34 protein-coding genes, 4 pseudogenes and 5 CRISPR repeat arrays are annotated in these 51297 nt (G+C 68.6%); of the genes and pseudogenes, 19 read left to right on the top strand and 19 right to left on the bottom strand.

Annotated elements, in window-relative coordinates; genetic code table 11:
- Nucleotides 1–372: 372 nt before the first annotated feature.
- The 3 genes from IE212_RS33095 to IE212_RS33085 all read right to left on the bottom strand — a co-directional run bounded on the left by IE212_RS33095 (nt 373) and on the right by IE212_RS33085 (nt 1175).
- Nucleotides 373–540, bottom strand: a complete 168-nt coding sequence (locus tag IE212_RS33095; RefSeq protein WP_190201688.1) for a hypothetical protein — start codon at nt 538–540, stop codon at nt 373–375.
- A gap of 88 nt (nt 541–628) precedes the next feature.
- The gene (locus IE212_RS33090; protein ID WP_190201687.1) at nt 629–922 is read right to left on the bottom strand and encodes a hypothetical protein; all 294 of its coding nucleotides are present in this window, start codon (nt 920–922) and stop codon (nt 629–631) included.
- A gap of 58 nt (nt 923–980) precedes the next feature.
- A complete protein-coding gene (locus IE212_RS33085; RefSeq protein WP_190201686.1) occupies nt 981–1175 on the bottom strand; it encodes a double zinc ribbon domain-containing protein in 195 nt (64 codons plus the stop codon).
- A gap of 287 nt (nt 1176–1462) precedes the next feature.
- Between IE212_RS33085 and IE212_RS33080 the strand changes: the two genes are divergently transcribed.
- The 4 genes from IE212_RS33080 (at nt 1463) to IE212_RS33065 (ending at nt 5957) form a co-directional block, all read left to right on the top strand.
- Entirely contained in the window at nt 1463–3991 is a 2529-nt protein-coding gene (locus tag IE212_RS33080) for a DEAD/DEAH box helicase (protein WP_190201685.1), read from the top strand.
- A 613-nt stretch (nt 3992–4604) separates the two neighbouring features.
- The gene (locus tag IE212_RS33075) at nt 4605–4817 is read left to right on the top strand and encodes a hypothetical protein (protein ID WP_190201684.1); all 213 of its coding nucleotides are present in this window, start codon (nt 4605–4607) and stop codon (nt 4815–4817) included.
- Between the two features lie 46 nt (nt 4818–4863).
- The gene (locus IE212_RS33070) at nt 4864–5349 is read left to right on the top strand and encodes a hypothetical protein (protein ID WP_190201683.1); all 486 of its coding nucleotides are present in this window, start codon (nt 4864–4866) and stop codon (nt 5347–5349) included.
- Between the two features lie 77 nt (nt 5350–5426).
- Nucleotides 5427–5957, top strand: coding sequence for an RNA polymerase sigma factor (locus tag IE212_RS33065; protein ID WP_190201682.1), 531 nt, complete (start codon nt 5427–5429; stop codon nt 5955–5957).
- A gap of 566 nt (nt 5958–6523) precedes the next feature.
- Nucleotides 6524–7833: a CRISPR direct-repeat array (repeat unit 29 nt; unit sequence CGGAGCACCCCCGCGTCGGCGGGGAGGAC).
- A gap of 17 nt (nt 7834–7850) precedes the next feature.
- Here IE212_RS33065 and cas2e read toward each other — a convergent pair.
- The 10 genes and pseudogenes from cas2e to IE212_RS33020 all read right to left on the bottom strand — a co-directional run bounded on the left by cas2e (nt 7851) and on the right by IE212_RS33020 (nt 18025).
- A complete protein-coding gene (gene cas2e / locus IE212_RS33060; protein ID WP_190201681.1) occupies nt 7851–8168 on the bottom strand; it encodes a type I-E CRISPR-associated endoribonuclease Cas2e in 318 nt (105 codons plus the stop codon).
- Nucleotides 8168–9064: pseudogene (gene cas1e / locus IE212_RS33055) on the bottom strand (type I-E CRISPR-associated endonuclease Cas1e). The gene cas2e and the pseudogene cas1e overlap by 1 nt, the downstream one beginning before the upstream one ends.
- Nucleotides 9065–9715: 651 nt before the next feature.
- Nucleotides 9716–10363, bottom strand: a complete 648-nt coding sequence (cas6e, locus tag IE212_RS33050; protein ID WP_190201680.1) for a type I-E CRISPR-associated protein Cas6/Cse3/CasE — start codon at nt 10361–10363, stop codon at nt 9716–9718.
- Nucleotides 10360–10719 carry a hypothetical protein gene (locus IE212_RS33045; protein WP_190201679.1) on the bottom strand — a complete coding sequence of 120 codons (360 nt, stop codon included), beginning with the start codon at nt 10717–10719 and terminating at the stop codon, nt 10360–10362. The genes cas6e and IE212_RS33045 overlap by 4 nt, the downstream gene beginning before the upstream one ends.
- Nucleotides 10719–10841: a hypothetical protein gene (locus tag IE212_RS35495; RefSeq protein WP_268250811.1), complete on the bottom strand. Its 123-nt coding sequence runs from the start codon at nt 10839–10841 to the stop codon at nt 10719–10721. Before IE212_RS35495 ends, IE212_RS33045 begins: the two co-directional genes overlap by 1 nt.
- 87 nt (nt 10842–10928) lie before the next feature.
- Nucleotides 10929–11753 (bottom strand): type I-E CRISPR-associated protein Cas5/CasD, encoded by an 825-nt coding sequence (cas5e, locus tag IE212_RS33040; RefSeq protein ID WP_190201678.1) that lies wholly within the window; start codon nt 11751–11753, stop codon nt 10929–10931.
- The gene (gene cas7e, locus IE212_RS33035; protein ID WP_190201677.1) at nt 11750–12925 is read right to left on the bottom strand and encodes a type I-E CRISPR-associated protein Cas7/Cse4/CasC; all 1176 of its coding nucleotides are present in this window, start codon (nt 12923–12925) and stop codon (nt 11750–11752) included. The genes cas5e and cas7e overlap by 4 nt, the downstream gene beginning before the upstream one ends.
- A gap of 23 nt (nt 12926–12948) precedes the next feature.
- The gene (gene casB, locus IE212_RS33030) at nt 12949–13623 is read right to left on the bottom strand and encodes a type I-E CRISPR-associated protein Cse2/CasB (protein ID WP_190201676.1); all 675 of its coding nucleotides are present in this window, start codon (nt 13621–13623) and stop codon (nt 12949–12951) included.
- A gap of 28 nt (nt 13624–13651) precedes the next feature.
- Nucleotides 13652–15262 carry a type I-E CRISPR-associated protein Cse1/CasA gene (gene casA, locus IE212_RS33025; RefSeq protein WP_190201675.1) on the bottom strand — a complete coding sequence of 537 codons (1611 nt, stop codon included), beginning with the start codon at nt 15260–15262 and terminating at the stop codon, nt 13652–13654.
- Between the two features lie 63 nt (nt 15263–15325).
- Nucleotides 15326–18025 (bottom strand): CRISPR-associated endonuclease Cas3'', encoded by a 2700-nt coding sequence (locus tag IE212_RS33020; RefSeq protein WP_190201674.1) that lies wholly within the window; start codon nt 18023–18025, stop codon nt 15326–15328.
- A gap of 1874 nt (nt 18026–19899) precedes the next feature.
- Nucleotides 19900–20295: direct repeats of the CRISPR family, unit length 29 nt; unit sequence GTCCTCCCCGCCGACGCGGGGGTGTTCCG.
- A gap of 272 nt (nt 20296–20567) precedes the next feature.
- Nucleotides 20568–21084: direct repeats of the CRISPR family, unit length 29 nt; unit sequence GTCCTCCCCGCCGACGCGGGGGTGTTCCG.
- A 2254-nt stretch (nt 21085–23338) separates the two neighbouring features.
- Here IE212_RS33020 and IE212_RS33015 point away from each other — a divergent pair.
- Together IE212_RS33015 and IE212_RS33010 are read left to right on the top strand one after the other, a co-directional pair.
- Entirely contained in the window at nt 23339–24094 is a 756-nt protein-coding gene (locus IE212_RS33015; protein ID WP_190201673.1) for a hypothetical protein, read from the top strand.
- A 938-nt stretch (nt 24095–25032) separates the two neighbouring features.
- A CRISPR array of direct repeats spans nt 25033–25306; the repeat unit is 29 nt; unit sequence GTCCTCCCCGCCGACGCGGGGGTGTTCCG.
- A gap of 90 nt (nt 25307–25396) precedes the next feature.
- Nucleotides 25397–25731: direct repeats of the CRISPR family, unit length 29 nt; unit sequence GTCCTCCCCGCCGACGCGGGGGTGTTCCG.
- Between the two features lie 3635 nt (nt 25732–29366).
- Entirely contained in the window at nt 29367–29981 is a 615-nt protein-coding gene (locus tag IE212_RS33010) for a hypothetical protein (protein WP_190201672.1), read from the top strand.
- A 920-nt stretch (nt 29982–30901) separates the two neighbouring features.
- Here IE212_RS33010 and IE212_RS33005 read toward each other — a convergent pair.
- The 4 genes from IE212_RS33005 to IE212_RS32990 form a co-directional block, all read right to left on the bottom strand.
- Nucleotides 30902–31531: a hypothetical protein gene (locus IE212_RS33005; protein ID WP_190201671.1), complete on the bottom strand. Its 630-nt coding sequence runs from the start codon at nt 31529–31531 to the stop codon at nt 30902–30904.
- A 4-nt stretch (nt 31532–31535) separates the two neighbouring features.
- Entirely contained in the window at nt 31536–32084 is a 549-nt protein-coding gene (locus IE212_RS33000; RefSeq protein ID WP_190201670.1) for an RNA polymerase sigma factor, read from the bottom strand.
- Between the two features lie 1005 nt (nt 32085–33089).
- Complete coding sequence (locus IE212_RS32995; RefSeq protein WP_190201669.1) at nt 33090–33734, bottom strand: NAD(P)-dependent oxidoreductase; 645 nt, start codon at nt 33732–33734, stop codon at nt 33090–33092.
- 33 nt (nt 33735–33767) lie between these two features.
- A complete protein-coding gene (locus IE212_RS32990; protein ID WP_190201668.1) occupies nt 33768–34550 on the bottom strand; it encodes an MBL fold metallo-hydrolase in 783 nt (260 codons plus the stop codon).
- Between the two features lie 92 nt (nt 34551–34642).
- On the opposite strand from IE212_RS32990, the gene IE212_RS32985 reads away from it, so the two are divergent.
- From IE212_RS32985 to IE212_RS32970, 5 genes are all read left to right on the top strand, one after another.
- Nucleotides 34643–35587, top strand: a complete 945-nt coding sequence (locus IE212_RS32985; protein WP_190201667.1) for a helix-turn-helix domain-containing protein — start codon at nt 34643–34645, stop codon at nt 35585–35587.
- Nucleotides 35588–35949: 362 nt separating this feature from the next.
- Entirely contained in the window at nt 35950–37191 is a 1242-nt protein-coding gene (locus tag IE212_RS32980; protein WP_190201666.1) for a helix-turn-helix domain-containing protein, read from the top strand.
- A gap of 197 nt (nt 37192–37388) precedes the next feature.
- On the top strand, nt 37389–38066 hold the full coding sequence (locus IE212_RS35255; protein WP_229864684.1) for an NB-ARC domain-containing protein: 678 nt from the start codon (nt 37389–37391) through the stop codon (nt 38064–38066).
- A gap of 40 nt (nt 38067–38106) precedes the next feature.
- Nucleotides 38107–40110 (top strand): WD40 repeat domain-containing protein, encoded by a 2004-nt coding sequence (locus IE212_RS32975; RefSeq protein WP_229864683.1) that lies wholly within the window; start codon nt 38107–38109, stop codon nt 40108–40110.
- A gap of 24 nt (nt 40111–40134) precedes the next feature.
- Complete coding sequence (locus IE212_RS32970) at nt 40135–40899, top strand: Ku protein (protein WP_190201689.1); 765 nt, start codon at nt 40135–40137, stop codon at nt 40897–40899.
- Here the strand turns inward: IE212_RS32970 and IE212_RS32965 are convergent.
- A complete protein-coding gene (locus IE212_RS32965) occupies nt 40896–41234 on the bottom strand; it encodes a DUF6233 domain-containing protein (protein ID WP_190201665.1) in 339 nt (112 codons plus the stop codon). The two genes, IE212_RS32970 and IE212_RS32965, sit on opposite strands and share 4 nt — an antisense overlap.
- Nucleotides 41235–41292: 58 nt before the next feature.
- On the opposite strand from IE212_RS32965, the gene IE212_RS32960 reads away from it, so the two are divergent.
- The 8 genes and pseudogenes from IE212_RS32960 (at nt 41293) to IE212_RS32925 (ending at nt 50738) form a co-directional block, all read left to right on the top strand.
- Nucleotides 41293–41625, top strand: a complete 333-nt coding sequence (locus IE212_RS32960) for a hypothetical protein (protein ID WP_190201664.1) — start codon at nt 41293–41295, stop codon at nt 41623–41625.
- Nucleotides 41618–41833: a hypothetical protein gene (locus tag IE212_RS32955; protein ID WP_190201663.1), complete on the top strand. Its 216-nt coding sequence runs from the start codon at nt 41618–41620 to the stop codon at nt 41831–41833. Before IE212_RS32960 ends, IE212_RS32955 begins: the two co-directional genes overlap by 8 nt.
- Before the next feature lie 841 nt (nt 41834–42674).
- A complete protein-coding gene (locus tag IE212_RS32950) occupies nt 42675–43850 on the top strand; it encodes a helix-turn-helix domain-containing protein (protein WP_190201662.1) in 1176 nt (391 codons plus the stop codon).
- A 215-nt stretch (nt 43851–44065) separates the two neighbouring features.
- Nucleotides 44066–44562, top strand: a pseudogene (locus tag IE212_RS32945) (lamin tail domain-containing protein).
- Nucleotides 44563–44965: 403 nt separating this feature from the next.
- Nucleotides 44966–45501: pseudogene (locus tag IE212_RS32940) on the top strand (TniB family NTP-binding protein); the annotation flags it as partial.
- Between the two features lie 1094 nt (nt 45502–46595).
- The gene (locus tag IE212_RS32935) at nt 46596–48542 is read left to right on the top strand and encodes a hypothetical protein (RefSeq protein WP_190201661.1); all 1947 of its coding nucleotides are present in this window, start codon (nt 46596–46598) and stop codon (nt 48540–48542) included.
- Nucleotides 48543–49412: 870 nt separating this feature from the next.
- The gene (locus IE212_RS32930) at nt 49413–49682 is read left to right on the top strand and encodes a hypothetical protein (RefSeq protein WP_190201660.1); all 270 of its coding nucleotides are present in this window, start codon (nt 49413–49415) and stop codon (nt 49680–49682) included.
- A 12-nt stretch (nt 49683–49694) separates the two neighbouring features.
- The gene (locus tag IE212_RS32925) at nt 49695–50738 is read left to right on the top strand and encodes a helix-turn-helix domain-containing protein (protein ID WP_190201659.1); all 1044 of its coding nucleotides are present in this window, start codon (nt 49695–49697) and stop codon (nt 50736–50738) included.
- Nucleotides 50739–51080: 342 nt separating this feature from the next.
- Here IE212_RS32925 and IE212_RS32920 read toward each other — a convergent pair.
- Nucleotides 51081–51297 (bottom strand): annotated as a pseudogene (locus tag IE212_RS32920) (DUF2252 family protein); the annotation flags it as partial.

The raw sequence follows: 51297 nt of genomic DNA, 5'->3' as shown, positions 1-51297 counted from the left end.
CCCGCGGAGCGGGTCCCATCGCGCTGCGCGCGATGCAAGCGAACCACCGTGCGCAGCACGGTGGTTGCGCTCCCGCTCCGCGGGAGCGCTGGCGGGATGCTGCGCATCCCGCTCATCCTGCTTGCTGCGCAAGCAGGATGACGCTTCGTCCGCTCCGCTCCCGAAGCTGCGGGACTTTCGTCCCCTGGCTTTTGCTGCGCTTCAGCCAGGTCGGCGGTCCGCTGCGCTCCCCGCCTTGTGGTCCTTCCGGCTGCGCCTGCAGGACCATTACGGCCCGCTGGCGCGGGCCGGGCTGGCTATAGGGGGTGGTGGGTTTCGCGGCTCGGCAGCCCTGTGGTGACAGACTGTCACCACAGGGCTGCCGGCATGAGGTCAGCGCCTGCGGGCCCAGCCGGCGCCGACTCCAGCCACGTGCAAAGCCAAAGCCGTCAGCCCCAGAAGCATGACGTTCGTCGAAGAGAACGCATCGTTGGTACTGATATCAGCCGCGTTGATCAAAAACGCAAAGAAGAACAATACTGCCGCGACTATGCCAAGCATGACCAGCTCCTCTCACAAGGGAGTGACGTCCGTATGCCCGGCTATCGCTCTTGCAGACGCGGGGAGTCCCGGCCGTGCGAGCGGTAAGTCAGGCATGGGCATGGCGTTGCCTGGTCGCTCGCCGTGGGGCGGCGTGACGGGCGGGCTCGGCCGAGCCCGTGATCTGAAGACGCTGGAGCCATATGGAGGATGCGAGCAGGAGGCCGGTGAAGATGGCCAGGAGAAGGGCGGATACCCACATCTGCCGGCTTCCGGGGGTCTGCCAGCTGGTCCAGGCGGTCGATGCCGCCCACACCAGGGTGCCTACCGCGTAGAAGGTGCGGACCCGGCGCAGCTGCCGCACGGCCCGCAGGGACGTGATGCGATCAGTCTTGGATGCCATGCCGGCCCGTGTACCCCCGTGCCTGATGTTCAGCAGACTGGGATCGCTACTGTTTCGTTCACCTGTGCTCTTGCTGCTGGGTGCGTCCTTCGAAGTCGCGCCGTACGGCTGCGCCTTGGTCTTCGATCAGCCCTGCGCCATCCGGGAGGTCCAGGGCGGCGCCGCAGTGGTTGCACAGTTTCCCGTCTTCGGCGGGCGTGCCGCAGGCCTTGCAGAACCGGTTGCCTTGATGGTTCTCGGTGTTCTGTTCCATGATCTCTCCCGGATGGTGGGCAGTGATGACTTCGGAGTACCCGTAGCTTCCGAATCGATTCTCTGATGTAGCTGCTTCATTTTTTTTCTGCGATAGACTCTGGACTTAGCTGGCTGCGGTGCTGTGAGGCGGGTGATCCGCTGGAGACGGTTGTCTGTGTCCCAGATCGGAGGTGTGTAGCCGGTGCTGCGTTAGGGGCTTGCAAACCAACTCCCTTGGTCTGCAGGGTCGTTGGTCGTGTATAGGTCGTGATAGCTGTTGTCCAGCTCGCGGGGAGGGTGGATCGGATGGCTGTGAAAGAACTTCGTCCTCATCAGCGTGAAGCCGTGGACGCGGTTCTCCGAGCACTCGAATTGCCTGCAAGATCTACTGTGCCCGAGCAGGGGCTGCGGACTCAGGTAGTCATGGCGACCGGGTCGGGCAAGACCCTCGTCGCCGTGCGCAGCGCGGAAGAGCTCCGTGCAGGACGCGTACTGGTGCTCGTTCCCTCCCTTGATCTGCTTGCCCAGACTGAGGCCGCCTGGCGCGAGGGAGGCCGTACGGGTCCGATGATCGGGGTTTCTTCCCTGCGGGGTGGGGAGGTGTCCTTCCCTAACACCACGGACGTGGCAGAGCTGGTCGACTGGGTGCGGCCGTTTGACAAGGTCACCGTGTTCGCCACCTACGCCTCGCTCGGGCTCGGCACGCTGGAGCGGGCACACAACGCTGGCCTACCGGGGTGGGACCTGATCGTGGTCGATGAGGCCCACCGGACCTCGGGCCGGATCGGCAAACCATGGGCGGGCGTCCACGACAACACCCGCATCCCCGCCCTGCGCCGCCTCTACATGAGTGCCACGCCTCGGCTGTGGCAGCTGGACGAGGGCTTTGACCAGGGCGCGCCGGGCGAGTTGGTGGCTTCGATGGAAGACGACCCGAGCGGCCCCTTCGGTAGCAGGTGTTTCACCCTGACGTTGTCGGAGGCGATCGACAGGGGAATCTGTGCCCCCTACCAGGTGGTGTGTGTGGACATCACCGACACTCAGCTCCAAGCCGCCCAGCTCCTGGGCGAGGACGCGCGCTCCGAGCAGGTGCGCGGGGCCCGTCTCGCGGCCCTGCAGACCGCCCTGGTGAAGGCGTCGGCCGAGGAAGGCTTTCGGCGCACGCTCGTCTTCCACCACCAGGTCCGCGAGGCCGAGGCGTTCGCGGCCGGCCTTGCCGACGTCGCCGCGCAGCTGCACGCCGCCGCCCCGGAGCTGTACCCCAAGACGATCTGGGCCAACTGGCTGTGCGGCGATCACAAGCCGGGGCACCGGCGCCGGGTTCTGACGGAGTTCGCCGACGGGATCGCCACGGACGGCACGGTCGTCGAGAAGGGCTACCTGGGGTCCGTGAAGGTCCTGGGTGAAGGCGTCGACACAAAGAACTGTGACTCCGTGTACTTCGCCGACGTACGCGGCTCCATGCCCGACCTCGTCCAGGCCGTCGGCCGGGCACTGCGGATGCAGCCCGGCGAGGGCAAGGTCGCTTCGCTCGTGGTGCCGGTGCTGCTCGGGCCGGGTGAGACGGCGGACAACATGCTCACCTCGCGGGCGTTCGGTGGCCTGGCGAAGCTGCTGGAGGCGCTCAGGGCGCACGACGCCCGTGTGGTGGAGGCTCTGGCGCAGCAGCAGGCGCCAAGCCGCGTCCGGGGCGTGCAGACCCGCTCGAGCAGCGAGGAGGGCGAGGGAGCCGCGAGCGACCGAAGCGACCGACTCTCGGAACCGGCGCGTGAGCTGCTGAAATTCAGCACCCCCCGCGACCCCGCGCAGCTGGCCGCGTTCATCAACCTGCGCGTCCTCAACCCCGAACACCAGCACTGGCGGCGCGGCATCGAAGCCGCCGCCCTGTACCACCGGATCCACGGAGACCTGAAGGTGCCGTTCACGTACCGCGTCCCCGGGCCCAACGGCCAGGAGGCGGAGGCTGAGGGGTGGCCGGCTTCCCTCGCCTCCTTCCCGCTGGGGCAATGGATCGCCGACAACCGGCGCTTCTACGCCCGCGGCAACATGGACGAGGACCGCGTCGAACAGTTGGAGAAGCTGGGCATGGTCTGGAGCCACTTCGACGTCGCATGGGAAGAGGGCTTGGCCGCCGCGCGCGGGTGGGCGGCCGAGGCGGGCCACCTCCTGGCCCCGCTGGACGCCACCTACAAGGGCTACCGGGTAGGGATCTTTTTGAAGAATGCGCGGGCCGCCGCCCGCCGGGCCGCCGAGAACGAGCAGCGGCGTGCCGAAGGTCTGCCCGTGGAATCGGCAGCCGGCGCACTGTCGGAAGGCCGCCGCGAACAGCTGGAGGACATCGACCCCTCCTGGTGCCCCACCTGGCCCGTGGAATGGCAACGCGCCTTCCACCTCACCCGACAGCACCTCGAAGCCGGCGGCGCACTGCCCACCGAGCCCGGTGTTGTCGTGCACCAGGGCGAGGATCTGGGGCGGTGGGTGCGCTCGGTCCGGCTCGGGTGGGACAAGCTCACCAGCGTGCAGCAGTGGATGTGCGAACACATCCTCGGCATCCAACCCGCCGGCGAAGACGAGAAACCCAAACCGCGGACCAGCCAGGCCGACAAATGGGCCCTCAACTACACCGCCGCCAAGCAGTTCTACGAGCGTGAGGGGCACCTTCGGGTGCCGAGGAAGCACGTCGAGACGATCGTCGTCGCCGAGAGGGACGGCCAGAACCAGGAGGAGCGGCAGCTCCGGCTCGGGGCATGGATCAGCAACCAACGCAGCAGGGCCGCAACACTGTCCCCGGAACGGATCGAGAAGCTTTCCACCATCGGCATGCGCTGGGCATAGCGGTAGGGGACCTGGGTACGGCAGCGGCCACTGCGGCCGTAGCCGGGAAGCAGGAGCTTCGCCACCTATAGCGCAGCATTCAACTTCAAGCGACTGTATGCCTCTTATGGGACAAAACTCGCTACTGGCATGAATGAAGCAAAGAATGCTCATTACATGTGATCGACGTCACGCCCCAAAGGGGCGTATCTGCGCGTCAAGGGGCTCCAGTGGCGACTCACATTGGCACCTGTCACCGTCCGTGACCTGGGGTGAAAGCCCGCCACCTCTGCCCATCCCGGAGCCTCGATGGCGGGCCTCACTCCGACGCACCTGAACGCGTCTCGCTAATACCTTGTCGGAATCGTCGATTCCGAAGGGCATATGTGACCCACATCACAGTAAAAAATAACTCTGCGTAGCGCAATCTAAACGCTGAGTCATGAATATTACTATCCGTCTAGCGGTCTCACACTGTCTGTACTGGACGGATGTGCAACTGACCGGAGAAGATGCGATCACCGTCGTGATGTGCAGCCCATCCCACACGCACCACCTGCCGCACTGAGCGACGACGGAGTCGTCGAGACCCGCCGCGGGCCTCACTCCACGCACCTGACCCGTAGGAAGTGCCATGACACGTCGTCCCCCGAAGGACCAGTCCGCCGTTCCCAAGGCCGGTAAGTCCTCTCCGTCCTGCTCCAAGAAGGACCGGCACCAGAAGGTCACCCGCACGCGGCAGGAAGAGCGCCGCGCGGGTGACCGGGCAAAGCCGGTCCAGCCCTCCGTCCCGCAGCACGCGGTCCCGGACCGACGGGGCGGGCCAGAAGCCCTCGGGCATCACTGAGCCGGTACCGGCGCTCCCCCATCCCGCGTCGCAGGACGCACCGTGGATGCGCTCCCGGCTGTTCGCCCGTCTCGTCGGCGCGGCCATGACCGGCATCTCGTTGCTGCCCGGCACGGAGTCGCTCCACCCCGGCCTGCGGTGCGCCGCCATCGTGATCCTGGTCTTCGATGTCCTGTGCGAGACCATCGGTCAGTTCCTGGCCGTGGCGAAGGCCATCCGCAAGGCGGTCACCTTCGAGCCCCTGCGGGCCCGCGCGGACCACAACGGCGACCTGGCGTTCGACTCCCGGGTGGTGCTGCGCTCGATGCCGCCCCTGCCCAAACTCCGCATCACCGGGCGGATCCTCAGCGGCGGGCTGCTCGCTGCCCAGTGGCTGACCGATCTGCAGTCCCTCCAGACCGAACTGCTCGCCGTGGTCCTCTCGGTGCTGCTGTTCGACGGGGTCACCCAGATCGGCAGCGAGGTCCGCTCGCGCTGGGAACGCTGGATCGATGACGTCAGGTCGCGGACCGACACGCACGACGAGGTCTGATGGGCTCCACCACGCACCACGGCCTCCCCTCGCACACCAGCGGGGGGAGGCCGCCCCATGCCGACAGACGGGCTGCCATGGACGAACGGACCGCGATGTTCGAGGAGTTCGTCGCCGATGCGCGCGCGAGGCTGACCCGGATAGCGAAAGTGCGGGTGCCGGCCTGGACGGCGGAGGACCTCGTCGCCGAGACCTTCGAGGTCATGTACACCAAGTGGCGCGAGGTCCTCGCCGACCCCACCCCGCCCTTCCGGTACGCCTGCGGCATCCTGCGCAACAAGGTCGTCAACTCCCGACGGCACACCAACCGTGAAGTCCTCCCGGGTTCCGCCGACCTACTCGACCTCATAGAGCCCCAACTCGAGGAATCCGCCGAACAGACAGCCGTCCGCAACATCCAGATAGACACCCTCACCGCATCCATCCGATCAGCCCTCACACAGCGCGAACAGCAGACATTCGTCCTGCACTACGTCCACAGCCTCACCACCGCCGAGATCGCCGACATGCTCGACATCAACCCCGCCACCGTCCGCGCCCAGCTCAAACACAGCCGCCAAAAGCTAAAACGCAGCATGAAACACAGCTTCACCCTCCACGACGACTGACCCAGCCCGCTCGCCGCCTCGCGGCCCGGGTGAGTGCGGGGCCCGTCGTACCGGTGGAACCCGCACTCACCCCACCGCACCCTCGGGCTCTACTGCTCCCACCACGCCGAGACCGTAGCCTTCCACGCGTAGCTGTCCCAGCCCGCGTCCAGAATCACGTTGCGATCGAGGTTCTTACCGACAAGAGCAGTGCTGAGGGAGTACGTGGCCTGCGGAGCGCCTGCGTGCCGCTCAAGGAGAAGCTGACTCACCGGCACCTCCTGCAGGGTGACGAGGCCGGTGTTCCCGGCCGGTCTGCACCTCGCGTGATCCTCATGGCGAGGACGATCGTCCCGCTCGAAGGCGGACCGGCCCGTCGGCATCGACAGCCCCCGAGTCGTCACGCCGCTCCACTAGGGCGCCGAAGAAGCCGACGTCCGTGGTGCTGGTCGGACCGTCAGGTGAGACGAACCTACAGGCGCTTCTGCGGAGCCCGGACGGATCAAGCAGCGCCCTGACCTGCGACGCAGTCACGCCCGCGTCGGCGGGGAGGACACGCTCGTCGCCGGTGAGATCAACACGCCGGGCGGAGCACCCCCGCGTCGGCGGGGAGGACGCCTGGGCGGCCCACACGTCGATCGTGGGCGTCGGAGCACCCCCGCGTCGGCGGGGAGGACGCCGGGACGAGCGGCTGGAAGTCCTGGCCCTCCGGAGCACCCCCGCGTCGGCAGGGAGGACTTCCATTGCGAACCGTCCGAACAGGGCGCATACGGAGCACCCCCGCGTCGGCGGGGAGGACGACAGGCCGATCGAGTCGACACGCACCGCGATCGGAGCACCCCCGCGTCGGCGGGGAGGACTCACCGTCGCGCGGTCCGGGCGGGCGCCCTGGCGGAGCACCCCCGCGTCGGCGGGGAGGACCCAGACGTAGCCGCCGCGGCGGGCCTGGGTGTCGGAGCACCCCCGCGTCGGCGGGGAGGACCAGTCGGACTCCTTCGCCTACCCGGGCGGGTTCGGAGCACCCCCGCGTCGGCGGGGAGGACGCACGGTACGGCTATTCAGCGGCCGACACTCCCGGAGCACCCCCGCGTCGGCGGGGAGGACCATGGTGGCGACGAGGTCGATGTGCCAGCGGGCGGAGCACCCCCGCGTCGGCGGGGAGGACGGTCAGCTCCCGAAGATCCGGTCCAGGGCGTCCGGAGCACCCCCGCGTCGGCGGGGAGGACGAGTTCGCATCTGGCCATGAAGTGGCCGCGTTCGGAGCACCCCCGCGTCGGCGGGGAGGACGGCTCCTTGCAGCGCTGTCCGGTACTGGTGCGCGGAGCACCCCCGCGTCGGCGGGGAGGACGCATCGGCGGACGGCTGCTCAACGAACGACGGCGGAGCACCCCCGCGTCGGCGGGGAGGACGGTCCACCGCGCGCCTTACCTTCTGCCGAATGCGGAGCACCCCCGCGTCGGCGGGGAGGACGGATGGGCGAACCCGGACGGGACCCCGGGGCGCGGAGCACCCCCGCGTCGGCGGGGAGGACCATCACGCGGACCTGCGCCATCAGCCGCTCACCGGAGCACCCCCGCGTCGGCGGGGAGGACCACGCGTTGAGCGCTTCCCAGCACTGCACCAGCGGAGCACCCCCGCGTCGGCGGGGAGGACATGTCGGCGCTCGGCGCCATCGCCTGCGCGGTCGGAGCACCCCCGCGTCGGCGGGGAGGACGCCGTGCGGTGTCAGTAGATGTAGGCCATGGCCGGAGCACCCCCGCGTCGGCGGGGAGGACAGCACCTTGGCGCCCTCGGGAACCTCCTGGCTCGGAGCACCCCCGCGTCGGCGGGGAGGACATGTCGGCGCTCGGCGCCATCGCCTGCGCGGTCGGAGCACCCCCGCGTCGGCGGGGAGGACACTTCCTGACCTGCACTTCAAGAGGGGCTTTGCATTTCCTTTACTCTCGGTGCAGCAGTCATACGAATCAGAGTAAGTCCGTCAAAGTCGACGGGGATCCGGCGACGGGTTCCTGCGGTGCGGATGGCGTAGCCCTGTTCTGTGTCAGTGGGGTGGATGAGGATGGCGGCGCCGTTACCTACAACTTCAGTGACGGCCTGCCAGAGTTGGTCGCGGACGCGGGCGGAGACGCTGCCGACGAAGATGCCGGGTACTACTTCGCTGGTCCATCGGCTGAGGGCGCCGCGCAGGTGGTCGGGGACTGCGGTGGTGGCGATGACGACCATGGAGGGCATCAGTCTTTTCCTTGGGCGTAGTTGACGCCGGCAGGGAGGACTCCGGCTTTGGGGTCCCAGAGGTGGACCATTTGTCGTCGCGCCGTTCGGTGCGTTCGTCATCGGTGTCGTCGTTGGCTGTGATCGTGGGGGTGTGGGGCGGGGTAAGCAGGGATTGGACGTCGTGGACGATGCGGGGCAGGAGGCGTAGGAGTCGGAGGTCTTCGCGGAAACGGCGGCGTGCTTCTTGTTCGGGTTTGTCGGAGTTGTGGAGGGCGAAGGCGAGAGGGAGTGTGATCTCGGTTTTGTAGAGGTCGGCGATGTCGTAGACGAAGGCGTGCTGGGTGCCGGTGTGGACGTAGCCGAGGGCCGGGGAGAGTCCGAGGGCGAGCAGGGCGGCGTGGACGACGCCGTACAGGCAGGTGTTGGCGGCGGATAGGGCGAGGTTGACGGGGTCCTGGGTGTCCCATTGGTCGGGCCGGTAGTTGCGGCGGAAGCGGCCGATGCCGTGCTGCTGCGCGAGGATCTTGTAGAAGGCCTTCATGCGCTGGCCTTCCATCCCGCGGAGCTGCTCCAGGGTGACGGATTCGGGAACGTCAGCGTCCTTGAAGCGCATCCGGTACATGCGGACGGCGATCTGGAGGCGCTGTGCGGGGTCGGCCCATGCTGCGACCTGCTGTTCGAGCCAGTGGGTGGTGAGGGAGTCGGGGAGGATGCCGGCGTAGGCGCGGACGCCGCCCGCCCCGACGCAGACGACGCTGGTGCCGTGGCGGGCGAGGGTGGCCAGGGCCGGGGTGGTGATGGCAACGTCAGGGCCGAGGACAGGCAGGACAAGGCTGCAGTAAGGACTAGACAAGATCAGTGCGGTGTTCGTCGATCTGGATCGCGCCGGTGTCGTCCTGTACCACTCGGACCATGTCCAGGTACAGGAAGGACAGGGAGTCAGAGTCCTCCCCGCCGACGCGGGGGTGTACCGTCGCCCGCCTTCACGCTCAGGGAGACGGACACGTCCTCCCCGCCGATGCGCGAGTGTTCCGATCCGCGAGCTGAAGGCCAAGCGGACCAAGCTGTGCTCCCCGCCGACGCGGGGGTGTTCCGTACCGGATCGCTGCACGACGCCATCGCCGCGCCGGGTCTCCCCGCCCAACCTGGGTGGCGTGCGGGTACTAAGCGTCCTCTCCGCCGACGTGAGGGTGTGCCGTCATGTGAGCTGGAGGGCCGAGTCCTCCCCCACCACGGGGGTGCTCTGCCGACCAGCGACGCCGTCCCCTCGGCACTGCGGCCCTCCCCGCCAGCGCGGGGTGTTCCGGCGTCCCACTCGTACGCGTTCGCGCCGTGGGGTCCTCCTCACCGACGTGGGGGTGCCTCTTTCCCACGGGTCGCCCCCGGCATCGGCGGGGAGGACGGCGGACCGGCTGAGCGATCCACACGCGGGGTCCGGACATCCTCCCTTCGGCGAGGAGGACGTCGAGGTACAAGAAGTACAGGAAGTCGGCGACGCCGGGGAGAGCAAGGCCAGGGCGGTCGCGGCCAGGCGCTTATGGGCCTGGCCGCCGTCGAACGTGGGCTCATGCGGCCGCGCGGGCAAGGCTGAGCAGCCCAGCGCCGTAAGACTTGGCCCGTCCGATGCCGACCAGTACGGCCTCGGCCAGGGCGTCAGGGTCGGTGACAGTGGCGGTGCCGTCGTAGCGCACCAGGTGGTGCCGCACGGCGGCGGCGCTGTCGCCGCGGCCGTGCACGGCAGCGACCAGGGTGGGCAGCGCTGTGGTCAGGTGCAGTCCGGCCTCGTGGGCGCGGCGTGCCCACCACTGGTCGGCGTCCGGTCCGGTGAGCGCGATGCGTTTGCCACGTCGGCCCTTGTTCTCCAGTGGCAGGCGTTCGGTTTTGACCGGGTTGACGACGATGCGGTAGCGGACGGCGAGGCCCTTCTGAAGGGCGTTGAACACCGGGGTGAGGTCTTTGACGTCGGTGTGGCCGTAGTCGTCGGGCAGGCGTGTCGGGTCGAGGGTGGCGGCCTGGACCAGGAGCGTGCTGAAGGTGTCGGTTACGTCGAGGCGGTACAGGAGCCCGGCCGTCTGCCGGGGACTGCCGCCCAGGCCGTCGGGTACCAGACGCATGAGGGTGCGGTGCATGTCGGTAGCGTTGCGCAGGTCGCGCTGGACGGCGCGGCTGTGGGGATTGAGGCGGATGCGGGCGAGGGCCGCGCTGGGGCTCATGCGGCGGCCTCCTTCATGGCGTAGTGGACCAGCTTTGTGGGCAAGGTGTGGGGCCGGTAACCAGGTGCAGGGAGTAGCGTTCCCCGGTGCGGTGGAGCTGGCGTCGTGCGTAGTTGCGGCCGTGCAGGGCGAAGCAGAGGGGCATGTCGTACACGGTGTGCACATCTGCTTCGTCGGCCGCCGGGCCGGTCCACCCGGACGGTGAACTCCAGAGCCGCGTACCGGTCGAGTGCGCCTGTGTCCTGGTGGGTGATGTCCTGCGCCGCGGCAAGCGCGCCGAGCAGCGCGGAGCGCCTGGGGGACGGGGCGGTGTCCCCGTCGGGGGTGAACGCCGAGCGTTCGCCCCCGGACTGCATCAGGCCGGCCAGCCGGAGTACGAGCCCGTTCGCGCCCGCGCTCTGGCGGAGCAGGCAGCGTCGATGAGGGTGTGGCAGGAGTCGTACGCCGCTTCGAGCGCGTCGGGGAACATCTGCACCATGCGCTGGCACGGTCGAATGCCTTGCACATTGCCGCTCAGTTCGGCGGGCCTCGCGAGAGCAGGGCACGATGGGGGCTAGCCATGCAGTCACCGGGTGCTCCTTTCCGCCGTCGCGAAATGGGTGTCGATGTAGTTCTGGAGCGTCTCCAGGTAGCCGGTGCCGAAGCCTTTGTAGGCGGCGTCCGGTAGGTGCACGGCACGCCGGTACAGCGGCCGAGGCCGGTACCGGCGTGCCAGTGGTGCGAAAGACATAGGCTCGTCGGTGACCTCGCCGCTGTGGTGATCCCCGTCGCTCTTGTCCGGGGCGTCGGAGTTCACGGGGAGCGCACCGAGCGGTCTGTCGCCGTAGAACTCAACCGGCTGCCGGCCGCTGCGCGGCCTCTTGGCAGCCAAGGGCAGCTGTACCAGGTGGCGCAGCGGATCTTCCCCGCAGCCCAGCAGGATCGGGCCTTCCGGCGGGCATGACCGGCGGCCGAGAAAGAGCGGCCAGTACGGGTCACGCAGGGCAGTGGCGCACGCGTGCAGCAGCGCTTCATCATCGGACGTCAGCGCGAGCGTGAAAGCAGCGTCGGCTAGGTACTGGCGCCTGGATACCAGAGTGCCCTTACCCTCGGGGCGGTGTTTTCCGTCGACGGTGATCACTGTCTCATCGGCGGGCAGTCCACCGCCGACGGTGTGGAAGTCGGACAGCACGACACCGGGGCGGTCGACACGTACGGTCATCGACAGCTCCGTGAGGTCGTCCAAGGACGCCTGGCGCACTCGCCCGAGACCTGCGGCTAGCATGCCCACGATGCCCGACCGGGTGGGGAATCGGGCTGTGTCGCGTCGCGCGTACTTGCTGTGCGTGCCCCAGGACTGGAGTGGGCCTGCCAGACGCAACAGCAGCCCTCGGGAGGGGCGGTCGGTCACTGCGGGGCCTCGGCGAGAGCGAAGTCGACGGTAGCGGTGACGAGAGCGTCGAAGGACGAGTGACGCTCGCCGAGGTGCTCGAGCTTGTCGAACTGGAGGGAAGCATGTGCCGCGTGCAGAACTCGGTCGGGGCCGAGGAGAGTGTTCGCGGCCTTGGCGTACGCATCGAGGCCTTCCACGGAGCGCCCGACGAAGCCGCCGTGTCCGGCTGATCGTACGGGTTCCTCGAAGGCTGCGGCGAACGACAGCGGCCGGTCGGAGCGGACCGCCACGTGGACCAGATGCGGGATGGTGTGCGGGGCGGTGGAGTTCTTTTTCGCCTGCGGCAGGGACTCGATGAAGGAGAGCAGGAACTGGCCGACGAGCTCGCGGGCGGCATCGAGTGCGATGTCGCTGTCATCGCTCAGATTCTTGATGAGTTCCTTGAGATCGACGGTGGCGAACCGGTAGAAGGTGCCGGTGCTGAACTCGGCAGTGCCCATGTGGCCACTGCCCGTTTCATCATCCTTCGCTTCGGTGACATCGTCGACAGCTGCGAAGTAGTCGAGTTCGACCTCAGTGGTGTGCGTGGTGAAGGCGTGCGCGACCTGGACGGCACCGTCCACATTGGCCTGGTCGACCTCGGTGAGCATGCGGCCAAAGAGGTTGATAACCCCGTTCCTTTTGACAAGGATCTTGTCGATCTTCCCTTTCAGGGCGCTTTCGGGCTTGTTCTTTCCTTTTCCGGTGAAGTCGGTCGTGAGCGCGTCCTTGTTGGCTTCGGCGATGTCGGCCAAGTCCTCGACAGCGTCTTCGGGAAGATAGACGAGCGCGTTGGTCAGGACCTTGTTCGTGATCGGTTGCCTGTCCTTCCCCTTGGCCACCTCCCACTTGATGCTGCTCCCCGCCGCAACATGCGCGCCCGCGCGTTCGGCAAGCGCCTTATCCCACCCACGCTCGCGAAGCACCTCGGCGACCCGCTCGCCGATACGGCGTGTGCGCAGCGCGTTCTCGCCGAGCGTGTCCTGGAAGTGCTTGCGAGTAGCCCGTTTCCAGGACTGGCTGGAGATGCGGGTACGCAGGGCGTCGCCGTAGAGCATGCTTTTCACCGAATTGGTGTCGTCCCGATTCAGGTTCGCGTAGGGGACTGGTTGGACGACGTGGATGTCGATGAAGCGTGGCTTGAGGTTCATCGGGGATCTCCTGTGGGTGAGGGTCAGTCCTGGTCGGCGCCGGCCGTGATCCGGTAGAAGTCCTGCAGCCAGCGGCGGCTGATACGCCCCGACTGGTACGGCCAGTCGACGAGGTCTGCCAGCAACTGTTCCCAGTCGATGGAGGCGTCGGTGGTGCGTACCTGATTCACCGCAGCAGGGAGGTGTAGGTGGATACCGCGGAGGCTCTGCCGCGTCAGGAGGTTGATACGGCTTTCTGCGGCGCTCATCCGCATTGAGGTGCCCTTTGTGGTGACGGCTTGGCCCAGGGTGGCACCGAACGAGGAGCCATACGGAGTCGGCCCGGGCGGAGTTCCCCTCTCGCCCGGTTCTCCCTCCTCCCGAGGAGCCTGCTTCTTTGCCGCCCTGTGTTCGTCTGCGGTGTCTTCGTCGTCTCCCTGGTCGGGTGAGAAGGCGTGTCGGGGCTGAGCCGCGATCAGCGAGGCTACTGTGTAGTGAGCCTGCGCTGTCTTGTCGTCGCACCCTTCCGGCAGTCGCGGCGTCAGCAGCCGGTGCATGGGGCGTGTGCGCGGGTGGTCCAGGTCGCGGCGCAGGCCCGCGCGCAGCGCCGCACGGGCACCGGGGTCTGTGCGGCACAGATGTTCAATGTGTGCGGTGAATGCGGCGTACGTGGCGCGATTCCTCTGCCGCTTGCTCGCTTCAGAAGCTTGGAAGGTCACAGCTTGTCCTCGGGTCCGGTGGCGACGGTCACGACTTCTTGGCCGCACTTTTCGTCGCCGGTTGCTCCATCGCTTTGTACGGGTCTTTCAGGGCGGCGAGAATGATGGCCTTCGCCCTGGTGACGGCCTTGGCGCCTCGTGGTGTGCGCGTCACGGAGCCGGTCACTGCCTCGTAGGCGTCGAGCGCGTGCCGTGCGAAGGCTCGGCACGCGGCCTCGAAGTCGAATCCGGTGTCCATGGGGCCGCCAGAGCGTGTCAACTGCCGGAACCGCGACCAGAACTCGTCCTCCGCCGACGGCCAGTACCGTGCCGCGACCGCGTCCAGCCAGGCCCCCGGATCGTTCTTCTTGTCGTCCGTGTACTTCAGCCAGGCTTCCTTGGTGGCCTGCTCCAGCCGGTGCCCGAAGAGCTCGCCGAGTTCGCGGAGCTGGCGTACGGGCCGCTCGGTGCTCGCCGCATCCTCTTCCACTCGGGATAGGAGCACCGGGGTCACGGAGTCGACGTACTGGTGGTTGGCTGCCTGGCTGGCGTCCTGTTCGAAGCCGAGGGCGCGTACCCGTAAGTACTCGCTGACGTCGAAGGCATGGTCCATGACCTTCGGCTGGATCGGGTTTGCGTCGTCCAGTTGCTTGAGCAGGAGGGCGTCGATGTCGCGCCACAGAGAACGGGAGGAGCATGCGAGCCGGGGGGATGTCTTCCCGTCCTTGGCGATGTCCCAGATCAGGTAGTCGTCTTCCGGCCGGATCCGCTCGGCGTCATAAGCCCAGGTGATGTACGCGTCGACCGTATGCTCGCCGTCCGGGGCGGGGATGAGACAGAGTGCGTGCTGTGAACAGGCGGTGAGCCGTGAGCAGGGGCCCTGCGGCTCAGGCATCGGCTTGAGCGGGTCTGGGAGGTCTTCGCGCTCCCATGGGCACAGGTCCGTGTGCCGGCTGACGTCGCCTTCCGGCGGTGTGAGACCGGCCAGCAGCGTCAGGAGCAGGTTGTCGCACTGCGGGTGGTACGACAGCGCGGCTCGCAGTGGTGAAGCTTTCGCATAGTGGCTCCTCACTTGCCCGACCGCCCGTCTCGACAGAGCGCCGGGGTCTCCCCAGTAATGCCAGGTCAGCAGCGATAATGCCGTCTGCGAAAGATCGAGAGGCACGGGAGTGTCGTGGCTCCAGTGCTCGAACCAGGAGTGGTTGTTGCCCGCTGCCCGGCTCATGACCAGCTTGTGGACGCCGGCAGTGTTGCTCCTGTCGCACTGGTCAGGGAGGCGGGGGTCCTGGAGCCACGGACGATCGCCGTCGAACAGATTAAAGCGGTGACTCCACTGACCGAAGTAGCCTTCGATGCCGGCTTTGCGGCCGTCAAACAGGTCGATGCTCTGCTCAGGAAACCCTTGTTCGAGGACCTGTTCCCGCCGGTCGCCCCAGCTTCCGGGCCCTGCCTCGTCCAGAGCGGTGATCCGGGCGGTCAGCGCGTACAGCAAGCGCAGCAGCGCCGAGTGAGCCGGAGCCTCCGGGATCAGCAGAGTACGGATCTCTCGAGCGTGCACAAACAGATCCCTGAGCCCCACTTCAGGTGGGCCCGACTGCCCCTTCACCCATGCGACCGGAATCCATGGCTGGTCGATCAGATTCGACGCAGACGTGTTCACGCCCCTCCCCCATCATTGCGCGTCACCAGATCCTAGAAGGACAAGCGGGGAGGATGTGGGCCGTTAGGGCAACCGGTCGACAGTCAGGCCCAGTTCGTTTACGTGGAACCGGTGCCCCTCGCCGGTTCGCACCCACGTACCGTCTTCCCAGGTCATGTTCAGCCGGAGGACAGTCTTGAGGGCGGCCATGTCGCGCCAGACGCTGTTTGCATCGCCCGCCACGCCGTCGACGAGTCGCTGCGGTACTGGGATCAGGTAGGGGACAAGCTGGCCCGGCTTCGGTCTGCGCTTGGAATCGCGTGCAAGCTTCTCCTTGAGGACCCCGTTCTCCAGGAGAGACCCCGGGTACAGGCACACCACATGCACCATCTCCTCGCCGAGCACGGAGGAGAGCAGTTCGGGCTCCATACCGGGGTGGTCGCGGCTCAGCAGGCCGAGGTCGCCATCAAGCTCCCGCGGCCCCGGCACCTGCAGCCAACCTGCAGTACCGGTGGCCCTTCGTTCTCGGACCGTCCGCCGGTTGTCCAGCTGGTGAAGCTCATGCGCCGCAGCCTCCCCCAGCCTGTCGACGAGTTCGTCGGCGTACACCTCATCCAACAGCAGGGGGACTTCCTCCGGCATGGAAATCGTCCTGCCGGCCCCCAGAACTATGTCAGTACGCCGCACCAGGGCGACGTCGTCCAGTTCCGACTTGTTGTCCGCTCGGAGCACCACGAGCCGCGGTTGGTCACCCGCGCCATGTGCCGCACGGGCCAGCAGGTCCGCGAGCGGCGCCGGCCCCGATACGACGAGGTCGAATCGCAGACCTCTGACGTGTTCCAGCATCGGCGTCGTCACCAGCGCGGAAGGGCCGCTGATGCCGCCGTCGGGAGAGAAGGTTTTCCGGCAGGCCGCGAGACGCCGCCATCGGTCCTTGTTGCGCATCTGTTCATGAACCAGGGTCACATCGAGGCCGGGCAGGTCCTGCGAGAGCTGAAGGGACGTACGGATGGCTTCCGCAGGCGTCGACCGGTAGACGACGGCCCTGCCGTTGCCGGCCTCGACCAGGGGCGCAAGAGCCGCCTGGATCTCGTCGTACGGTGCACCATCAAGAACCTTGATGCTGAGCGTGCCGGCGCGAACGGCTTGCGCAGGCTGCCGAGGCAGGTGCCCGCCTCCGGAATGAGCATCCACGAACGACCATGCCGGCAGCCGGCGAGGCTGCACCATCGGCTCCTTGCCCCCTCCAGCGCCACGGCGGTAGGCCGCCAGCATCGCATCAACCGACTTGTCCGCAGACATAGCGGCCAGGACAACTGGAATCCGCAGCGCAGCGGCCCACTCCAGAAACCGGAGCATCAGCTTCTGCCCCCAGGCACCGCGGGCATGGGCCTCGTCCACCACGACGACCTTGCCGGAGAAGGCAAAGAGTCGCATCACGTTGAACTTCACCGGCATGACCGCCTGGAGAAGTTCGTCCACCGTCCCCGTGCCCAGCGCAGCAAGCAGTGCGCGGTGATGGGAGTTGAGCCAGCTGTTCGCTGCCGGGGCCCACTCCTCACCAGGCTCCGCGCTGACATCACCGGTCGCATGGGCCTGCGCCCACTGCTTCGCGGCTTCCGCTGGCTTCAACCGCGAAGAGCTGTGAAGCAGGAGCGACCGCCAGGGGCCCGTCAGGGCCTGTTCAGCGAAAGCATGCACCTGCGCCATGTGGCTGTCGGCCGATGAACCGGTCGGCAGCGCATAGAAAAGACCGCGTGCGCCCGCAGCATGCCCGAGGACCGCCGCTGCGCGAAGAGCCGCTTCCGTACGCTCCTCCGACGGCGAAGACGTCACCACCACCAAGCCCGGACCATGTTCGGTCACCACATCGGTCAACTGGCCCACCATGCTGGCCAGAAGGCTCGTCTCACCCGCACACTGAACCGGGTCCGGCCGGGCGAAACCCGTCCCGAGCAGGTCAGTCTTCTGCACCAGACGCAGAGCCGCTTCGCGGGCGATCTTCCAGTAAGCGTCCAGGTCTTCAGGAGCCCCAGCCCATCCCTCCTCCATGAGCCTGGCCCGAATCTCTACTTCGATGCTGGCCAGCCAGTCCGACAGGGTCACCAACCCCGTCAGAACGACAGCCGCTCCCGGCGTCATCCGCCCTTGCGGAACCGAGGTCGCCCCTGTCACTCTGCGCACCTCATCAAAGTGGACCCGCCGCTGCTCCTCCCAACTACTCGTGCCCAGACCGGGGTGACGGGCGACCGGGCACCTGTAATCCTTGCTGTAGACGGCCGGGTGGTAGCGACCGCCGTGCCCACCGAGCATTTGGGCCACTGCGTGACTGAGCTGGGACTGCGGACGCCGCTTCGACGACGGATAGCCGATCTCCTCGAAGATCCCCGCCAGCCACCAGTGTGCTGCCGCCTCGTGCGACTGCCTGTCCTGCGCGGCGTCAGCCGCGAATCCGTACCCCTGTTCACCGCCCAACTCCTGCGCCAGCAGCTCTCCATCCGCGTTCTTCGGGCCGCTCCGGTGGAGTTGGAACGGCACGCTGATCTTCCCGATGTCGTGCAGTCCCGCCCAGAACGCCGCGAGCGCCCGCACCTCCTCGTCCGGAACCTGCAATGCCCCGACCACCATGCTCCGCTGGTGCGAGGTCAGCAGTTCATCCCAGACGACCTCCGCGACGGCTGCAGTATCCAGCAGATGACAGATCAAAGGGTGCGTGCGGTGAGCCCCGCGGGCGTTCTTGCCCAGCCCGGCAGCCTTGCCCCACAGGCGGGAGTCCAGGGACATGGGGTGCTCCTTGTCGCGGATGCAGTGCAGGTGTGCCTCAAGAGGTTGCGGCAAAACGACTTGACCACAACTCCCCCTGCATCTTGCTGCACCTCTTGAAGACGGGAGAGGGGAAATTCCCTCAACCCCCGCCACACCAACGTGTTTCCGCCGTAGAGTACATACCGCTGCACGCCTCCCTGGGAGGTGCGCGGAACCTCATTGACTCTCCAGGCGACGACAACGCCGAGATGAACGCACGACCCTCCCGAGGGATGTGGCGCAACCTCGGCCCAGTCTGCGCTCTGGAGATGCAGTGTCCCGGTTCCTGCACAGGTTCGGCTTGCGCCGTGAGGTCCTTCTCGGTACCTCACGCGTAGTGGTCAGCGCGGTGATCCGTGCTCTGATCAGCGAACTCGTCAGCTGGCTCTTCTGAGCCAACGGTGACGGACCCCAGGGGTCCGTCACCCCTTATGTGCAAACGCCCCCCGCTGGCCGAACACATTCTGCGCAGCCGGGTTACGCCGCAAGACGAGACGTCCGGCTACAAGCAAACGATGCCGACTCCACGCGAGCGGAGGTGACCCTGCCCTCGCTGCTGCGCTGGACGGCACGCATCGCCTCGAGCGTGTCGACGAATGAGGGCCTGGGCGTGCAGCAGGGCCCCAACAGCACGCTCGTGTCCTCCTTCAACAAGCTGGCCAGGTGGCCCGCCCCTCCGACACTTGTCCTCCCCGCCGACGCGGGGGTGTTCCGCCGCCCAGGATTCCGCCGGATTCGAGGAGCTGGTCCTCCCCGCCGACGCGGGGGTGCTCCGTAGATCGGTCGTCGTGTTGGGTCCGACCCGACGTCCTCCCCGCCGACGCAGGACGACGCGGGGGTGTTCCGCCTTTTCCACCATGGCCGTGAACTTTTGTTGCATCCTCCCCGCCGACGCGGGGGTGCTCCGGCGGCTCAGACAAACCCCGGTTTCCGTGAAAGGTCCTCCCCGCCGACGCAGGGGTGTTCCACCCACGCCCACCGCAAACCCGCCCGCACCCGAGTCCTCCCCGCCGACGCGGGGGTGTTCCGTACAGGTAGACAAGGGCGCTCGGCCTGTGGATGTCCTCCCCGCCGACGCGGGGGTGTTCCGTCCCCCTCAACGCGGACCCGCTGCGCATCGGCGTCCTCCCCGTCGACGCGGGGGCGCTCCGAACAGGCCGCCGGCATCCACCACGAGCCGTGCGTCCTCCCCGCCGATGCGGGGGTGCTCCGGGCTGGGGCAAGGACCCGTTCCTCGCGGTCCTCTCTTCCCCGCCGTCGCGGGGGTGTTCCGCTGGGCACCGTCCCCACCGCGATGATCCCCAGGTCTCCCCGCCGACGCGGGGGTGTTCCGTTGTAGCCGACCCCGGACCAGCCCTGGCCGATGTCCTCCCCGCCGACGTGGGGGTGCGCCGGCCATCGGCTCCAGCTCGTGGGCCAAGATGGTGTCCTCCCCGCCGACGCGGGGGTGTTCCAGCCCAGCCGGTTTGGTTGATGTCCCACCGGTAGCCTCCCTGCCGACGCGGGGGTGTTCCGGAGTCCGACCGGATCGCCTCCACCGCGGCGATGCCCTCCCCGCCGACGCGGGGGTGCTCCGATCGCAAGCGTCGCCGACTACCGAGGCAGCTTGTCCTCCCCGCCGACGCGAGGGTGTTCCGTTCGCCGAGGACTACGACCTGCTCCACAGCGCGTCTTCCCCGCCGACGTGGGAGTGATCCGCGAGAGTACGTCCGCCGCCAGCGGATCGAGCAGTCCTCCACGCCGACGCGGGGGTGTTCCGTACGTGGCCGTGGCCAGGCCCGAGAGGGTCTCGTCCTCCCCGCCGACATGGGGGAGGGTTCCGCACATCAGCGTCGACCTGTTCCTTGCGGCGCTGTCCTCCCCGCCGACGCGGGGGTGTTCCGCAGGTCCAGGTGACGTCACCCTGGGGGTCGAGGTCCTCCCCGCCGACGCGGGGGTGTTCCGGTGCACTGAACGCCCGTCGGCACAGCGGCCTTGTCCTCCCCGCCGACGCGGGGGTGTTCCGCATGGCGCAAAACTTAACGGCGCGTGGCCTTGGTCCTCCCCGCCGACGCGGGGGTGTTCCGATCGGCGCCGGGTACGTGCGCACGATCCGCACGTCCTCCCCGCCGACGCGGGGGTGTTCCGGTGACCCGGCGTGTTTCGCGTCGCTCGACCAGGTCCTCCCCGCCGACGCGGGGGTGTTCCGCAGGCCCGCGACCTGGCCGCGCTCGTCTCAGCGTCCTCCCCGCCGACGCGGAGGTGTTCCGCCGTCAGACGTGGAGATCCTGATCCTGTGGGTGTCCTCCCCCCAACGCGGGGGTGTTCCGGCTAAGGACCATGGCGAAGGGTGAGCCGCCGCGTCCTCCCCGCCGACGCGGGGGTGTTCCGATGATCAGGCGCTGGCCCGAGGCGATGGAGCAGTCCTCCCCGCCGACGCGGGGGTGTTCCGAACGACGGCTCGACGCGCGACGTGGACGTGCCATCCTCCCCGCCGACGCGGGGTGTTCCGCAGCTCGTGCCGGTGCCGGGCTGACACACCAGTCCTCCCCGCCGACGCGGGGGTGTTCCGTCGGCGACGCGACCCTGCGGGACGAGCTTGTTGCCTTCCCTGCCGACGCGGGGGTGTTCCGAAAGCCGAGCTGGTCGCGCAGAAGCTTGTCGCGTCCTCCCCGCCGACGCGGGGGTGCTCCGATGGTCTCCTGCACGTACTCCAGCGCGGGGTTGTCCTCCCCGCCGACGCGGGAGTGTTCCGTTCACCACCCGCTACCGGGCGTCCGGCAGGGTGTCCTCCCCGCCGACGCGGGGGTGTTCCGCCGTGGGAGGCGTACACCGGCCCGGACGGACGGTCCTCCCCGCCGACGCGGGGGTGTTCCGACCGCCGACACCCTCGCCGAACTCGGTGACCTGTCCTCCCCGCCGACGCGGGGGTGTTCCGCATCTCCCGACTCGGAGGCGTCCGCAGAGGCGTCCTCCCCGCCGACGCGGGGGTGTTCCGATGTCCGAGGAGGACGTCAAGGAGCTCACGGGGTCCTCCCCGCCGACGCGGGGGTGTTCCCTTCTCGCGGCCCCCGGACCTGGCTTGCGGTCCTCCCCTCCGATGTGGTGGTCCGGAGGCGCCCGCGTGCAGTGGCTCAATGGGGCTCGTCCTCCCCCGCCGACGCGGGGGCGTTCCGCCCATCGCCTTCGCCCTGCCTGACGGGGCTTCCCCGCCGACGCGGGGGTGCTCCGACTGAGGGCGCAGTGCGAACCTTGACGGTACGGTCTTCCCCGCCTTCGCGGGGGTGTTCCGAATGATCTGGATCATTCTCGCGGCTGGGCTCGGTCCTCCCCGCCGACGCGGGGGTGTTCCGCCGGTGGCCATGGGCTCCTCCCAGCAGCCCTTGTGCTCCCCGCCGTCGCGGGGGTGTTCTGTGGGTCATGATGATGCGGAAGTCGCCCGCCAGGTCCTCCCCGCCGACGCGGGGGTGTTCCGTCGTTGAGGCCCAGGGGGCGGTGCTGGTTGGCGTCCTCCCCGCCGTCGCGGGGGTGTTCCATTCGCCGAGGACTACGACCTGCTGCACAGCGCGTCTTCCCCGCCGACGCGGGGGTGCTCCGCCGTTCACGTGGCAGTTGTCCGCCATGACCGAGTCCTCCCCGCCGGCGCGGGGGTGTTCCGTGCTGGCGTCCGCGTCCGGCCGATGCACCGCGGTCCTCCCCGCCGACGCGAGGGTGCTCCGACGTTGACGTTGTGGTTGCTGCGGCCGGGTGGGTCCTCCCCGCCGACGCGGGGGTGTTCCGTTCACGGTGCACAAGACCACGAAGGGCGCGACGTCCTCCCTGCTGACGCGGGGGTGTTCCGATCCTGACGTCGGTCGGAAGAAACGTCCGGCAGTCCTCCCCGCCGAAGCGGGGGTGTTCCGGAACTTCCGCTTGTGCCGGGCCATGAGGCCGTGTCCTCCCCGCCGACGCGGGGGTGTTCCGGAATGGGGCGAGATGGTCACCCTGTTCGTCGCCTCCTCCCCGCCGACGCGGGGGTGTTCCGAGTGTCGACGAGCCGGGACTGTCCATACGGGCGTCCTCCCCGCCGACGCGGGGGTGCTCCGTAGGCCGCGAACTGCTTGGCCTTCTCCCGCTCGTCCTCCCCGCCGACGCGGGGGTGTTCCGGTCGGACCGAAGGGCAACGCCGAACGGCACTGGTCCTCCCCGCCGACGCGGGGGTGTTCCCCGGTGGCTCCCTATCTCGTTCCGGTCGACGGCGTCCTCCCCGCCGACGCGGGGGTGTTCCGGTGATGCGTCCGCCGTCGTTGTGGTGCCAGAGGTCCTCCCCGCCGACGCGGGGGTGCTCCGTCGACCACATCCTTCCCATCGCCCAGGGCGGTGTCCTCCCTGCCGACGCGGGGGTGTTCCGGCCGGAAGCGCGTCGGGTGGATCGAACCGAACGTCCTACGCGCCGTCGCGGGGGTGTTCCGTCCGAGACGTTCCGCAACATCGTCATGGGCGTGTCCTCCCCGCCGTCGCGGGGGGAGGGGGGCGTTTGATGACGGCGAGGGGTGGAGGTTTCACTTGTCCTCCCTGCCGACGCGGGGGTGCTCCGTAGAGGTGCGCCGGCGGGTTGGGCACGTACCCATCCTCCCCGCCGACGCGGGGGTGTTCCGTCGCCGCTCTCGCTGAGGGGCACGGTGAATGCGTCCTCCGCGCCGACGCGGGGGTGTTCCGGGGAAGTGACCATGCAGAAGCGCTCGATGACCGTCCTCCCCGCCGACGCGGGGGTGTTCCGCGGTAGAGGCGGACCTCCTCCGCTACTACAGCGCCCTCCCCGCCCGATGCCGGGGTGTTCCGTACGGCCAGTGGACGGTGTCCCCGTACTACTAGTCCTCCCCGCCGATGCGGGGGTGTTCCGTGCTGATACCAGCGGATCCGCTTGGCCTTGATGTCCTCCCCGCCGACGCGGGGATGTTCCGTCGACGCCGAAGTGGGACTCCAGGGAGGTGGAGTCCTCCCCGCCGACGCGGGGGTGCTCCGCCCGGCGAATCAGACCCAGTGAGCGCTCCGGCGTCCTCCCCGCCGACGCGGGGATGTTCCGGTGACCAGGTAGGCCTGACCGCCCTGGTGCAGGTCCACCCCGCCGACGCGGGGGTGTTCCGAACTGCGACAGGAAGTACACCTCGGAGAGGATGTCCTCCCCGCCCGGCGCGGGGGTGTTCGTTGATCAGGTGGTCTGCCGCGCTCCCTGGACGTCCTCCCCACCGCCACTCGGTGCTGGAGCACACGCTATGCCCGAGCGCGTGGAACGTTCCCCCGCTGTCCGGACGGTGTGACAGGGTGCTCGACATGTCGAGCACACCACCAGAGCTCTCCGAGGAAGACCTGGCCCGCCTGCGTGAAGCCATTAGCCGGGCGGCGAACCCGCACCTCCCCCGTCTTCAGGAAGCCATGGCCCGTATGCAGGCCGATCAGGAAGCGCAACTGCGCCTGGCGGCCGCCCCCATGGCACGCATGCAGGAGCAGATACAGCGGCTCATGCGGGAGGTCATGGCGCCAGCCGAGGAGGCGCGGCGGGAAATGGTCCGTCAGGCGATGGCCCAGTGGAGCCACGGCTGGCGTCGTGCCTGGGATGCGCATCTTCAGCAGCAGAACCTCACCGCAGCGCGGCTCGCCGCCCAGGCAGCTGTCCTTGACACAAGCCCACTGAGTCGGGTGCTTCGGGACATGGAGGCGTGGCGGCGGCTAACCGAGCAGCAGCGGGCCGAAGCCGTCGCCGCGGTCGAGGAAGCCTACGAGGGCACGTCGGCCGACGAGGTCCCCGCCGGGATGGTTCAGGAGCTTGAGGACGCGGTCCGTGACTATGCGGCGTCCGAAGCTGCGTACCTGCCGATCGAGGTCCGCCGTGAGTCCTTCGCCCTGTTCATCGCCACCATCGTGTTGAGTACGCTGATGACGCTGGCGTTTACCAGCGACACCGCGGATGGTGTGCTGACCAAGGCCGTGGAGCTCAGTGTCCTGGCCGGAGTGTCGATGGTCACGGCCGGGAAGGCGTGGGACCGCTACAGCGGTATTGAGCAAGCCGACGGGGACGAGAGAAGCTAGGCGCCACACATAACAGACCTCCGCGGCTGCTCCGGGCAACTACCAGGCTATGAGGGGAACCGCCGTCGCCCACATGCAAGGGCCCGCAGCCGCAGCTCTGCTGGGCGCCTGGCTCGCCACCGACGTTCTTCGCTCGCTGGCGCCGCAGACGTCCCCGCCAGCGCGGGAGTGCTCCAGAGTCCGACAGGATCGCCTCGACCGCGGCGATGCCCTCCTCACCGACGCGGGAATGTTCCGATTACGGTCCGGTTCACTCGCCGCCGCGGCTCGTCCTCCCCGCCGACGCGGGGGTGTTCCGTCAGTGTGGATGGAGATGTCCTGCACTCCGGCGTCCTCCCCGCCGACGCGGGGGCGTTCCGCCCGAGCAGGAGGGCCGGGCCAGGTGCAACGGGTCCTCCCCGCTGACGCGGGGGTGTTCCGTCCTCGAGCCACACACCGTTGTCCCGGCCACCGGTCCTCCCCGCCGACGCGGGGGTGTTCCGTCCTGAGATGAGATGCGGGCCCGGTCGCGCTCGTCCTTCCCCCGACGCGGGGTGCTCCGATCGTCTCCTGCACGTACTCCAGCGCGGGGTTGTCCTCCCCGCCGACGCAGGGGTGCTCCGCCCGCCACGTCCGGCCGTGCCCTGATCGACGTGTCCTCCCCGCCGACGCGGGGGTGCACCGCCATCGAGGCCGCCCACGACGAGCGTCGCAGCGTCCTTCCCACCGACGCGGGGGTGCTCCGCCGCCGCCCGAGGCAGACCTCATCCGCCTCGCGCCCTCCCTGCCGACGCGGGGGTGTTCCGCCGATCACGGACATCACCCCCGTGCCCTATATCGTCCTCCCGGCCGACGCGGGGGTGCTCCGACGTCCAACAACCAGGATCTGCACGTCACCAGGTCCTCCCCGCCGGCGCGGGGAGCTCCGCGGGCCACCGTTCACCGATCCCTGTGCCGGGCGTCCTCCCCGCCGACGCGGGGGTGCTCCGCTCAAGGACGTGCGGCTGGAGCCGAACCGGGTGTCCTCCCCGCCGACGCGGGGGTGCTCCGACTCAGCCCTACTACCCGAACGTGGTCCCTCGGTCCTCCCCGCCGACGCGGGGGTGTTCCGACCGGCCGGACGCTAGCCAAGCGCGGGCACCGGTCCTCCCCGCCGACGCGGGGGTGTTCCGTTGTTCAGCAGCCACGAGTTGCGGCGGAGGTTGTCCTCCTCGCCGACGCGGGGGTGTTCCGCACGCGATCAGGTGCCAGCGGCAGGCGCCGCGCCCTCCTCGCCGACGCGGGGTGTTCCGGACTGACCATGAGAATCTCCCGAATCGCCAAGGCCCTCCCGGCCGACGCGTGGGTGTTCCGGCGAAGACCGGCGCGCCCTTCTCCGTGCGGGCGTCCTCCCCGCCGACGCGGGGGTGTTCCGAAGCCCCACAGCGACTCTGGCACGAACCAGGGGTCCTCTCCGCCGACGCGGGGGTGTTCCGGCAATCCACGTCACTGGTGCGCCACTCGTCGGGTCCTCCCCGCCGACGCGGGGGTGTTCCGGACCCGGGAAGTGCCCATGCGTAGCCGCCTCGGTCCTCCCCGCCAACGCGGGGGTGCTCCGGGGTCGCCCCAGTCGTGCGACCAGAGCACTGGGTCCTCCCCGCCGACGCGGGGGTGTTCCGCCCACCGACAAGGCCGGCATCCTCTAGCAGGTGCCCTCCCCGCCGACGCGGGGTGCTCCGACAGGGCGGCTCATGCCGGGACCTCCCCGGTGGTCCTCCCCGCCGACGCGGGGGTGTTCCGAAGACCGCCGCCGACTTCCTGGGCCTGTCGAACTCTTCCCCGCCGACGCGGGGGTGTTCCGTAGTCCGCGTGCGAGTCGGTCATCAGGATCGTGTCCTGCCCGCCGACGCGGGAGTGTTCCGCCGCTGACGGTCACCGCTAGCCGGTTGAGGGTGTCCTCCCCGCCGACGCGAGGGTGCTCCGCAATCGACCGGCCCGGCCTCTCTGAAGCGCTGGTCCTCCCCGCCGACGCGGGGGTGTTCCATCACCGTCCGTCTCGCAAAGGGCAAGCCGGCCGTCCTCCCCGCCACCGCGAGGGTGTTCCGTAGGCCTGTGAAGCTCCCGGGATCTTCTGCGGGTCCTCCCCGCCGACGCGGGGGTGTTCCGTAGAGTCCGGTGTCGACATAGAGGCTGTTGACGTCCTCCCCGCCGACGCGGGGGTGTTCCGCGGTGGAAGCTCCGGGGGACCAGCGAGCCCGAGTCCTCCCGTTCCGCGATCGACTCCACCGGCAAGGGCGCAGCGTTCGTCCTCCCCGCCGACGTGGCGGTGTTCCATTCGCGGGGTTGAACAGCAGCCCATCGCCGAGGTCCTCCCCGCTGACGCGGGGGTGTTCCGAACGTCCAGGACAAGGTCGCGGGCCTGCCCAAGTCCTCCCCGCCGACGCGGGGGTGTGCCGTTCACCGAGGACTACGACCTGCTCGACAGCAAGTCTTCACCGCCGACGAGGGGGTGTCCCGGACGGCACCGTCTACCTCCTCGGGTACGGTCGGTCCTCCCTGCCGACGAGGGGGTGTTCGCGGGGGGTGTTCCGTCACCTCGGAGGATGTCCACGTACCCGGCGTCGTCCCCCCCGCCGACGCGGGGGTGCTCCGTCGGTCGACGAGCCGGGGTTGTCCATGCGGGCGTCCTCCCCGCCAACGCGGGGGTGTTCCGTCCGTGGGCGCCGACTTTTGGACTGAGGCGTAGTCCTCCCCGCCGACGCGGGGGTGTTTCGGTCCACGAGGCCGGCGCTTTCTGGGATGCGGCGTCCTCCCTGTCGACGCGGGGGTGTTCCGAACACCGCCTCGATCTGCAGCACGACCTTGCCGTCCGCCCCGCCGACTCGGCGGCGACGAAGAACTTTTCGTTGCCCTTCTCGCCGTCCTCCCCGCCGACGCGGGGGTGTTCCGTCGCCGTTTGTCGGGGCGATCGCGCTCGCCGAGTCCTCCCCGCCGAAGCGGGCGTGTTCCGTGGGAGGCGGGGTTGTCGGGGTTGCCTATCGCGTCCTCCCCACCGACGCGGGGGTGTTCGAGGACTACGCACGATCGAGAACGAGGCGCGTGTCCCTCCTGCCGACGCGGGAGTGTTCCGTACGAGTCCAGCTCGCGCGCCGAGGCGCTGCTGTCCTCCCCGCCGACGCGGGGGTGCTCCGGAGGCAGCATGGCAACCCCCACGATCCCGAGCGTCCTCCCCGCCGACACGCGGGTGTTCCGGTGCCCGGCTTCCTGGAGGGCATGGTCTTCCGGTCCTCCTCGCCGAAGCGGGGATGTTCCGCCCGACGGGGTCTACATCCTTCACTGGCTGGAGTCCTCCCCGCCGCCGTGGGAGTGTTCCGGCGAAGAAGCCTTCCAGCCGGGGCAGCACCTGGTCCTCCCCGCCGATGCGGGCGGGTTCCGCAGCTGTTCCGGTCCGTGGCGGAGGTGAAGCGGTCTTCCCCGCCGATGCGGGGGTGTTCCGGTGACCGCGTACCGGGCGGCTTTTTCGGGGTTGTCCTCCCCGCCGACGCGGGGGTGTTCCGGTGGCCGTCTACGACACCCCAGACGGCATCCTGTCCTCCCCGCAGACGCGGGGGTGTTCCGCGGGTGGAGGCGATCAACTGGCAGCACCGCGCGTCCTCCCCGCCGACGCGGGGGTGCTCCGAAGCGCGCTACGCAGGACCACTTGGCGCACCTGTCCTCCTCGCCGACGCGAGGGTGTTCCGCGGGGGCCGGGCTGGTAGCCGTTCCCGTCAGCCCTCCCCACCGACGCAGGGGTGATCCGTTCCGTCGCACGCAGGCCACCGCCTCGGTCGCGTCCTCCCCGCCAGCGCGGGGGTGTTCCGCTGATCAACGGCCAGTCGGTGTTTGGCGTGGTGGCCTCCCCGCCGAAAGCGAGGGTGTTCCGCCCACGACCTCCTTCTGACGGTTCATGTCCTGGTCCTCCCCGCCGACGCGGGGGTGTCCCGGTAGACAAGGCCGTGCTGCACCGCTTCGCTGAGTCCTCCCCGCCGGTGCGGGGGTGCTCCGAATCGGTACGGCGTCGGTGACTACCTCGTCTTGTCCTCCCCGCCGATGCGGGGGCGTTCCGCGGTGCCATGCCACGGTTTGGGACAGGCGCGCGTCCTCCCCGCCGACGCGGGGGTGTTCCGGCTCTCAAGTCGGTGACGGCCGCGTGGCGGCTGTCCTCCCCGCCGACGCGGGGGTGTTCCGTACCCCATGGACTTCGTGCCGGGGCCCCATGAGTCCTCCCCGCCGACGCGGGGGTGTTCCGGTGACGAGCAAGGGACAGGGCCGCGCTGATCGTGTCCTCACCGCCGACGCGGCGGTGTTCCGCCCCAGACCGGAACCGGTAGTGAACGGTCCCTGTCCTCCCCGCCGACGCGAGGGTGCTCCGATTGCCGAGACGGCGCACGGCCTGAACGTCTCGTCCTCCCCGCGCGGTGGGGAATTGCCTGTCCGGCCGTCGCAGACGGCGGACGCGGGGGTGTTCCGCGGCTCACGGAGGGCCGACAGGCCAAGGGTGCGTCCTCCCCGCCGACGCGGCGGTGTTCCGGCGGATCGACCCGAGCGCGTCCGTGTCCGCAGCCTCCCCGCCGACGCGGGGATGTTCCACAGAGCCCGCGTGCTCCAGCTCTTGCCCGAGCGTCCTCCCCGCCGACGCGGGGGTGTTCCTCTGCCTCTGACACTTCTGTGGGACAGACGGAGGTCCTCCCGGCCGACGCGGGGGTGTTCCGGTGATCCGCCCGCACCGCTGCCCCGAGTGCCGGTCCTCCCCGCCGACGCGGTGTTCCGCATCGCCGCGTAGACGGTGCGGTCCTGCTCAAGTCGCCCCCGCCGACGCGGGGGTGTTCCGCTCAAGAGGGCGTCGGACGGGGCCACGGCCGCGTCCTCCCCGCCTACGCGGGGGTGTTCCGACGTCCTCCCCGATTTCCCGGAGGATCTTTGCGTCCTCCCCGCCGACACGGGGGTGCACCGCCGCCGGAACCCGGGGTGACGCTGGTGGCTCAGTCCTCCCCGCCCGACGCGGGGGTGTTCCGAACACGGCCGCCGAACTCACCACCCGCATCGGGTCCTCCCCGCCGACACGGGGGTGTTCCGACGCGGCCCGGCTGAGCAGTACGTAGTCGAGGTCCTCCCCGCAGACGCGCAGGGTGTTCCGAGGCCGGGTACGCCCGGGACGGGCGCCACGGTCTCCTCCCCACCGACGTGGGGGTCTTCCGACCGATGACAACAGGCACTCCCCGCCCGACGCGGGGGTGGGCGCGTGTCTCTGGACAACAGGGGGAAGACTCCCCACGTGGGGGAAGATGTTTGGGTACCAGCCGTCACGGCCGTCGTCGCGGCCGCGATCGGCTGGGCTGGGGCCCGTGCGCAATCACGGAGTGGGCATGCGCAGGCGAAGGCCGCTGCCGAGGGGGCAGCTGCCCAAGTTCAAGCGGTCGAACTTGAGTTCCTGCGGTCAAGCCGTGGCAGTGCAAGCAGCGTTGTTGTCGCCGAGGTGCTGCGTTTCGAGAAGCGGCTGACCGCCTTCAGCAACGGATACGGTCCTGGTGCCAAGCGCCATCCCTTTGCAGCGTGGATTACAACTGAGCAGCTACACGACATGCTGGATGCTCCTCACGCGCCCTATCGGACACGCAAGCAGTACTACCTGGACCTTGTCGCGACCTTAGGCCGGCTGCGGCTGGCTTGTGCCGTGCTCAACTTGCACGGACCAGCCGAGATTGACGCTGCTGCCGTTGAGCTCCTCGCAGTTTGCGAGGAAGCGGTCGATGATGTGCGTAAGCGCTTCCTGCGGAAGCGGCCCTCGCGGGGCGTCGATCGGTACTGGGTGCTATTGCAGGTCAAGACGCTCATGACAGCCCGTCAGCAGTTTGCTCGCGTGGCTGGCCCACATCTCGACTCTGCTTGACTCGCGGGTTGAGGTCTACGGAGGATCGCCCCCGGCGGTCGCAATGTCCTCCCCGCCGACGCAGGGGTGTTCCGGAGCCGGGCAAGGTCGAGCGGATCGCCGCCGAGTCCTCCCTGCCGATGCGGGGTGCTCCGTGAGGCAAAACCCCAGGTCGGGGGCGCGTCAGTTCTCCCCGAGGGTGTTCCGTTCTGCACGTAGGTGACGCCCTACTCAATCAGGTCCTCCCCGCCAACGCGGGGGTGTTCCGCTGTGGCCGCTCATGAAGGACGGCCAGGCCGAGTCCTCCCCGCCAACGCGGGGGTGTTCCACTGGAAGCGTGCCGAGTTCCTGCTGTCCCAGGGGTACTCCCCGCAGGGGTGTTCCGGCGCAGGACGTCACGGAGATCGAGTACGAGTCGTCCTCCCCGCCAACGCGGGGGTGTTCCGTCGATGAGGACGCCGAGGTGGGCGAGGACTCCGTCCTCCTCGCCCTAGGGGATGTTCCGAGCGGTGGGCCTGGCACCGGACGCAAGATCATGACCGTGCTAGCCGACGCGAGGGACGGGCGGTCGCGAGTTCCGCAGGCAGGCCTGCGGAGCCTGTGGCCCGATATGCTGGAGGCTGAGTTCCTCTTCGTGAGGGTCTTTGGTTGGCCGGTGCCCTTGCCACCCGCTCTGCGGATTGGGTGCCGGCCGCTCTCATTGGTAGCAAGAGGCCTCCTGCCGACGCAGGCGGCAGGAGGCCCGCCCCGTCCAGGTAGCGGTCACCGTGAGCACCCACATGACAAGGACGGGGCAGCGGCCAAGAGCGGCTGGTGCCACCCCGTCACCCTCCAGTAGGCCATCGAAGCCCTGCGTCAGCAGGTGTCGCCCTGCATCCAGCATCGGCCCTTGCCGTGGCAGCCGTGCGTTCCAGTGTGGGGATCGGACGTCTCTGAGGGGTTCAGGGGGCGTCGGCGAGTTCTTTGATCTGGTGGGCGAGGTGTGAGTCGGGGCGGAAGACCTGGAAGCCCCATTCTTCGACTTCGTTGACTTGTAGTCGGCCGACTGCTTCGCGCAGGGCGCGGGTGGGGTGGTGGCGGGGTGTGTGCCGGCGGGAGAAGGGTGTGAGCTGGATGTGGGTGTCCAGGTTGACGGCCTGGTGGGCCCAGTGGTCGGCGTCGCGGAGTTCGCCGCGGCCGAGGTGGAACAGGTGGAGGCAGTGGGCGGCGGTGGCGTTGCCGGCGCCGGCCGCGAACTGCCACCACCATTGCGCTCCGTCGGAGGAGTCGGCGAGGCTGAGCAGGCAGGCGAAGTGCAGGGCGCCGTCGGTGTCGGCGGGCTCTTCGGCGAATTTCGCCAGGTGGGCTGCAGCGTCGTCGCTGTAGAGGAGGGCTGCGGTTAGGGCCTGGAGGTCGTTGTCGGCTCGGTCGAGGATGGTCGGGAAGTGGCCCTGGGGGGCTAGCTGGGTGCCGAACATGAGGGTGGCTGTGACCTCGCGGACGATTTCCTGCTTCAGCTCGGTGACGTCTTCGTCGGTGAAGTCGTTGGGCAGGGCGGCCTGCGCCAGGATGTCTTGGATGCTGCGCGGCACGGTGTTACTCCTTCTCCTCGTCGCCAACCGGGATGTCCAGGCCGAGTTTGCTGGCGATGCGTTCACGGGCCGAGCGCCGGTGTCCGCGGACGGTGTCCGGCTTGATGCCCATGATGTTGGCCACTCGCTGTGTGGAGTAGCCCAGGACGTAGTGCAGCACGATCACGTCGTACTGGCGCTCGGGCAGTGTTGCTATTGCGGTGTAGAGGCCCAGGGGCGATTCCATGGCCTCCAGTTGTTTGCGCAGGGCCTCCAGGGTTGCCCGGGCCGCGCGCTGCATGGCGGCGGTGCGGACGTCTGGCGGGGCGGTGTCGCTGGGGCCGTGTGTGCTGCCGGTGATCCGCAGATGAAGTTCTACCCGCTGCTTGAGCAGGCGCCAGGCGTAGGCCTCCGGGCTCTCCGCTTTCAGGACAACGGCCCAGTTCAGCGCCAGGTGCGAGTAGCAGCGCTGCACCACGGCCCGGGCAGCCTGCTGGTCGCCGAGCATGGTGTGCGCGTAGCGCAGATGGGGCTTGGCGTACAGGTCGACGAAGGCCTCGAGGGCCGGGGGCATGACGTAGTGGATGCCGTGGAGGCCGTCGACGGTGCTCGGCAGGTCGAACTGCGCCTCGCTCGCGCCGTCGGAGTCTTCGTAGGACGGGAAGTTGTTCAGGACCTCAGGCCTCCTGGTCGTGGGGGGCCTGAGGGGCCGGCGCCGGCGTGCGCGCAGTGCTCTGCAGCAGCTCGCTCACACCGACCCGGACGCCTGCACGGAGCAGCAGTCGCGATGCCTTGCACACATCCGGTGCGAAAACACGCAGTGCGGTGACGCCCACCAGCACGGCGCTCACATCGTCAACGGTCACTGGGGTCCTGCTCTTTCAGTCTGCGGGCAGCATCAACTCCCCCTCCCCGGTAGGGGAGGTGATGCTGGAGGACACGGGCTGTCCTCACTCGCAGAATTTCGGATCAGGTGCCTGGAACGCGCATTTCACAAGCGATCAATTTCTGACCCAAAGTGATCGCGCGAATACGTTGAGAAATAAACTATCACCTGAGTCGCACCCCGGACACGCTTAGTGATCAGGGAAAACGCTTCCTGGTCACCCTCGAGAACCGCCCCCAGTACGCCCCGGAACGCCCGCTTCCCCTTCGAATATGTGGCGCAGATCACGGCACTTGAGGTTTGATCCGCTCATGCCAGCACCTCAGCCACGCCAACGGCCTTCACACAGACCCAGCTACGCGGCGTCATCGGTGCAGGACGCAGAAGACTGTGCGGACGCGGGCGGCGGTGCCGGGCCGGAGCAGGGTGTCGTGGGCGGGCTCTCCTGCGCGTGCGCAGCTGTGGTTGCCCTCATAGCCTGGTGCTGCTCGGGGTAGCCGCGGAGGTCTGTCATGCCCCGGAACATCTGGAGCGGCGCGATCAGCTTCGGTTTGGTCACTTCTCTGAACTAGACAGGCCCTGAGAGTCCTCGGGCTACCCGGGAAAGTGCTTCGGTCGGTTGCGTGGATGTATGGCGGCCTCTGGCCGCCCGCGCACGCACGCACGCCGCCAGGGGCCGTTATGGCTGGTTGTTCAGTAGCCGACGGTGAAGCGTCGGTTGAGGTGGCGGGGGTTTTCGATCTCGTCGACGAGTGCGGCGGCGTAGTCCTCGTAGGAGATGCGGGCCTGGCCGTCGTCGCCGACGACGGGGTGGTCGAGGCCGGTGCGGTAGTGGCCGGAACGCGTGCCGGGGGCGAAGTGGACCGGGGGCGGGGACAGGTAGGTCCAGGTCACGTCGTCGCCGAGGGCGAGGTAGGCGTCGAGTGCGCGGATCTGGCCGATGGCGTAGGGCTTGAACTCCTCGGGGAAGCCGGGGGCGTCGAAGAAGCGCACGCCCTCGCTGTTGAGGAGGCTCGCGCCGCCGCCCATGTGGAGGATGCGCGGGCCGGCCAGGCCCAGGGCGCGGGCGGCCGATGCGGCGGCGGAGACGGCGTTCGTGTAGAGGGCGGCGTCCGGGCCGCCGACGGTCAGCACAATCGCATCGGCGCCCTTGGTGAGGGCGGCGACGGACTCGGGGTCGGTGACGTCGCCCGCAGCGGCCTGCACGCCATCGGGGAGGGCGGTCAGCGCGTCAAGGTCGCGGGCGACGGCGGTGACCTGGTGGCCGCGGGCGGCGGCCTCGGCGACGACACGGGAGCCGGCCTTTCCGGCGGCGCCGAACACGGTGATCCTGCTCATGTTGGGGGTTTCTTTCACTAGAGGGGGCGATGGTCAGGCGTTGTCGGTACTGAAGAGGTACTGGTTGCCGATGTCGATCAGGAACGCACCGCCGAAGCCGCGATGACGCGCCGTGATGGCCTGCTTGTACGCCTCGCCGTCGTCGCCGAGCAGCTCGGCCGCATCAGCGAGGTAGCGGCGCAGCTGGTCAAAGACCTCGGGGCCGGCAGGCAGGCCGTGGCCAGGCAGGACGGTGCCGTAGGCGGGGTCGGCGGCGAGCTCATCGACGGCCTTGATCCAACCGGGAATGTCGTTGTTACCCAGGAAGAGGTGGGTGGCGTGGTAAACGAGGTCCTGGGCAACCAGCACCCCATGCTCGGGAAGCTTGATCACCAGCTCGTCGGCGGCCTCGCCGCCACTGTGGCTCTCGAAGACGAACGGCACGCCGTCGATGACCTGCGTGCCCGGTACGACCTCCACGGTCGGCGTCATGTCCGCGACCGGGATCACCGCGCCCGTCGGGTCCTGGCCGTCGCCCTGGGCGGCGATCTGCTCGCGTACCGCGGCCAGCGCGTGCACGGGGGCGCCAAAGCGGGCGGCGCCGTGGAAGTGGTCCGGGTGGGCGTGGGTGATGATCACCCGGTCCAGTGGCTTGCCCAGGCCGCGCGCGTAGGCGACGACCTCGTCGGCGTAGGCCAGGGCGTACTGGGCGTCCACGGCGATCAGTCGCGCCGGAGTCTCGATCAGCTGAGTGGTGACGTTGAGGCTGTCATCGGGGGCCATGTAGCTGTGGATGCGCACCGTGCCCCTGTCGATGACCGTCATGGTGCCGTTCATGGTCTGCGTCCTTCTGGTGGGTCGAGGTCCTTGTTCGTACTCGCCTTCCACTGTCCGGGTAAAACCACAGGCCAGCGAGGTACGGTGGAGACGTGTCATGGTCAGAAACGGACAGGAGGGGCAGCGATAGAAGCCATGCCCCCGAGCCTGCGGGCGGGGAGGCCATCCCCGGGTTCGGCTTCAACCCGCCCAGCGCCCCGGTTCCCGGCATCGAGATCACCGACCTGTCCGCGCTGCACCGCAGGGTCGCCGACGGCAGCCTGCAACGGGTCCACCGCGCCGACTTCCACTCCCTCACCCTGATCACCCAGGGCAGTGCCGAGCACACCATCGACTTCGTTGCCTACCCGTGCCGGCCCGGCACCCTGCTGTGGGTCCGCCCCGGCCAGGTGCAACGCTTTGCCGAGCCCGGCCGGATGAACGGCACGCACCTGCTGTTCACCCCCGCCTTCCCCGAGGCGACGACGGATGCCAGCCGCCTCGCCGACGACTGGTCCGCCCCCAACTGCTGGCAACTGGGCACCAGCAGCGACTACGCCGCCACCTCCGCCCTGCTCGCCCGACTCCATGCCGAATACCGTCGCCCCGACGGCGCCTCCCGCGAGATCCTGCGCCTGCTGCTGGCCGCACTGCTACTGCACATCGACCGCCTCCCCCGCCAAGGCGCGCCCGCCGACCCCCACGCCGGCGGCGAGGTCTACGCCCGCTTCCACGCCGAACTGGAACGCTCCTACGCCACCACCCGGCGTGCCGAGGACTACGCCGACCGCCTCGGCTACACCGTCAAGACCCTCACCCGTGCCTGCCAGGCAGCCACCGGACGATCTGTCAAACACGTCATCGACACCCGCGTCACGCTCCAGGCGCAGCGGCTTCTCGCGCACACCGACGAACCCGTCGCCACCATCGCACGCCGCCTCGGTTTCTCCGAACCCACCAACTTCGGCAAGTTCTTCACCCGCCACACCGGCGCCAGCCCTGGCGACTTCCGTCGCGCCCAGCAGGCCATCGCCGCACCTCCGGGCGAAGACAACTGACCCGCTGCGCACGGATCTGTCCGAACTGTGACCAACCCCCGTCCCGCCGCAGGGAATCCGTTCGGATCCGATGGTGATCGCCGGCAGGGCTTGCCGACAGCGAGGGCTCGATCCTCCGTGCGGAAGGGCCCCTCGGTGGCGAACTTGGTGTACACGTGGGTCTCGACCAGCCAGCAGTCCACTGCCCGGCACAACCTTGTCCTGGACGAGGCCAAATCGAGAACCCGGTCCGGGCCAGACCCGGCCAAGGTCGCGCGCCGCAGGCCTCCCCGGCGGAGGCCCCGGCAGAAGCGCGGTCTGTGGCCCGGAGTCTGGGGCCCCGCACCGCCTCTCATGGCCTGACGGCCGGCGACGAACTCCTGATGGAGCTAGCCAAGGACATCCAGGACGGTGCCCGCGACCTCGCGCGGCTCCTGCCGGCCTCCGACGGAGAAGAACCCCTGCGCCGCATCGCCCAGCTGCACGAGCAGCTCGACGGCCTGACGGCGGCGGTCGTCGGCCGGGCCCGCTACCGGCGCCTGACCTGGTCCGCCATCAGCTCCACCCTGCGCATCAGCGAGGACACCGCCCGCCACCGCTACACCGAGCGGTACATCCTGCGGCGCCTCGCCCGCTTCAACCGCTCCGAGACACCTCTCACCTCGCTCGCCGGCCTCTTCAACAACCCGGTCGCCCCTGCCGCCGACTCCCCCGAGGGGCCTGCCGGCAGTGATGCCGTGGGCGAGTCACGCGACTCAGGCTCCGAACGTGGCGACGGCTCCGATCAATCCGTACCGGTCGAATCATCCGGAGCGGCGTACAACCGTCTCGCGCCGATCCTGTCCATGCTGATCCGCACCGCCCAGCTCACCAACAAGGAAGTCAGCGGCCGCATCGGATGCTCAGCCTCCTACCTGTCGCGCATCCTCTCTGGGGAACGCGTGCCGACCTGGGCCCTCACCCGGAAAGTCGCCCGGACCTGCGGCGCCGACCCAGAAGTGCTACGGACCGTCTGGGAATCCGAGAAACTCAGCGAGAAGAACCGCGAACCCGCCGTGACACCGGACGAGGCCCCCATGCCCGCCGCCGAACGGCTCCGCACCGCCGTGCACACCCTGCACCTGCGCGCGGGACGACCCGCACCAAACGACATCGCCGTCGCCAGCGGCTGGCTCCTCAGCGCCGGCGCCGTCGCCTCCATCCTCGAAGCCACAGTGCTGCCCCACCACGACCTGCTTGAGGCCTTCGTGCGTGTCCTAGGCGGCGACGTCGACCGCTTCAAGCAACTGCTCGATGCCGCTCGCCGCGAGGCGACCGAAGGTGCGGCATTACTTCGCCCCTCCTCCTCGCATTCCGCCACGGCAGCCGCCACCGGGCCAAGCACCACCGCCGAGTCAGACGCAGACCCCCACCCCACCGGTCCAGACGCCGTCATGGAGACCTTCAGCGAGGTGCTCCTCGAAGAGCAGACCGTCGAAGACGGCCGCGCCCGGCTCCTCGCCAAACAACAAGCCCACGCCCGACCGCCAGGCGGCCACCAGCCCCGCCTACCGACGACGACTGTCGAGGCACTGCGTCACCGCCCCCCAACCCATCACATCTTGCCGCTCCGAGCTGGGTCGTAGCATCGCGCCCATCGCTCGTGACACAGCCCCGGCACGGCCGAGTCCGCCACAGGCGGCCGCATCTCCACATATCTGGTGGGCAACGCGGTACCGGCTCGAGTCGAACGATCTTCCGAAAGACTGAGGCGCTTTTCTTTCGCGGCCGGGTTGGGTGAACTGAGGTAGGGGGCGGGCGTCGGGCGAGAGGATGCGCGACTATGGGGTTGCGGGGGCGCTGGGGCGGGCGGGCGGCGATCGCTTTGTGTGTGGGGGCCGGGGTGTGGTTGCTGGTGACGGCGCTGCGCGACGGCTGGGGTCGTGCAGACCCGGTGGCCAGCGTATTCGGCTCCGTGGCAGGGTTGGCCGCTTTGGTGCTTGCCTTAAGGGCGATTCCTGCGCCCCGACCGCCCGTCCCTCGGCCGGTGCCGCCGGAGGTGCCGGAGTGGTGGGTTGACCGGGATGAGGCTGACGCAGTCGTCCGGGCCGTGCGTCGAAGGACCCGTCGGTGGCGGAGCGGTGGTTCAGTAGCGATTACCGCTGGGCTGCACGGGGCGGGGGGCTTCGGCAAGACCACTCTGGCGAAGTACGTTGCCGCGCAGCGGTCGGTGCAGCGACGCTTCCCTGGTGGTGTTCATCTGGTCACGATCGGGCGGGACGTGCGGGGGCCTGCGGCTGTCGCAGCGAAGGTCGCTGAGGAGACCCGTCTGATCACCGGTGACACCGTGGAGACTGGATCGGATCCCGAGCGTGCCGGAAACCACCTCGGCAGTCTACTCGCGCAGCGCCCACGCACGCTCCTGGTGATCGACGATGTGTGGGAGCACGAGCAGCTCGCCCCGTTCTTACGCGGAGCACCGCATTCCTGCGTGCGGCTGGTCACCACCCGCAAAACCTGAAGTGCTTCCGCGGGGAGCGGTTCGGATCGAAGTCGACCGTATGACCGAACAGCAGGCTCAGCGTCTGCTCACTGACCGCCTGCCTGCTGTACCCCAATGGGATGTGATGCAGGCGCTGGTGAAAGCGACTGGGCACTGGGCGCTCCTGCTGGGCATCGCCAACAAATTCATCGCCGAACAGGTGGCGACCGGCGCCGACCCCACCACAGCGGCGAGGGCTCTCCTGGAGCGGTTGCGCGCGGGCGGGCCAGCCGCTCAGGACCCCGACGCCACCCTCGACCTCAGCGACCCCGATCGCCGTAACACCGCCGTCAGGGCCAGCATCAAGGCCTCCACCACTCTCCTCCAACCCGACGACGCTGAGGCGCGCTTCGCTGAACTGGGCATCTTCGCCGAGGACGAGGCAGTACCCATGGCTCTGGTCGTGGTCCTGTGGCAGGCCACCAGCGGCCGGGAGGAGACGGCCACGCGGTCACTGTGCAAACAGATGGCCGACCTATCGCTGCTTCACATCGATAAGACGGTGCCTGGTGGAACCCTCACTCTCCACGACGTTGTCCGCGATTACCTGCGCGCCCAACTCGGCATCGCTGGACTGCAGGCCGCCAACGCCGCCCTGCTCGACTCCCTGGCCCCCACCCTGCCGCCCGCCGACGACGGCGTGGCGTGGTGGCAGACCACCATTGGCTACCTTCAGGACCACCTCATCGAGCACCTTCTTGATGCCGGACTCACCGTCCAGGCACAAGCGACAGCAGAGGACTTTCGGTGGATCCGCGCACGGCTGCACCAGCGAGGCCCCACCGCCCCCTGGCGCGATCTCGACCGCATCGGCCCCCCGGCCCGCTCACTGGCTCGGCAATTGTCCCGCGCTGCACACCTACTGGCCCCCACCAACCCGCCTCACGCCCTCGACGCGATCCTGCGCAGCCGCATTACCGACGCCCCCAACTGGCCGACCACTTCGCTGCCCGGCGATCCACCCGCCCTCATCAACCGCTGGCCGCCCCCCGACCTGCCCGACCCAGCCTTGCTACGCACTCTGACCAACCACACCAGCGTGGTCAATGGAGTGGCGTTCAGCCCGGACGGTGCCGCGCTCGCCACCACCGGCGGCGATGGGACCGTGCGAATCTGGGACCCCACCACCGGCCAAGAACTACACACTCTGACCGGCCACACCAACGGAGTGACTGCCGTGGCGATGAGCCCGGACGGCTCCTCGCTCGCCACCACCAATGTCTATCGGTCAGTGCAGATATGGGACCCGACCACTGGCCAAGAACTACGCACCCTGACCGGCCACACCAACGAGGTGACTTCCGCGGCGTTCAGCCCAGACGGCTCCTCGCTCGCCACCACCAGCTTTGATGGGAGCGTGCGAATCTGGAACCCTGCCACCGGCCAAGAACTACGCACCCTGACTGGCCACACCAACGGAGTGACTGCCGTGGCGATGAGCCCGGACGGCTCCTCGCTCGCCACCACCAGCAACGACCAAACCGTGCGAATCTGGGACCTTGCAATCCTTGAGGTGCCGCAGACGTCCAGCGCCCACACCGGCCCCGCGTGTGCGGTGGTAGTCAGCTCAGACGGTGCATGGCTCGCCACCAGTGGTTTTGATGAGACCGTGTGGATCTGGGAGCCAGTGTCAGACCGGGAACTACGCGCCCTGACGGGCCACACCAGCGAAGTGACTGCTATGGCGTTCAGCCCAGACGGCACCTGGCTCGCCACCGCTGGCTTCGATCGGAAAGTGCGAATCTGGGACCCCGCCCGCGGCCGCGAACTACGCACCCTCACCGGCCACACCAACGGAGTGACTGCCGTAGCGTTCAGCCCAGACGGCACCTGGCTCGCCACCACCAGCAACGACCAAACCGCGCGAATCTGGAGCCCCGCGACCGGCATGGTGCTGACCATGATGCGTACCAACAGCAGATTGTTCTCCTGTGCCTGGACTCCTGATGGGCATGCCCTGCTTGTGGGTGGTCTTGAAGGTCTTTTCGGTTACCGCCTTTTCCAAGGCTCTCCTGGCATGTGAGCCGCTGCAGCGGCCCGCCGGCGGCTGCTGCGGGCCAAACGACGTGCAGGGGTTGACAGGCAAGGGAGTATTCCTCGACCCCGAGCGGGACAGCCGCACATCAACTCCCCGCCAGACCTGCCGCTGCCGACGGCGAAAGCGATCGAGATCGTCGCGTTCGTGCCCCTGGAATCCGTCGACCCTCTGAAGATCGGCGAGGGTTATTACCTGACGCCGAGCGGGCAGGTCGCTGCGAAACCGTACGAGCTGCCCCGGCTGGCCTTGGCCCGGTCCAGCAAGGCGGCCGTCGCGAAGTACGCCTGGAGCGGCAGGGAGAGGTTGGGCCTGCTCAGGATGCGGGACGACACGATCGTTTTGCACGCCATGCGCTGGGCCGACGAGATCAGGTCGCCGGAAGAACTGCTGCCGCCTCCGGTCGAGCTGAGTGACGAGGAGATCGACGGCGCGCTCGCGCTCATGGACAGCATGACCCGTGAGGGCCTTGAGGGTGAGGAGTCCCAGGACGCCTACACCGAGGCCCTTGAGCAGATCATCGAGGCCAAGCGGGAGGACCGCGAGCCGCCGAAACTTCAGGAGCCGGAGTCGAAGCCAGGGCAGATCGTGGACCTGATGTCCGCCCTGAACGAGTCTGTGCAGCAGGCCCGGGCTTCACGCGGCGAGAACGCCGACGTGCACGAGATGCCGAAGAAGGCCGCGAAGAAGCAGCCGGCCAAGAAGACGGCGGCGAAGAAGACCACGCCTAAGGCTGCGACCAAGAAGACCTCCGGGCGCCGGCCGCGCAGCGCCTAGTCCACGATGCCGAGCGCCGTGTCCGGCCTGCACTTCGTACACGCCGGCACCTGATGGCGTAGCGCGTCGATGGCCTGCGTCCTGATCGCAGGTCTCGACCGCTTGCCCGGGTCCCAGCACTCACCGGTGTGTACGGCGACGATGTTGTTGCGGTCCAGGCCGCGCTCGATCAGCCACTCGGGCGCACGTGGGCGCCGCTCTTCGCCGACGCGCTGCTCGGACTCGCGGCGCTGTTCGTCGGCGATCCACATGCGGGTGCGGGCCAGGTCGCGCTCCTGCACGCGCTCCAGGAAACGGAGCAGCGCGAGGCGCGACGCCACCCCGGAATCGTTCATGCGTTCTATTCTATGATCGTGGCGCCACACAGCCCACACCCCACCCCGCGGAGCAGGCATGAACCACGAGGAGGCCGCCCGCAAACTCGGCGTCGACCCGGCCTCCCTCTCCCCTGCCCCGTCCGCGCCCCGCTTCGCCCAGACGTGGGCACGGATGCAGCAGGAGCCGCCCTGCTCCGCCTGCGGCCGACCGTCCCGCACGAGCAGCGTGATCCACGGCCAGGACCACGTGCCCTGCTGGTTCGACCGATGCCGCGAGTGCTTCCTCGCGACAGCGCCGACGCTGCGCGTGCCGCCGACGCGGTTCCTCGAGGAACTGCGCGAGGTCGCGGCCGGCGCGCGGCTGCCGCTGCGGACCTATACCGACGAGGGCGGGTGGGACGGTGAGTGACGTGGACGAGGAGCGCTTCCACCTCATCCTGACGGCGGAGGGTCGGCCGGTGATGCACGGCTGGTGGGGCAAGAGGCCCACGGCCGAGCATCAGTTCCGCTCGTGGATCGGCTCATGGGGCAGCATCGACGGCGCCCGGATCGTGCTGACCGAGCGCGCCGACGACGACGGCGAGCGGGTGCTCGCGAGCTGGCCGGAGGACTCGTAGGTCAGCCGCCGGCCACGAGTTCCGGGTGGCGTGCGGCCTTCTTCACGTCCGCCTCCACCTGGTGGCGTGGCGTGCAAGAGTGAGCTGCGGCAGCTGAGCAAGGCGGAGCTGTACCAGTGGGCTGCCGAGTACGACATCGCTGGCCGCTCCAAGATGAGGAGCCCTCGGGCTCGATCACGAATAACCAGCCCTCGTGTTCGCCAGCCCGAAGGACGGGGCCGTAACCGGCGAGTAGGCCTGGCTCGGTCACGATCGCGTAGTTCCTCGTGGCCGAACCGGAACGCCCCGTATCCGCGGAAATTTCAACTCGCGGTCGCCGGCTATCGGTCGCGGCGTCGCTGTCGGGCTTGGATCTTCCGTCGTGTGTGCGGTGCCGGCACTACGCCTCTTCGTGACCGGGACGGCGTATGAGTCAGCCGCATCGTTGGGACGGCTGTCAGCTCAGGGTTCCGACAGAGCTTCCTTGTTCACTATCGGGTTGAGGGCTCTGGTCACGGTCACGGAGACCAGAGCCCTCTTCCGAGCTGGCTGTGTCCAACCGCAAGAGGCGGGCCGTCTCACGGAATGGTGATGTGGTTCAGCAGCCAGGTGAGGGTGGCCCGAGCAGCGCCGGAACAGGTGCCGGCGATGGCCGCAGCGAGCATCGCGGAGCGGCTGCGGCGCGATTTTGCGCGAGCGGCCGGGGGGCGGCGGGTAGCAGACATATGCTTTTACTCCCGTGACGGACTGTGCCCAGTCGGGCCGTTTCGGTGAGGTCTTGCGTCAAGGCTGGCGCGGGACGGGGGAGTTGCGGCAAGCGTCACGCGTTGCCATTTGGCGGCGACACTGAACAGGGGTGGGCATGAGCGGACTGGACCCGCTGGGGGACGACATCCGACCCGAGGTCAGGGAGCTGGCCGAGACGCTACGGATGCTGTTCGCCTCGCTGGAGATTTCCCTGCGCCGCTACGCCGTCCGCGCCCACAGCGATCCGGGGACCGTCTCGCGTTACCTCAACGGCAAGAGGGTGCCGCCCTGGTCGTTTGTGACGGGTCTGCTCACCCATGTGGCCGACCACCGGGGTGAGCCGGTTACCGCCGAGGCGAGAAGCAGCCTGCGCATGCTGCACGGCAAGGCCGTAGCGGCCAGCACGCGCAATCACCGAGTCCAAGAACTTCAGCAACTGCTCCAAGAACAGGACCAGCACGTCCGCGACAGCCAGGCCGGCGAGCAGAGGCTGGAAGAGGAGTTGCTCAAGCTGCAACGCCGTTTCCACGTGGTGGAGACGGAGCTACGAGCCCTCGAAGCTGCCCGGGCGAGCGATTGCGAAGAACATCGCGGCGCAATGGATCAGGCCCGGGCAGAGCAGGCGCGGCTGCGCGCCGAACGCGACAGCCTGCGCCAAGAGATCACCAGTCTGCGCACGCAACTGGCCGACGCTCAGCAGGCCACCACCCTCGCCGAAGAGCACTGCGCCCGCCTGGAGCGGCTGCTGGACGCAGCCGAACACGGCTCGCCCCAGCCGCCTCAACCAGCGAGGGCTTCGCAGCACCCTGTCCAGGACCCATCGCAGAAGTCCGGGAGCTCCGCTCTGCCCCTGTCCTCGCCGAGCCCCGATGTCAACGGATCTCTCATCGGATCGCTGGTCAAGGCCGGCATCGGAATTCCGCTGACGTCCGCAGTCCCGGCCGTGGCCGGAGTGGGAGGCGTCTCATTCAGCCAGCTTCTGCCGGTCCCGAACCCTGCCAGCCTGGCGCTGGTCTTCTGCAGCGTGCTGGTGAGCACCGCCATCTTCTGTTGCCTACTGGCAGTGCCCGGTCTCGGCATGCTGGTGAGCCTTGTGCGCGCCGACCGGCGAGATCGCATCCCCCGGCTGCTCACCCGCCTGCTGCTGGGCGCATGTGTTCTCACCTTCGTTCTCGGCTCGATCGACCCGGCGTGGCTGGGGCCGCTCGGGGACTGGGCCAGAGCTCTGGACACCGCCAAGGCGTCTTCCGACTCGTTCTGCGTGCTCGGCCCCTACAAGTACTGGTGCTGACCTGGCCACCGCAGCGGTGCGCCCTTGTAACGAGCACTGTGCCATCGCGGCCGCCGCGCTCCTGGGTCCGTGCGCACGCTCACATCGCCGACGCCTTTCAGCGGTTGCATCAACGACGGAGACCTTCACACTCTCTCCACTGAGCCATCACCTGATGTTCATTCTTTGGGTAAGCTCCGGGGCGCGCCATTCGTACCAATGAGGGGGGTTTCCACATGCGCATCCGCCACGCTCTGGTCGCTGCCGCTGTCACCGTCGGCGCGCTCGCCGCCGTCACCGCAGCCCCGGCCCAGGCCGCCGAGTACTCTTCGGCCCTGAAACTCAGGGGCATCCAGTACGACGCCCCGGGCCGGGACGACAACCGGTGCTCCGGTGACAACACCAAGAACGAGTATCTGACGATCAGGAACTACTCGCGCAGCACGACGGTGAACCTGAAGGGCTACGTCGTCAAGGACGCGGCTGGCAACAAGTTCACCTTCACCGCCAGCCACACCCTCCAACCCGGTGACTACGTCAAGCTGCGCGGCGGCATGGGCACCGACTCCGACGCGGGCAACGTCGTCTACCGCCAGAACTGCAACTTCATGTGGAACAACGACAAGGACACAGTCTACTTCTACAAGCTGTCCGGCGCCCGCGCCGATGTGCACTCCTACACCAGTCCGGCAACGACCGCGACGGCAACGGGTACATCACCTTCCACGGCTGACCACGAACTGGATGAGATAGAGGCGAGGGCCGTCTACATGCCCCGCAGCCGGCCCTCAAACGGTTCTGGTGCGGCACGGGGCCGCGCCTCACACCAGTTCGCGTCGTACCGTGCATCAGGGGGCCGCCCCGTCGAAGGGAACGTGTCTGCCCACCTACCGGCAGCCGATGGGCGGGCAGACAGTCATTTGACGCTGTGGTCAGCGCGCACGGTGTGATGCTCCATAGGCATCGCGCTGGCGCAGCACGGCCACGTCCTGTGCGGAAGCAGGCCAGGCCTGAATGAGGTACCACTCGGTGACCTCTTCCGGCGTCAGGTCGACTGCGGTGTCGCGGCCGCGGGCGTGGATGCGCAGCCGGTAGTCGCCAGGGCCGTTGAAGGACAGGACGGGGAGTTCTTCGTCCAGACCCAGATCACCGACGCCGTCTGCGCCACCTACACCCAAGCCGGCGTCCAACTCGTCCTCATCGACGAAATCCACCGCCTCAACCCCGGCACCACCACCGGCGCCCAAACCGCCGACCTACTCAAAGACCTCACCGAACGCCTGCCCGCCACGTTCGTCTACGCCGGCATCAACGTCACCGACACCCCCCTGTTCACCGGCACCCGCGGCGCCCAACTAGCCGGACGCGCCACCCTCGTCACCTGCGGCCCCCTCCCCGCCCGCCACGGCACCCGCCACCCCTTCCGCGACGTCATCACCGACATCGAAAACGCCCTCGACCTCCACCACCACAAAACCGGCACCCTCCCCCGGCACGCCCCCTACCTCCACCAGCGCACCGCCGGCCGCATCGGATCCCTCACCCGACTCATCCGCCAAGCCGCCATCACCGCCATCCACACGGCACCGAACGCATCACCAAAACCACCCTCGACGCCGTACAACTCGACCACCTCGCCGAACAACACAGACGCCCCACCCACAACCGCTAACCCACCCACCGAACAGCAAAACAACGCTGACTAGCGAAAACACCAACCGAGTCTTTACGCGCTAGGACTACCTACAACCCACCTCAGCCACACTCCACACACCACACACAAGTCCAGCTCACACACCCCGCCCACCCCAGCCGAACCGCCCACCCGGCCTCTCAACGAACCCACAACACCCCAGGCCAACAAACACACGGCCCACCAACAAACCCCCCTCCGAGCGTTACCAGCGCACCGCCGGCCGCATCGGATCCCTCACCCGCCTCATCGAGGCCGTCAGTGGCGCCCTGCACGCGGGAGGGAAGCCGCACCCTGACACCGGGGGACGAGGAACGCGCTGATCGCGCGCGGAGTGGCGGCAGCAGCGCGGACCAGGAGGAACGGGAGCTTCGGCTTGGTGCATGGAGCGGGAACCAGCGCAGCCGCGCCGCAACGCTGTCTCCAGAACGGATCGAGCAGATGGACGGCCACGTCCAGGAGCTGGCGCCTCATGACAGGCCTGTAGCAGCGGGTCAGCCGCCTGCACCTCGATTCGGGGCCTGACATGGCTGCCCATTTCCTTCCCGTTCCGCTAATGCGGCTACCTTGAGAACAGGAATTCGGTTTGATGGCCATATGCATGGTTGGAGGGCTTACGCGCTGATCGCGTGCGCGGCCGTATGCGGGGCAGCGGCGGTGTGCTTGGTGGCAGTCGCGATCTTCATGGATCTTGCGGTGGCCGATCGGCTTGGCAGCGTGATGGGCGCCTTCGCTGGCCTCGTGGGCTTGACGATCTCAGTGTGGGCGCTCGCCGGTTCGGGACGCCGAGCCGTAGAGGCCGACGATGGTGCCCTGGCGTCCGGCGGCCACGTGGGGCGCGTCATCGTCGGCAATCACAACGAGGTGACGCACCAATCGGCGTCACACCCTAGTCCGCCTGCGGGCGGCAGTGTGCGCGCCTCAGGAGGCGGTAGCACTGCTGCCGCGGGGAACATCGGTGAGGTCATCACCGGAGACGGGAACCGTACGTGAGCCCCTCGCCGGTATGGCCACGTCGGGCTCATGACATCCCGAACGACGATGGGCAGCAGTCCTCAGCTTCAGGTAACCGGGTGCAGGCAAGCAAGGACTCGGTAGCAGCAGGCCGAGACGTCGGCGCGGTCATCACCGGTGACAACAACACCATCACGGTCCTGCCTACCGCTCAGTCGGCCAGCGCACCGGACCAAAAAGCACTCGTTACACGCCTCATCAGCGAGTGCCACCCACTTGATCTCGAAGTGCATCACGCGATCCGCGTCGCCACTGAAGAGAGTGAGTTACCCGCCTACGTGCAGCGGGAGCACGACACTCACCTGCAGCACATCGTGCGTGCCGCACAGGGCGGCAAAAGCCAGCTATGCGTGCTGGTAGGCGAATCCTCCACTGGCAAGACCCGTGCAGCGTGGGAAGCCATTCAGATCCTTACCGTCGATGAGTGGCGGCTCTGGCATCCCTTCGACCCCACCCGAGCCGACGCAGCACTGGCTGGCCTGGCCGCAGTAGGGCCAAAAACCGTGGTCTGGCTGAACGAGGCACAGCACTACCTGGCCCCTCCCGGGGTCGGAGAGAGGATCGCCGCGGCCCTGCGCACCCTGCTGGCCGACACTCACCGCGCTCCGATCCTCGTTCTGGGCACTCTGTGGCCCCTGCACTGGGATCATCTGACCTCTTTGCCGATTCCACTAGGAGAAGATCCGCAGGAGCAAAGCCGTCAGCTGCTTACGGGACGGCAAATCCATGTGCCTGACGCCTTCACCGCGCAAGAACTCGTCGCCGTTCACAGTGCGGCACAGGCGGACGAGCGTCTCGCACAAGCGCTGGCGGGGGCGGCCGACCGCCGCATCACCCAGTTCCTCGCCGGTGCTCCGGCGTTGCTAGACCGGTACAAGCTGGCGCGCGCGGGTGCCCGCGCGCTCCTCCACGTCGCCATGGACGCACGACGTCTGGGATGTGGCATAGACCTACCCGCAGCTTTCTTGGAAGAAGCGGCCATGGACTACTTTTCAGCGTCAGAGCTCAACTCCTTGGACGACGACTGGTTCGAACAGGCCCTCACCTATACGGGGCGCACCGCACACGGCAACACAGCCCTGTTGCGGCGCACACGGCGCAGAGCAGGGACCGAAGGCGAGGAGTCCTTTCGACTGGCCGACTACATGGAGCAGCACGGCCGCCGGACGCGTGGTCAGATATGCCCCCCGGCCTCTTTCTGGGACGCTGCCCTGCGGCACCTGCCACGACGCACCGATGTCAGCGCTCTGGAGTCAGCCGCTTCAGCCCGATGGCGGCTGCGCTACGCCCGCCTCCTGGCAGAACGCGCCCATCAACTGCCCCCGCCCTCCCCCGCCCTCGGTCTCGACGTGCGTCTCCAGGCATATGACGCGCTCGACGACAGCGACAGCTGGCCGGTGGACCATCTGACCTGCAGGGCCCTGGCAGACCTTGCCTTCATGGCCGTTGAAGCAGCCGACTACGAGCAGGCAGCCGCCCTGGCCCTGGAGGCCGCCGAATGCTGCCAGCCCGACGCCCTCGCCGACATCGCGCTTCAGCACGAGAAGGCCGGTCTGACTGTGGAGGCATCCGAATTGGCTCACCACGCGGCAGCCTATGGCGCACCCGCCTGCCTGGGCCGTCTGGCCATGATGCGTGAAGAAGCGGCCCTCTTCGAACAGGCGGAGTACTACGCACGGGCCGCCGCGGAGTACGGGCTCACAAACACACTGGCTGACCTGGCAAAACACCGCGAGGCAGCCGGAGACACAGATCGCGCCGAAGAACTCTGGGAAGCCGCTGCAACCTACGGACACCCCGAAGCACTCGCAAGCATCGCCCGCTTCCGATACGAATCACGCGACATCGAAGAAGCAGCCCGCATCGCCCGCGAAGCGCTCGACCACGGAGACGCCGCCTACCCCTACCACGGCACCGAGCCCATATGGCGAAAGCTATGGCCGCACGGCATCGAACCCGACGGCACCCCCACCCCCCACCACAACGACGCCTGCCCACACAGCTAGTAACCAGCTGGCAGCGCCTACGTATGGGCAGCGAAGCGGTGGAGCTGCCAGCTTCTCTTGCCGAAGGGGCGAGCTGCGGATCGTCCGACGTGCCCGCCGTCGTGGACATCGGCGCCGCCGAGTCCGCTGCGTGCGCTGTCGGGGTGTTGTCGCATCACTTCGGTGAGGTGACAACATCAACGTCACACGCGAGAGCGTGCACGCCGGGCGGATGGCGGGCGCCGGGCGGGGACGGCGGCAGCCACGACGGCCCGGACGGTCACGCGCCTTGGTTTATCGCTCGCAGTGTGGAGCCGCCTGGCGGCACCGGGGGCGGTGCAACGAGGCTTGGAGACGACGAAACCGGCACCGCCGAGTGGCGGTGCCGGCGTCGTGCAGGCAGATCACGCGCCAACGTAGATCTGCCGGTGTCCCTGTCAGCGTCGGTTGCAGCCAGTAGCAGTTCAAGGACTTTCGCGGGCCGGGAGCACCGGCCTCGTCGTGTTCTGGGGCCCACCATCACTCATAGACAGGGGCTGCGGCAAGCAGATCATGCACACAGACGGACTATCCGCGTGCAGCGCGCGGCCGCAGCAAGCGGCATCGCGGCCGCCGCCCTGGTTGCCCGGTCTTCGAGGGGCGAGGACAGGTGAGGTGGTGAGAACCGCTTGCTTGGACACCACAGAACCAATCAACGGGCATTACCAGCATAGGGGATGTTTCGACTGGTGATCTTTCTGCCGGAGGCGGCGCGGGGCTGGAATGATGTAGGCATGCCCGGCACGGGCGGTGACGCCAATCGCCCCTGTGCAAGAGGGGCTTGCAGCCAGTAGCAGTTCGCCCCGCCCCGGTCAGCCGCCTTGGCACCGGGGCCTGTGAAAGGACCTTCGCATGTCGAGCAACAGCCCTCGTGTGCCGCGATGCGGAACCGACCGGACGGATACTCCGTCCCGGTTCGGCGCGCCGCAGGCCTTCACCGCCGTCTCCTTCCCCGTCCTGGGTGCCGCCCTGCACATGACCGGGATGCCGCTCGAGGACGTCTTCCTGCTGCTCGGGGGATGCGGTGCTCTGGGCGCTGCGGCGGTCGTCGCGGCCGGAGGTGGCCGGCGCCGCCTGGGCGGACTGGCCGCCGCGGTGCTGCGCGCCGCGGCCGGGAAGTAGGCGGCACAGGGCATGGGGCGCAAAGAAAACCCCGTCGACCAGGGCCGGCCTGCCCGCGGCCGACTCGCCGTACACCTTCGCGGATGGCGGGACGCGGCCGGGATGAGCTACGAGACGCTGGCCCGCCGCACAGGCCTGTCGCCTGCCACGCTCAAGCGGGCGGCATCCGGGGCTGTGGTGCCCCGGCGCACCACGGTCGAGGCCTACGTCGAGGGCTGCGGCGGGGAGCAGGATGCGGTGCGGGCCGCGGACGACCTGTGGCGCCAAGCCCGCATCGAGGAACGCGGTCGGCTGGCGCAGCTGCGGGCGCCCCGCCCAGGACTCATCGGCGATGAGGGGGACTTGAGCAGGGCGCTGGAAGTGGTGTGGGAACAGGCCGGGGCGCCGAGCCTTCGGGAGATCAAGGAACGCTCAGGCAACCCGCTCGCGCTGCCGGTCAGCAGCACGGCCCGGATCGTCAACCGCGACGCCATCCCAGCCGATGAGCAGCAACTGCGGGCTTTCCTGACCGGCTGCGGCATCCCGCCCGAGCAGCACACGCCGTGGCTGAGCGCCTTCGAGAAGATCACTCGGCGCTCCCCCGCGGCCACGGCCGGCGAACTGCCCAATGAGTGGAGCCGGCTTCGCAGCCAGGCCGCGCTGCGGCGGCTGCAGCGCACGTCCTCCCGCCTGCTGACTGGTCCCTCCACGGCGCAACCCAGGCACACCTGGGGATCAAGCGACCAGCAGTGGAGGCATTTCCTGTCGCTGCTCGAGCCGGCGATGCTGGAACAGATCGTGGGCAGCGGGGTGCACAGCTACCTTGCCTCGCAGGCCGCCCGGAACGGCAAGGCCCCAGCGCAGCCGGGCTCCTGGCAGCCCGACTACTTGGTCCACCACGACGGCCAGCTCACGGTGATCGAGGTCAAGAGCACCTCCTCACCGTCTGGCCGGCCTCCGGCGGGCGGAGCGGCGGGCGTCGCACCATACAGGCCGCCCGGCAGCGGTGGCAGCCCCGCCGCGCGGGCGCACCCCCGCCCGGCCAGCCCCTCGCCTGCTCTTGCGGCAGCCACCTGACCACCCCGCCCGCACCGTCGGCGTGCCCTCGGCGCCATGGCCGAAGGCACGGGCGGCGTAACGCCGTGCCCAGCCGTCACCACGCAACGCCACTGTGCACGGCCCGGCGCACCGGGCAGGAGCTGCGGGGTGGTGCGGTAGGTGCCGCGGGTGGGAGCGGGTGTGCGTGCGGCATGGGCGGTGGCTGCTGGACGCGGATGCCGATCAGCGCTGGAGCGTCAGGATCTGCGGGGCCTGCCGGAGGTGGTGGCGGCGCGGCGGCGGTGGACGTCGGCGGAGCGGCGGGCGGTACGGGCCTGCTCCGCTGAAACAGGACAACAGGACGCGGAACCGCCAGCTGCCCGGGCCCTGCGCGGTGTCCAGGGTGAACGACGGTACCTCGTCGCTCTTGGCGCCGGTGGACAGGGCGTGGATCCGCTCGCGGTAGGCGTTTGCGTAGATCCGCACCAGCTCGGTGATCTGCTCGTCGCTGAGCGCCTTGGCGTACCCGATGAGGGCGATGGAGGCGGCGAAGCGCTTGAGGTCCCAGGTGAAGGGGCCGACGTACGCCTCGTCGAAG

This window comes from Streptomyces djakartensis, from assembly GCF_014651075.1.
In the GTDB taxonomy this organism is placed as follows: domain Bacteria; phylum Actinomycetota; class Actinomycetes; order Streptomycetales; family Streptomycetaceae; genus Streptomyces; species Streptomyces djakartensis.
The sequence above is the reverse complement of the archived record's forward strand: the minus strand, read 5'-3'. Positions and strand labels throughout refer to the sequence as shown.

What these genes read in the sequence shown, in the direction of transcription:
- IE212_RS33095 (WP_190201688.1), bottom strand. Translation starts at nt 540, where the DNA reads ATGCTTGGCATAGTCGCGGCAGTATTGTTCTTCTTTGCGTTTTTGATC.
- IE212_RS32995 (WP_190201669.1), bottom strand. Translation starts at nt 33,734, where the DNA reads ATGAGCAGGATCACCGTGTTCGGCGCCGCCGGAAAGGCCGGCTCCCGT.
- IE212_RS32950 (WP_190201662.1), top strand. Translation starts at nt 42,675, where the DNA reads ATGAGCGGACTGGACCCGCTGGGGGACGACATCCGACCCGAGGTCAGG.
- IE212_RS33065 (WP_190201682.1), top strand. Translation starts at nt 5,427, where the DNA reads ATGGACGAACGGACCGCGATGTTCGAGGAGTTCGTCGCCGATGCGCGC.
- IE212_RS32990 (WP_190201668.1), bottom strand. Translation starts at nt 34,550, where the DNA reads ATGAACGGCACCATGACGGTCATCGACAGGGGCACGGTGCGCATCCAC.
- IE212_RS32925 (WP_190201659.1), top strand. Translation starts at nt 49,695, where the DNA reads ATGGGGCGCAAAGAAAACCCCGTCGACCAGGGCCGGCCTGCCCGCGGC.
- IE212_RS32980 (WP_190201666.1), top strand. Translation starts at nt 35,950, where the DNA reads ATGGAGCTAGCCAAGGACATCCAGGACGGTGCCCGCGACCTCGCGCGG.
- IE212_RS33045 (WP_190201679.1), bottom strand. Translation starts at nt 10,719, where the DNA reads ATGCAGTCCGGGGGCGAACGCTCGGCGTTCACCCCCGACGGGGACACC.
- cas7e (WP_190201677.1), bottom strand. Translation starts at nt 12,925, where the DNA reads ATGAACCTCAAGCCACGCTTCATCGACATCCACGTCGTCCAACCAGTC.
- cas6e (WP_190201680.1), bottom strand. Translation starts at nt 10,363, where the DNA reads ATGAGCCCCAGCGCGGCCCTCGCCCGCATCCGCCTCAATCCCCACAGC.
- IE212_RS33075 (WP_190201684.1), top strand. Translation starts at nt 4,605, where the DNA reads ATGACACGTCGTCCCCCGAAGGACCAGTCCGCCGTTCCCAAGGCCGGT.
- cas2e (WP_190201681.1), bottom strand. Translation starts at nt 8,168, where the DNA reads ATGCCCTCCATGGTCGTCATCGCCACCACCGCAGTCCCCGACCACCTG.
- IE212_RS35495 (WP_268250811.1), bottom strand. Translation starts at nt 10,841, where the DNA reads ATGGTGCAGATGTTCCCCGACGCGCTCGAAGCGGCGTACGACTCCTGC.
- IE212_RS32960 (WP_190201664.1), top strand. Translation starts at nt 41,293, where the DNA reads ATGAACCACGAGGAGGCCGCCCGCAAACTCGGCGTCGACCCGGCCTCC.
- IE212_RS32965 (WP_190201665.1), bottom strand. Translation starts at nt 41,234, where the DNA reads ATGAACGATTCCGGGGTGGCGTCGCGCCTCGCGCTGCTCCGTTTCCTG.
- IE212_RS33070 (WP_190201683.1), top strand. Translation starts at nt 4,864, where the DNA reads ATGCGCTCCCGGCTGTTCGCCCGTCTCGTCGGCGCGGCCATGACCGGC.
- IE212_RS35255 (WP_229864684.1), top strand. Translation starts at nt 37,389, where the DNA reads ATGGGGTTGCGGGGGCGCTGGGGCGGGCGGGCGGCGATCGCTTTGTGT.
- IE212_RS33000 (WP_190201670.1), bottom strand. Translation starts at nt 32,084, where the DNA reads ATGCCCCCGGCCCTCGAGGCCTTCGTCGACCTGTACGCCAAGCCCCAT.
- IE212_RS33020 (WP_190201674.1), bottom strand. Translation starts at nt 18,025, where the DNA reads ATGTCCCTGGACTCCCGCCTGTGGGGCAAGGCTGCCGGGCTGGGCAAG.
- IE212_RS33015 (WP_190201673.1), top strand. Translation starts at nt 23,339, where the DNA reads ATGTCGAGCACACCACCAGAGCTCTCCGAGGAAGACCTGGCCCGCCTG.
- IE212_RS32930 (WP_190201660.1), top strand. Translation starts at nt 49,413, where the DNA reads ATGTCGAGCAACAGCCCTCGTGTGCCGCGATGCGGAACCGACCGGACG.
- IE212_RS33090 (WP_190201687.1), bottom strand. Translation starts at nt 922, where the DNA reads ATGGCATCCAAGACTGATCGCATCACGTCCCTGCGGGCCGTGCGGCAG.
- IE212_RS33085 (WP_190201686.1), bottom strand. Translation starts at nt 1,175, where the DNA reads ATGGAACAGAACACCGAGAACCATCAAGGCAACCGGTTCTGCAAGGCC.
- IE212_RS32975 (WP_229864683.1), top strand. Translation starts at nt 38,107, where the DNA reads ATGACCGAACAGCAGGCTCAGCGTCTGCTCACTGACCGCCTGCCTGCT.
- IE212_RS33080 (WP_190201685.1), top strand. Translation starts at nt 1,463, where the DNA reads ATGGCTGTGAAAGAACTTCGTCCTCATCAGCGTGAAGCCGTGGACGCG.